The organism is Arthrobacter sp. S39 (assembly GCF_004320525.1).
Lineage (GTDB): Bacteria > Actinomycetota > Actinomycetes > Actinomycetales > Micrococcaceae > Arthrobacter.
The window spans coordinates 396,793-454,463 of the sequence record NZ_SIHX01000001.1 but is presented as its reverse complement, the minus strand read 5'-3'; the positions used below and the strand labels follow the sequence as shown (position 1 = coordinate 454,463).

Sequence of the window (57,671 nt, the reverse complement as noted above, 5' to 3'; positions counted from 1 at the left end):
ATGAGCATCGCGGTGCCGATCACCGGCAGGCGCCAGCGGCCGATGACCGCGGCGACGATGAAGAGGATAGCCACCAGCGCTGCTGCCACCGCAAGAATGGCCTTGGTGGGGATGACGGCGCTGACGTCGGTGTAGAGGGCGCCTGCCCACCGTCCGCCGTTGCTCTGCAGGGCTGAGAACCTGTCCAGCCAGAAGTTGGTTCCCAGCAGCAGGAGGAAGGCAGCGCCGGTGACGGCGAGGTGGATCTGCGCGGCGCGGCTGGTGAAAACGCCGCGCTCCATCAGGCGGATGCTTCCGTACAGGTAGTGGGTGAGGATCCCGGCAATGCCGGCCACCACAACAACGCTGATGAGGAAGCCGGTGATGAATCCCAGGAACGGCAGTGTCATCAGGTAGAAGCTGAGGTCCATGCCGAATTCCGGATCAGCCTGCCCGAAGGGTTCCTGGTTCAGGAACAGCAGGACTTTCTGCCACTGGCTGGCCGCGGCGCTGCCGGCAAAAAGGCCAAAGAGGATGGGCAGCCCGAGCATAACAACGCGGCGGACCGGTTCAAGCTGGGCCTGGTAGCGGTTCAGGTTGTCCCTGATCTCGGAGTCCGGCGCATAGACCGGCCGCGCGTGGTAAGCGATCCGGATGGCGAAGAACACCGCGGCGAACATCATGGCGAAACCGGCGACAAAGATACCGATCCGCGCCAGGTTCTCCGTCAGGAATACTTCGAAGAAGCCAAGCTGCCGGTACCACAAAACATCAGTCCACACATTGGCGAAGAAAATAAAACCCACCACCACGAGGGCGACAACAACGAGCGTGGGTGTCAGGGCACCTCGTCTTGAGGGGGGTCTTCCGGGCGGGATGGGGCTGGCAGGACGGGACAAACTCGGTACCTCATAGCTGGTCGTCAGATTAACATTCGAAGCGTGCGTGCGAGCGACGTCCGGTACCGGTCAAACGAATGGCAACGTCCGTCATATCTGCCACGAGTGGCAGTAAAGCTTAGTTCCTGCCTCAGTCTAGTTGCTGGTACAGGCCGCAAGACCGGAGGTGTCCTGCCCTGACGCGGCGAGTTCGACGGCGTCACGCGCCTCGGCGAGATTCTCCACCTTCACTACCTGCAAACCGTCGGGAATGTGCCCGGTTACGTCGTCGCAGTTGGCCGCGGGCGCCAGGAACAGAGTGGCCCCGGCGGACCTTGCGCCCTGCATCTTCTGGGCGATTCCACCGATGGGTCCCACCTTGCCGTCCGGAGTGATCTCGCCGGTGCCGGCCACATGCCTGCCGCCCGTAAGGTCCCCGGGCGTCAGCTTGTCGATAATGCCGAGGGAGAACATCATCCCCGCGCTCGGGCCGCCCACCTTGTCAAGGGAGATCTTCACGTCAATGGGGAAGGTGAATTTGTACTTAAGCATCACGCCCAGGATGTAGCGGCCCTCACCGTTGTCCATCGGCGTGATGGCCTGGGTCACGGGCTGCCCTCCCCTGTCCAGGACCACGGCGGCCGGTGCGCCTTTGCCCGCGGCAAGCTCATCCTGGATGACGGAGAGCGCGGTGACGGGCTTTCCGTTGATCGACCGGAAGATGTCGCCTTGCTCGATCTTCCCTTCGGACGGTGAGCCGGTTGAAAGTCCCGCGGCCTGCAGTTCCTGGCTGAAGGGAATGTCCAGTTCGTTGAGCGCCGATGCAACAGCGTTCTCCTGGGAGGTGGTCATGGCCACGGAGCTCTGCTCCTCGGCCTGCTCCCTGGTGGTGCCGACGGGGTAGATCAGTTCCTGCGGATACACCGACCTGGACGGGTCCAGCCACGCTGCAAACGCACCGAAGATGCTCACCGGACCGTTAGGGCCGCCGTCGACGTAGACGGTGGTCAGGTCCAGGTTCCCGGCGGCCGGATAGGTCTCGCGTCCGGTCACGCTGATGACCGGTGCGCCCTGCGACTCGCCCAGCGTGTTGAACGTGGGGCCGGGTTTTTCCACAACATACGGCACCGGCAGCGTTCCAGCAGCGAGGCCAAGACCCAGCGCCGCCACGCCGGAGACCATCATCAGGGAAACCTTCTTCCCCCGGCGCCTTGGACGGAACGAAACCATGGGGCCGTAAGGTTCAGGGCCGCCGGGAGCGGGGCTGTCCACCCGCCACCCGTCCGGTGCTTGATCGGTTGGCCCTGTGCCGGCGTCGAGCTCGGTTGCACGGTCCTCGGGAGGATGGTCGCCACGGGTCGTAGTCACCCATCCAACATTACGCGCCCCGGAAGCGCGCAGGCTCTTTGCCTACAGCGAACGTCGCCGCTGCGCGGCAGACAGCCGCCCCCGCCCGGGGTACCGTGAAGTTGATCAACAGTCACACCGACGATCGGCGTAATCATGACCTCCAACCCACTCAATCCGTCCAACGGCGATGACGCTCCCAAGGATCCGCTGACAGAAATGCTGCAGAACCTCATGGGCGGCAAGGGCATGGAAAACATCGACCCCGCCGAACTCGCCAAGGCCGCCGGCCTGCCTGACGACCCCAACCTCCTGGCCCAGATGTTCTCCCAGGTCCAGGCCATGATGAGCGCGCCCTCCGAAGGCCCCGTCAACTGGCAGCTGGCCCATGAGAACGCCCGGCGGGTTGCTGCCAGCAGCGCGGATCCGTCCGTGACATCGCTGCAGTCCCGTGAAGTGGACGAGGCCCTGCGCCTGGCCGAGCTCTGGCTCGACCCGGTGACGGACCTGCCCGCCACCGGCCTGATCGGCCGGGCATGGTCGCGCGCCGAATGGGTGGAAGCAACCCTCGGCACCTGGAAGCGGCTCACGGAGCCTGTTGCCAACAGCATCGCCAACGCCCTGTCCAATGCCATGACGGAACAGATGCCGGAGGAGATGAAATCCATGATGGGCGGCGCCTCCTCCATGCTGCAGAACATGGGCGGAGCGATCTTCGGCATGCAGCTGGGGCAGGCAATCGGCGCCCTCTCCGCTGAAGTGGTCAGCTCCACCGACATCGGCGTCCCGCTCGCGGACCTGGAAATGGCGCTGCTTCCGGCCAACGTGGCAAAGTTCGGCGAAGGCCTCAGCCTGCCGGAGAACGACATCCGGCTGTTCCTTGCCGTCCGCGAGGCGGCCCACGCGCGCCTCTTCGTCCAGGTTCCCTGGCTGCGCGGCCACTTGCTGGGAGCGATCGAAGCCTACGCCCGCGGCATCCACATCGACACGTCCAGGATTGAAGAGCTGGCCCGGGACCTGGACCCCAGCAACCCCGAAGGCATCCAGGAAGCCCTGTCGCAGGGCGTGTTCATGCCCCAGCGGACGCCCGCCCAGGAACAGGCCCTGGAAAAGCTCGAGACCGCCCTTGCCCTGGTTGAGGGCTGGGTGGATGAACTTACCGCCGCCGCCACGGAGAAACTCCTGCCGTCAGCGGGCGCCCTCAGGGAAACCGTCCGCCGGCGCCGCGCCACCGGAGGTCCCGCCGAACATGCGTTCTCGTCCCTGGTGGGCCTGGAACTGCGTCCGCGCCGGCTCCGCGAAGCCGCAACGTTGTGGGCGGCCCTCAAGAAGGAACGCGGCATCGAAGGACGGGACGCCATCTGGCACCACCCCGATCTCCTTCCCACCGCCGAGGACCTCGACGATCCCTTGGGATTCAGCGCCCGCCGCAAGCTGGCGGAGGCCAGCGACACCGAAGTCGACGACGCCCTGCAGAAGCTGCTCAGCGGAGGTTTCGACACCGCACCGGAACAGGGCACGGATGAGGCCGGAAGCGGCACAGAAACCGACGGCTCCGGCTCTACCGGCACAGAGAGCAGCCCCGACGGCGGAACTGACGGGGACCAGCCGAAAGGTTAAGCAGCCCGGTCCAAGGTGACCTTGAGCGAGCAGATCTAGTCGGCGTCTCCGGGCCACAGTGTGGGTTGGCCTGGAGCGCCGTTCCCTGGGCCGTCCGGTCCGCCGTCAGGACCGGCGGCCAGGCCGCGGGATGTTGCGAACGAGACGCCCTCAAGGAATGCCTTGGCCCGCGCCGTCTCCGGATACGCCTCCAGCAGCTTCCAGAACGCGGCATTGTGCCCGGCCACCAGCAGGTGGGCCAGCTCATGAAGCAGGACGTAGTCGATGACCCACTGGGGCATGGGCCGCAGTTTGTCGGAGAGCCGGATGGTGCCTTCCGACGGCGTCGCCGATCCCCACCGCGAGTTCTGGTTGCTGACCCAGCGGACCGACGCAGGCACTGCCCTGCCGCCGAAGTAGCGGGCGGACAGGTCAGCGGCGTGTGCCGCGAGACCGGCGTCCGTTGCCGGCTGCTGCCGGCGCTTTTGCGCGCGGCGGCTGCCCTGGCGATGAAGCTTCTCCAGCATGCGGTGCACCCACTCGGATTCCTGGGCCGCCGTGAACCGGGCCGGAATCGCCACCACCGCCGTGCCGTTCTCCCAGAAGGCCGCCACTGTCCGTGTGCGGCGGGCGGACCGCCTCACCTCCACCGGCGCGCCGTCGGCCGTAGTCAGCTGCGGCCCTTGCCGCCCTTCGGCCCGGGGAGTCACAGCGTCGTGCTTTCGACGAGGACCCTGAGGACGTCCTCCCCGTAGCGTTCAAGTTTGGACGGCCCCACGCCGGCGAGCGTGGCCAGTTCCTCCAGCGACGACGGCCGGGCCTCGGCAATGGCGGTCAGGGTGGCGTCGGTGAAGACCACAAAGGCCGGGACCTCAGCCGACAGCGCAACTTCCTTGCGCCAGGTGCGGAGCGCGTCGAAGGTCTGTTCCTCGTAGCTGGGCGGGCAATCGTTGCAGCGGCCCACCTTGCGTTCGGCGCCGCTGGCCAGCATGGTGCCGCAGACCCTGCAGGTGGCAGGTTTGGCAGCTTTGCGGCGTGGCGCCGGTCCCTTGCCGCGGGCAGTGGAGCTGGCCACCGAGTCCGGCCGCAGGCCGTCAAGGAAGCGGGACGGCTTCCGGTTCGCCCGGCCGCCGGGAGTCCGGGCCGTGGACCAGGACAGGGACAGGTGCTCGCGGGCGCGCGTAATTCCGACGTACAGGAGCCGCCGCTCCTCATCCACCGACTCGGGCGTATCGGCAAAGGAGATGGGCATCAGCCCTTCGCTGAGGCCAACAAGGAACACGGCGTCCCATTCGAGGCCCTTGGCCGCGTGCAACGAGGCGAGGGTAACGCCTTGGACCGTGGGGGCATGCTGCGCCAGGGAGCGTTCCTGAAGCTCATTGACGAAGTCCGCGAGGCTGAACTGGTCCCCGCGTACCTGGACCAGTTCGTCGGCCAGGGCCACCAGTGCCGCCAGCGATTCCCAGCGTTCCCGCAGGGCACCACCGTTGTGCGGCGGTGAGTCGGTGTAACCCAGCGATGCCACGATGTCCCGGACCAGCTGCCCCAGCGGTTCCGGCGTGGCAGTCTCCGCCACTGCCCTGGTGGCAGCGCGGAGCTGCAGGATGGCGTCCCTGACTTCCTTGCGGGCGAAAAACCGCTCACCGCCGCGCAACTGGTAGCCAATGCCGGCGGCGGCCAGGGCCTGCTCGTAGGCTTCGGACTGGCCGTTGGTGCGGAAGAGGACGGCTACCTGGCTTGCCGGCGTGCCGCCGTCGAGGAGTCCCTGGATCTTGAGCGCCACGGTCGCCGCTTCGGCCTCGTCGTCTGAACACTCCGTGAACTGGGGAACCGGTCCTGCCGGACGCTGGGCCACCAGCTGCAGGGGTGCGGCCCACGCGGCGTCCGCCACGGGTCCGCCGCTTCGGCGCCCGCCGAGGAGGTCGTTGGCGAGCTTGACCACCTGGGGTGTGGAGCGGTAATCCCGGATCAGCTTCACCACATTGGCTTCGGGATACCGGGCTTTGAAGCCCAACAGGTGCTTCGGGGATGCGCCGGTGAACGAATAGATGGTCTGGCTGGCGTCACCCACCACGCACAGTTCGTCGCGGCCGCCCAGCCACAGCTCCAGGAGCCGTTGCTGCAGCGGGGAAACGTCCTGGTATTCGTCAACCACAAAGTGGCGGTACTGTTCGCGCACCGTCGCCGCGACTTTCTGGTCCTCCTGCAGGATGCCCACCGTGATCAGCAGGACGTCTTCGAAATCGATGACGTTGCGGTCGGTTTTGACGTCCTCGTACGACTGGAAGACCCGGGCCACGGCGGTGAGGTCGAAGCCGCCGGGCGTGCCCCGGTCATGGGCATTTTCCAGGTAGTTGGCCGGGGTCAGCATGGAGACCTTGGCCCATTCGATTTCCGAGGCAAGATCACGGATGGAGGCCCGGTCCGTGCTGAGCCGCAGGCGGCGGGCGGCCTCGGCAATCATCTGGGCCTTGTGGTCCAGGAGGTTGGGAAGCGTGCCGCCGACGGCCTGGGGCCAGAAAAACTGGAGTTGCCGCAGGGCGGCCGCGTGGAACGTGCGGGCCTGGACGTTGCCCACGCCGAGGTCACGCAGCCTGCTTCGCATTTCCGCGGCGGCCCGGGCGGTGAACGTCACTGCCAGGAGCCGTTGCGGGCTGTAGACCCCCGAATGCACGCCATAGGCGATCCGGTGCGTGATGGCGCGTGTTTTGCCGGTGCCGGCGCCGGCCAGCACACACAGCGGGCCGTTCAGGGTGCTGGCAACTTCACGCTGTTCGGCGTCCAGGCCGCCAAGAATGCGGTCCTCGAGGGACACTGCACTGTCAAAATTCTCTGTAGTCACTCTGCTGCTCTGTTGTCTCGACTACCTGGTGCTGGAGTCTGGTCGGTGATGATGCCTGAGGTTCAGGTGTCGGTGCGGTCCAGGATTCGTCCGCCGTACCAGTGCTCAATCAACGAGCGGGCAATGGACAGCCGGCTGGAGATGGTGATCTCCCCGGTGAGCACTGCCTCCTGGAGTTCCTCCCGGCTGAACCAGCGCGCCCTGGTGACTTCCACGCCGTCGGGCGTTGCCTCGGTGTCCGCGGTGATGGCCGTAAATCCAAGCATAAGGGAGGCCGGGAACGGCCAAGGCTGCGAACCCAGGTACTGGCACCCGGAAACACGGACACCGACCTCCTCATGGATTTCCCTGACCACGGCCTGCTCGAGTGACTCCCCCGGTTCAACGAAGCCTGCGAGGGTGGAATAGTTCCTCGCGTCGACCGGTCCCCCGCCGCCGAGCAGCAGCCTGCCGTCCGGACCCACCACGGTGACGATGATTGCCGGATCCGTGCGCGGATAGTGTTCGGAGTTGTCCTGCGGGCAGCGGCGCACCCAGCCCCCGGACTCGACAACCGTGGGAACACCGCAGCGGGGACAGTGCGTGTGCCCGGCGTGCCAGTTGGTGATGGCGCTTGCCTCGACGAACAGCGCCGTATCCGTGGGGTTGAGGACCCCGGCGATGTCCCGGAAGCCCGTCCAGATGGCGTCACCGGGGATGCCCGCAGTGCCCGGTTCCAGGGCATCCGGCAGCACCAGCAGGAGCAGTTCCGTGCCCGCGGGGAGGTCTGAACCGTCCAGGGCGGTACCGAGGTAGATCACGTGGTCTGGAGTGGTTCCAATGCCCTGAAGGCTGTCGACAAAACGTGCCGCGCCGGTCAGGAAAAGGCTGTTTCCGGTCACGAGGGCCTGCCTCCCGGACAGGACCACGGCAAGGGTGGCGTCGCGTCGCAGCAGTTCAGCCACCATGCCCGGGCGGGTGCGGACGGCAGAGCCCCGGTCCACCAGCGCGGGACGCACGGGGAGCACGGTATCGAACAAGTGGTTGGCCGGCAGCTGGACTGCCTGCGTCCGGTAGGCCGGTGTAGCGGACTCCGCATGACTCATGTGTCCACCGTACTGACTCGGACCGACAAATGACATTTTGGGTGGCCAGGCACGGGTGATTGCCCTGTCTCACCTACAAATGCCCAGTCTCACTACAGGTGGACCGTGAGTGCTTTCTGTCTCACCGCAGTTGGACCATGGCGGGTTCTTCGTCGGCGGTCAAGCAGGAATTGAGCTACGTTTCAGGCGTGTGCTCAGTGTCAGCGCGCGAGTAAGAATCCGACTCCCCAAGGACTCAGCCGCTTGAGGCGGCTTGGTGGTTGCCAATTCCAGGATTATTAGCCAGCCCGGGCGTTTCCGACCTTCAAAGGACAGCGCAATTCAACGGCCTCCTTTGGTGCAGCACCAATGCCGCCCCGTTGGCTACAAGTCGTGGCTGGAACGGAACCATCTCCTCGCTCGGAATTCGATCCCGCCGTCGTGGGCGTCGCATCACAACCGTTCAGGCGCAATTTCGAGCTCGCAGGCGGGCACAGCTGGCATATTACCTAGTACTTTGTACGGCTGTGTTACGGCACTGGCGTCGTCGTTGATATCCGCCCGAATGAGCGCATTCGTGAGTGTGACCAGGAAGTGTTCACGGCCATCGGGACCGCCTGCGCCTTAGTCGGCTGGGGCTATAGATGCCAACCTCCGATGGTTGTCCGGTTACAGACATCCGTGCTGCCTAGATCCGCCCATGCCTAGGCGATGGGGGAATGCCTGCGCGACGGCCCGACGACAATCGACCACTTGACCGCTGCCGCCCGTCACCCTGTTACCCTCCTGCCGGCGCCTTTTCATCTGCTAGTGCCCCACACAGGACCGCATTCCCGTCGTCTACATCACCTCCCCGCCGGAAAGGCTCCCCGCAGAGCTGGCCTGCGAATTCACCAACTTCCTCGGCCTGCCCCAACGTCCCCGGCAGAACGTCCCGGACATCTCCGACGCCGTCCTGGCAGCTGGTCAGCCGCCGCAAGCCAGGGGCCATTCCGTCGTCGCTCCACCCTCCACCCTCAGTCTCACCGCGGCCATGGCTTCGCCGCACTGGGCACAAATAGCGCATTCAAGGAGGCCAGGAGCTTTACTGGATCAGGTCAGCGAATGTGTCACTGAAGGCTGGATTCCTGCCGCCCCTCGACCCTTCGCCGCTGGAGGAAAACCGACCGGCTGCCAGAGTTCCGCGGGTCAGACACGATCCACTCACCAAAACCTTGATTACTACACCAGAATCCGCATATGCGGTCGTGAGTACGCGTTCCTAGCCGTGGTTTGTCAGGTGTTGAAAGGTGGTGGCCTCCCATTCTCCTATCTTCCAAATTGCTGTCATCGCGACCACGCCCAGCACACTCCAAAGAAGGCGAATCCGTCCCGGCATTCGAAGCTGACGATCTCCCATTGGAGTAATTCGACCGCTCCTATATATGGCCTCCAGAAGCGTGTTTCCTGATTCCGGCTTTTCCCAGTACGTTACGTGCTCTTTTATAACTTTCCAGGCTGATCCCGGCGTCACGGTTCGTACGGCTTCCTTCACTGACCCTGTTCCGAGGCTTACTGGGTCCCACGGCGATCGAACAATCCACGACGGGCATGGCGGACTCTCCAGGCCATCAGCCGGATACCGAATCTTTCCCGTAAGGAAGAACCATGCAAGAAACACACCGAGCATGAGCAGTATGACAGGGGTGTCTCTAATGGATAACCGGAAAAGAGCCCATGGGTCAGCAACCTCACCTGAGACGTAGAAGGAGACTAGATCAGTTAGAACCTGCGCAAATATGTCGCCTATCGCGCCAATGCTGAAGCTGGTGTACCACCAGATAAACAACGGCATCACAACGGGGAAAGACCAGTAAACCGGCAACAGCCAGACGTTCGTAGACGAAGTCCTGGCTCCCAGCAATTGATGGTGTCCACTCCCTACGGCGACATATGCTGCGGGAGCAGGACCTTCAAGACACGCGCGCCGGGCAAGATCTGCCCCTTGAGAATGGCCCACGAGGATGACTTCGTCGTAGTCGGCTCTCATCTGCTGATGTCTTTGAACCACGAACTGAAGGATCTCATCGCCGGTCACCGGATCCACGTACGCCCAAATATCCCCCAAAGTTTCCACAACCACGACGCGGATCAAATCTGCTACCCGTCTAGCACTTTGAGACCCCAATGCCTGGAACAGCCAGATCAACATATAGACAGGTAAAGAGGCCACAAACAGAAGAACAAGCAACGGAGACAGACAATAGGAAATCACCACTGCGGTGACTGGGCCCCATAGGGCCACGGTCTCCTTAATGAGGCCAACCATGCTGTCGGGACTCCAAGCGGATTTGGTTTCCTTGGATTCCTTATAGCTCAGGTGACGGGCCGCCCATAGTGCTGCTGACTGCATCACGAAAATTGGAAGATGAAAGAAAACCCGAGCGAAGATCCGCCCAGCTTTCGCATGATTGACTCTTTCGTCCCACCAGGCTTCTTCAACGCAGACAATCCGCGGGCACTCGTCAGGGACCTGGAATCGTGCGCCAAGCCGAGGCTCTTCGTTTGTGGTTTTGGCCTTGGACGGATCGTCAGTGATGGGCGAGACCGCGCCACCTACTTCTTCAACAGCTTGTACCAGCGAAGTGAACACATCCTGGGCAGTTGCCCCGGGGGCTTGGCGACCTATCCCATGCACTGCGAGGATCCCCACACGGATCGGCCCATTGACGTGACTCAATTGACTCGTTTTGTTCGCGCGACGTGCCGAAATGCGCTTCCGGGCGTTCTTCCCCAAAGGGTCCTCCTGATCTCCGTGATAACTCAGACATACTCAAGTGCGTCCACCCAACTCAGCCATGGTGAAAAGTGCCGCCGTGACTGCATCGATCACAGTCGCCGACTCCTGCATTGGCACACTGCATTCCGGAAAGGTGAACTCGCCCAAGGTATCGAACACCTCCGACAACGTTGGGGCCGCCAGCGTTTCCGCGGAACGACTTTGCGTAGCGATGCACCGTAGACCAACAGCGTGACATCGCGTGCCCGTCGTGCGGACCTGGCATTAGCCGTTTTCGTTGGCGTCCAAGTCGTCGACGTTGACACCCGCTGGCGAACCTCCGCTACGTATACGTCAACCCCTGGTCCCACCGTTCTCACTACGGATGGACCGACCGTAGAGGTACGTTGTGCTTCCGCCAGCATTTACTGCTGCTCACCCAAGAGTTCTTCGGTCTGGGTCACCTGTAGTCTGACGAAGCCGTAACACTACAGATACCCCCGAGACTCCGGAGTATTTGTAGGCCGATTTAGATGAGACGGGACAGTGATCACGGCGACAGGCGGAGATTTGCCGCATATCTGGAGACTCGCCGCCGCCGCACCGTTGTCTTGGCCGCCAGTCAATCTACCGTGGAACGGTGAGAAGAAAACCGATCGAACTGGCAGCCGTTGCAACCGCGGCAGTCCCCGGGCTGACCCCCACTGCCGTCAGCTCCGCCCCGGATGATGCCGCCGACTTCGACAGCGCGCTGCTCCTCGATTCGGAAGGAAAGCGCTGGAGAGTCCGATCGCCCCGTCACGCCGAAGCCAGCGCCCGGCTGGAGACGGAATTCCTGGTCCTGCGGGCGTTCGCTCCCGGCATCAGGGCCGAGTTGCCCTTCCTGATGCCCACAGTGGCCGGCAGCGTCCGCCTGGGCGCGCTCAGCACGTTCGTTTACTCCCACCTGGCCGGGACCACCCGCAGCGTCGAGGAATTGACCGCCGGACCGGACCAGCTCGCCCGTGAAATCGGTGTGGCCCTGGCAGCGATCCACGACCTGCCCCATGCGCTGGTCAGCAACGCCGACCTCCCCAGCTACACGCCGAACGAATTCCGCCAGCGCCGCCTGAACGAACTGGACCAGGCCGCCACTACCGGCAAGATTCCGCCGTCCCTCCTGCGCCGCTGGGAGCACGCACTCGAAGACGTGTCACTGTGGCGGTTCAACCCCTGCGTGGTCCACGGCGACCTGCACGAAGACAACCTGCTGGTCGACGGCCACCGCGTGACAGCCGTTACCGGTTGGACGGACCTGCGGATCGGTGACCCCGCCGATGACTTCGCCTGGCTGGTGGCCTCCAACGAGCAGGACTTTGTGGACACTGTCCTGAGCAGCTACACGGAAAGCCGCCGGGACGCGCCGGACAAGCATCTGCTCCGGAGGGCCGCCCTGTCCGCCGAGTTCGCCCTGGCGCAGTACCTTGTCAAAGGCATTGCAGCCGGCGATGACGCGATGATCTCCGAAGCGGAGGGCATGCTGGAAACCCTCGCCGGTGACATCGCCGAGCACGGCGGGCAGGCCATCAGCGTTGAACCGCTGCCTCCCGCCGCGGCTCCGGCCGGCACGGCTCCTGCAGGGCAGCCAGAGGACGACGGCGGTGCGGGGCACAGTGCGGCGGCTCCTGGCAGCGCACAGGGCTCCGCGGCCGTGGACTCGGGAATTGCCGGAGTGACGCCCCTGGTTGTCCAGCCCGTGACAGTAGTCCCGATTCCGGCGCCCGTCCTGCCTGCAGTCCAGGTGACGCCGATCCCGGCTGACGAGCCTGCGCCGGAAGACGGGCACGCCGGGGCTGACTCGGCGTCGGATGTTCCATCGGCTGACGACACGTCCACCGCCGCCATCACCATCATCGACGTCAAGAGCTGACCGAGTAGGACTCCGACACCAGCTCCTCCAGCTCTGCAGCTGACGCGAGGTCGTGCGGACGGACCACCTGGTTGTCAGCCACATAGAAGAACGCTGCCCGCACGTCCTCGACGGCGATGCCTTTGAGCCGGGCCCAGGCAAGCCGGTACGCGGCAAGCTGCACCGCCCTGGCCTTCAGCCGGCCGGCGTCGGGGCGGCGGCCCGTTTTCCAGTCCACCAGGTCCCAGCGGCCGTCAGCGTCACGGAAAACCGCGTCGATCCGGCCGCGGACCACCACGTCACCCACCCGGGTCTCCACGGGAACCTCAATGAACGCCGGGGAGCGGTGAGCCCATTCCGACGCACGGAACGTAGCCACCATGTCCTCGAGGTCGTACGCGGCATCGATGTGACCGTCCGCTCCCGGAGCTTCGCCGAGGTCGAGCATTCCGGCGGCTCCGAAGTATTCCTCCACCCAGGAATGGAAGGCGGTTCCCTTCCGGGCAGACATACCCGGTTCCCGGGGAACGGGCCTCCGAAGACGTGCCAGCACAGCTGCCGGGTCCTCGCCCAGATCAACCAGGGTGGACGCCGAGATGTGGCTGGGCAGGTGGACGTCCTGGCCGCGTGCCCTGGTGGAGCGCCGTTCCAGCAGAAGGGAGGCCTCCTCAGCCCACCCTGCAGCGGGACCGCGAAGCCCGCGCCCTTCGTTGCCGGTGCCGGCGGAATCAGGTCCGCCGGCACGGATTTCGTCACCGGCAGGAATTGCGCCACCGCCGGGAGCGGCGTCGCTGGTGTTTTGGTCCAGACTTGCCAGCACATGCGCGGCAGCCCTTTCCATTGCTGCGCGCCGGCCCGGGAAGAGGCGGAGGCGCTGGCCTGTCCGGGGATCCACTGGCCCTTCCAAGGGGTCGTAGGGCCACTCGGCCACCTCCGTTTCCAGGGTCAGTGGGCTCTTCTCCGGGAGGGAGGCTTCGTCCACCGAGGCAGGATGGACGAGGGCGGCGCTGCCGTCTGCTCCGGCCGCGGGCCGGGCTGCCAGGGGCTCGAGCTCGGCCAGGAACGGGGACATCTCCGCCCGGCCTGCCCGCGAACCCACCCAGGCGGCGCTCGATACCCAGAGGACATGCTTGGCGCGCGTGTACGCGACGTAGGCCAGGCGCCGTTCCTCCGACTCCCCGTGGGCCTGCACTGCGGACTTGAATTCCTTCTCGGCATCAAGCCAGCCCTTCTGGTCGGGCTGGTCGGTGTCCCACTGGGGCAGGTCCGCCCGGTCACCCCTCAGCGGCCAGGGCAGTGCCGCAGCCCCGCTGCTCCACCGTGAATCACGGCTGCTGGGGAAGGCGCCGGCGTTGAGGCCCGGCACAAAAACAACGTCCCATTCCAGTCCCTTGGACGCATGGACTGTCAGGAGCTGCACGGCTTCGCGGTTAACATCCGGAGCCGGCGCGTCGAGGCCGTTTTCCTCCGCTGCGGCCGCCTCCAGCCACGCCAGGAAGGCCAGGATGTCCACCCGCTGGGATGTTCTCAGGAAGCCGGCAGCGGCGTCCTGGAAGGCGTCAAGGTTGCGGCGGGCCTGGTGGATGCTGACACCAGGGCGTGCGGCCACCTCAATGTCCAGCAGCATTGCGCGTTCCACTTCGCCGAGCAGCGTGGTCAGGTCATCGCCGAGGTAGCCGCGGAGCTGCCTGAGCTCTACGGACAGCCGGCGGAGCCGCTCCCTCGCTTCCGCGCTCAAGGCTCGTCCGTGCGACGATGTCCAGCCTTCGCGCGGGAGCCAGTCCAAGGCCTCCACAAGGCTGGAGCCGTCCGTGAGGTCGCTCTCAACGACGGGCGCGTCGTCGGGCGCTGCGGCATCCCCAGTCCCTGGTTCCGGGTCATTCCCGGAGGCGGCCTGCCCACGCCTGCGGGCCAACTGGCTGGACCAGTCACGGAAGGCCATCAGGTCAGCCGGGCCGATGCGCCACCGGGCTCCGGCGAGGAGGCGCATCAGGGAATCAGACCGTCCCGGATCGGCAAGCACCCTCAGGGTGGAAACGAGGTCAATGATCTCGGGGGTGTCCAGCAGGCCTCCGAGGCCCACGATCTCGTATGGAATCCCCCGCGCGTCCAGCTGACGGCTGATGGTTTCCATCTGGGCACGACGGCGGCACAGGACCGCGAGCGCCGGCGGCACCGGGGTGCCGTCAGCCTTGCGCTCAAAGTCCGTGACCCGGTATTTCAGGATGTCTTCGGCAAGTGCCGAGGCTTCCTCGACGTCGGTTCCGAACCTGCCGAGCACCACGCGTCCGTCCGCCGCGTAGGGGCTCGGCTGGAGCGGCGGCACTTTCGTGGCCGGCTCCCCGTGGGCGCCGGCCGGTTCGCGGTGCGCGGCTGCCCTGCCCAGGGATTCCGACATCACGTTGGCGGCTTCAAGGATGGACCGGCCGTTACGCCACGCAGTGGTCAGATAGGAAGTGGGGGCAGGGCTGAAGTTCTCCGCCGCCTGCGGGCCGGCGGTCCGGACAGGGAATTCCCGGACAAAGTGGAACAGCTGCCCTGCGGATGCCCCGCGGAAACCGTAGATGGACTGGTTGGGGTCCCCCACCGCGGTGACTGCATGGCCGCCGCCGAAGAGGCGCGAAAACAGGACCAGCTGGGCGTAGGAGGTGTCCTGGAATTCGTCCAGAAGCACCACTTTGTAGCGTTGGCGTTCCATCTCAGCAGCAAGCGGGACCTCCCGGGCCACCCGGGCGGCCAGCGCCACCAGGTCACCGAAGTCGAGGGCTCCGCGGGCGCGTTTCGCCGCCGAATAGCGGCCCACCATGTCCGCGACGCTGGCCCTGGTCCTCAGCATGGCGGCGAGTTCCGCTGCCGCCTGGGTGGGGTTCTTCTTGCCGTCAGCCACATAGGGCAGGGCCTCAAACTCTGCGATCCGTGCCATCAGCCAGGATTCGACGTCCACGGGTTCCTGGAGGTGTTCCGCACATTCCCCGGCAAGCTGGATGACCGCCTTCACCAGCGTGGACTTCGCCGCGCTGAAGTGGCCGTACTCGCCGTCGAACGCCTCCACCACCTCGCTGGCGAGCTGCCAGGCCTGGGCGCCGCCCAGCAGCACGACGTCACGTTCCACTCCGAGCCTCAGCCCGTAGTCGGACACGATGCCGCTGGCGAAGGAGTGGTACGTGGACACCTTCGGTTCGAGGGCGTCGCTGCTGAGCAGGCCTTCGGGGAACACGGTGTGCGCGGTGTCCTGCGCCGCGATGCGCTGCAGCACCGCCAGTTTGGCCCTGATCCGGGTGGCGAGCTCGCCGGCGGCCTTCCTGGTGAACGTGACCCCGAGGACTTCTTCAGGCCTGACCCACCCGTTGGCGACCAGCCAGACCACTCGGTCGGCCATCGTGGCTGTCTTGCCCGATCCGGCGCCGGCAATAACCAACCTGGGCGTCAGCGGCGAGGAGATGATGGCGGACTGCTCGGCCGTGGGCAGATTCTTCTCACCCAGCAGTCCGGACAGCTCTTCGGGGGTGAACCGGGGCCCGGGGAGTCCTGGCTGGGTCATTCTGTTACCTGCTTTCCACGGACACAGAGGGGGCAGACTTCGGGAAGCCTGCAGCCGTGACCGCCGTGGCCGCCCTTCGCGGGGTCGTGCCGGGCTTCGAAGACACTTCCTGCCATGAGCGCTGCAGCGCCGTTCACCATCTCCATGGCCCAGTTGTCCTGCGGATCGAGGGTGTCCTGCTGCTGGACGCCCGGGCCTTTGGTTCCCGTGCCCAACTGCGCGAGCACGGCACCGCCCGGGGTGGCCTCTGCGGGCAGGCCGGGGGCATCCCCGAAGCCGCCTGCCAGGACGGCGGCCTGATAGGCGCCAAGCTGGGGGTGGCGGGAAAGTTCGGTCTTGCCGGGCTGCCTTTTCCCGGTCTTCAGGTCCACGACCACCAGCCTGCCTTCGGAATCGATCTCAAGCCGGTCAACCTGGCCTCGAAGGACAGCCGACCGGGCGCGGATCTCCGAACCGGCGCCTTCGATGCCCGCCGCGGGGGTGAGATCCGGAAGCCGGACAGCAAAATCCTGCTCCACCCCCACCAGGCTGCGCCCTTCGCTCCGCATCACCAATACGTACTGCGCGAGTTTGCGGACCATCGCCTCTGCGCGCTGGAAATCGAGCCTGCCTTCCCAGTTGTCCTTCATACCGAGGGCCGGCCAACGCCTGACCAGTTCCGCGACGTATTCGCCGCCTGAGGCCTCCGGCAGGTCCTGGGCGATGGCATGGACCAGGGTGCCCAGGCTTCGGGCGAAGTCGGTGGCGGCCTCGCCGCCCGCTGCCTGCACAAACCAGTCCAGGGGCGATTTCTGGACGGCTTCGACCTTTGACGGCGAAACATAGACCGTTCCACCGGGAGGCACCACAGCGTCCGTGGTGGTCAACGCAGGCAAGCCCCACCAGCTGCCCGGATGGGCACCGGGCACGGGGGGTTCGGCTACGGCCAGCCGGGTCAGGACACTGACGGCTTCCGCGGCTTCAGGGGCGTATCTGCCGTCCAGTTGGGCATACTGCCTGAGCTCCGCCACGAGGGCGCGAAGGGTCATCGGCCGCTCCACCGGGGTGAAGCCGCGGCCTTCCTGCCCGGGCCCCAGCGGTGCTACGTAGTCCAGGAACGACGAGGGCTGGTCATCCTCGGAGGAGACGGCGGTGCAGATCAGCAGCTCGCGGGCCCTGGAGACTGCGGTGGAAAAGCTTCGAAGTTCGTCATAGCGGATGTCCCGCAGGCGGCTCAGCGGGTCAAGCTGCAGCGCGTATTCCACGCCATGCTCCACGGCGTCGGCATACAGGGTGCTGCCCAGCAGCTCGCCCCGGAGCCGGGTGTTGGGCCACACGCCCTCCTGGAGCCCCGCAACGATCACCACGGGCCATTCCCTGCCGGCGGCGCTGGCGGGAGTCATGAGTTCGACGGCGTCGTCCACCTGGGCCCTGGCGGCCAGCGTGTCCATGGGGAGTTCCTGGTTCAGCAGGTATTCCAGGAACTGTTCAGGACCGGCACCGGGCATCTGGTCCACGTAGCGCTCGGCGGTGTGGAAGAGGGCCATCATGGCATCGAGGTCCCGGTCGGCGCGGGCGCCGTGGGGACCTCCGGCCAGGGCAGTTTCTGTCCAGGCGTTCGCCAGCCCCGTGGACTGCCACAAGGCCCAGAGCACGGACTCGGCGTTGGCTCCGGGTTCGACGGCAGCAACGCGTCCTGCCTGGATCATGCGGGCGGTGCGCCGCGCCGACCGGCCTTCCAAACCCAACGTTGCCAGCGCACCGGGCTCGAGCAGCGCCTCGACCAGCAAGGCGTCGCTGGTCCGCCCGCCGCCGCCCAGGAGTTCTTCACGCCGCAGCGACTGCCTGAGCCTGCGCAGCTCAATCGACGTCGCGCCGCCGATCCGCGACGTGAGCAGGGAAACAGCGGACTCAGGCGTCAGCAGCGCCGGGTCAAGGGCAACCGCATAGGCGTCCAGAAGGGGGCGGACGGCAACTTCATCGCGGACTGCGGATTCGGCCACCGGAACGCGGACGGGGATTCCCTGGCCGGAGAGGTAGCGCTGGAGCTCGCTGAGCTGCCCACCGTTCCGGACAATAACGGCGATGTCGGCGAGGTCACGGCTGTGGTTGATGTGCTGGTCCAGGATCCGCTGGGCAACATAGCGCAGTTCATGGACCGGCGAAGGTACAAGGTGGGCTTCGACGGCGCCGTCTTGCTGTGTCGGCACGGTACCGGGATCGTGCTGCTCCAGACGGCGTGCCAGCTGGCCGCCGGCACGCTGCGAGATCCGGCCGGCAACCCCGAGCCAGGCCTCCGCGACGGCGGGCGCGTGGCGGTGTGTGTGCCACAGGGGCCGTTCCAGGACGGCTGCGCCGGCAGACAGCAGCCGGGGAAGTTCGGCAACGAGATCCGGCCGGGCGCCGCGGAAGCCCTGGACGACGGTGTCCGGAGAGGAAGTCACGAAGCAGTCCTTGCCCGCCGCAATGTCGGCAAGGAGTTCAAAAACAGCAGGGTTTGCTTCCTGGATGTCATCCACCAGGAGAAGCTGCAGACGGTCCCGTTCGGCTGCCAGGAAGTCGGGCGCGTCCTGGAAGATTTGCCGGGCAGCGGTGATGATTCCCGCGGGGTCGAAGGCCTCGGGCATGCGGAGGTCCAGCACGTCCCTGTATTCGGCATAGAGCGCCGCGGCGGCTATCCAGTCCTCCCTGCCGCAGCGGCGGCCAAGGTCTTCAAGGTCTTCGGCCGTCCGGCCCGATTCGATGATCCGGTCGAACAGCTGGCGGACTTCGTGCCGGAATCCCCTGGTCTCCAGCGCGGCGCCCAGGTCAGCGGGCCATGGCAGCTGCAGGCCGGGAAGTGCATGGCCCTCCAGCAGCTCCTTGATGATGAGGTCCTGCTCGGGTCCGGAGAGGAGGCGCGGCGGCCGTGGAAGCGGCAGGATGCCTTCGGCCTTGGCCCGCCGGATCAGGTCGAAGGCATAGGACGCCCAGGTCCTTGCCGGGGTGGTGCTCAGGCTCCTGTCCAGCCTGGCCGTGAAGCGGTCCCGTAGCGAGTCGGCGGCCAGCCGGCCCGGGGCAAGGATCAGGATCCGCTCCGGGTCCACGCCGTCGTGGAAGGCCCGGCGCACGGCGGCTTCGATCAGGACGGTGGACTTGCCGGTCCCGGGCGCACCTGGAACCAGGACCGGTCCGGAACCGTGCGGGACCTCCACGGCGTCCCGCTGGTCAGCTGAGAGCACCGGGACGGAGTCCTGCAGGCGGCGGGGCGGCAGCAGCCGAAGGCCGGTCCCGCTGGCACGCCGGCCGCTTGCACCGGCGTCGCCCGCCATGGCATGCGCGTCATCAAGGTCGTCGAGAGGGGGGTCGGGCAGGAGGTCCGTCTGGAGGCTTGTTAACGTCACACGGACATTTCATCATCGGCCACGGACAATTTATGAAGCCCACGCTCCAGCCGGTCCGCAATTGCGTCCAGCTGGTCGAATTCAGCGTCTGTCGGCGCCCACCGGGCCGCAGCCAGGTCCACGCGCCAGCGGCCCTCGCCCGTACGAAGGAATTCGTCAGGGCTGCCCAGGAGAGCCGTGCCCTCGTCCAGGTAGTGGCGCAGGGCTTCGGCGTCGTGGCCTTCGGGCGCCTGCCCGCTGGCCTTGAGGATCCGCCACCACGGCACATCACTGCCGTAGTGGCTCATGACCGCACCGACCTGGCGGGGGCCGCCGGCTCCGAGGAGTTCGGCGACATCGCCGTAAGCAACGGCAGTGCCCGGGGGTACCAGCTCCACCACGGCCAGCACCGCATCGACATACTCCCTCCGCATTGATCCAGCGTAGCCGGTTTCGGCGCACCGCCCGGTACGCCGGGAAGGAAGAATCCTGACCCGCCGACGGCGCTGCCGGAGACTGTCAGTGCGGCCCGGTAGCGTGGAAACATGAGCACTTGGAACACCCTCCCCCGCGCCGCGTTCGACCTCGAGACCACTGGCCGCAACTCCCGCGCGGCACGCATTGTCACGGCGTCGGTGACTGTGGTTGACCATCAGGGGGATGTCATCACGGAACATGAATGGCTGGCCGATCCGGGTGTCGAGATTCCCACGGAAGCAAGCGATATCCACGGTGTCACAACCGAGCAGGCCAGGAGCGAGGGCCGCCCCGCCCATGAGGTGACGCGGGAGCTTGCCACCGTTCTGCAGGAGCTCTTTGATGCGGGCGTTCCCGTGATTGCGTTCAACGCCAGCTACGATTTCACTGTGCTGGCCGCGGAATCGGCGCGGTACGGCGTCAAGCAGCTGAGCCGGTTTCCCGTCCTTGATCCGTACATCATGAACAAGCAGGTGGACAGGTACCGGAAAGGCAAACGAACGCTCACCGCCCTGTGCGAGGAATACGGCGTCAGCCTGGACAACGCCCACACCTCCGCCGCGGACGCCCTCGCCACCGTCCGGGTCCTGGACGCGATGGCGGGCAAGTTTCCCAAGCTCAGGATGCCGGCCAGCCAGCTTCACCAGCTCCAGGTGGACTGGGCCGTCAGCCAGGCGGCCGATTTCCAGGGCTACCTGAGGAAGACCAAGCCTGCTGCCGTGATCGAAGGCGACTGGCCGGTCCTGCCGCCCGAAGACGCAAGCCGGGGCGACTTCTAGCTGCGAGCTAACTCACACTTATTCGGCCGACCGTGCATGCAGGGCCAGAGCATGCGGCGATTCGGCAATATCGACGCCATCAGGCCGGGCCGGAGCGGACACATGGCCTGAGCCGAGCAATATTCGGCCCACACCGCTTTGGGCTGCTACTTTCTTCGTCTATCCGCAGGAATAGGCCTTAGTGAGATGATTAAGTTTTGCGGTCCCCTGTCCTGAACGTCAGTTCCATGGTGTGGCAGGCCCCCGGCGCCACGTATGCAGTATTACGGCCGGGATGAACTTATGACTCAGATGAAAGTGACTACCTGATGAAATCGAAAGCCATGAAGTGGCTGACCGGCGTTCCTGTGGCTATTGCCCTGGCCGCCTCCCTCGCGGCCTGCGGCGGGGCGTCCCAGCCCACCGGCACGCCGACGGACGCCCTGGCCGGCAGCGATCAGCAGACGTTGGACAAGTACACCACCGCTGAGGTCACCCCGATCGACAAGATCGACAAGTCCAAGCTCGGCCTGAACACCGAAGGCAAGCTCGAAGTAGGTACGCTCTCGGATGCGCCGCCCAACATCTTCCTTGACCCCTCAGGCAAGTTCACCGGCTACGACAACGAACTGCTGCGCGCCATCGGTGACAAGCTCGGCCTCGAGGTCGAGTTCGTCGCCACCGACTTCTCCGCCCTGCTCTCGCAGGTCCAGAACAAGCAGTTCGACGTCGGATCCTCCTCCATCTCCACCACGGACAAGCGCCGCGAAAACGTGGGCTTCACCAACGGCTACGACTTCGGCTTCATGGCGGTAGTGGCCAAGACCGACGGCGACGTCAAGGGCTTCGCCGACCTGGATGACAGCCTCCGCATCGGTGTGGTCCAGGGCACCGTGCAGGACGACTACGTCACCAACACGCTGAAGCTCGAACCCATCCGCTTCCCGGACTACAACACTGTGTACGCCAACGTGCGCAACGGCCAGGTCGACGCCTGGGTTGCCCCGTCGCAGCAGGCAACCGGCCAGGTCAAGGAAGGCGACGGCACCGTCATCGCCGAGTCCGTGGTCAACACCCAGAACTTCACTGCCTACGCCGTGAACAAGGACAACCAGCCCCTGATCGATGCCCTGAACTCCGGCCTGGACGCCGTGATCGCTGACGGCACCTGGTCCAAGCTGACCAAGGAATGGTACCCGGACCGCGAAATGCCGAGCGACTGGAAGCCGGGCAGCAAGGCTGCCACGGTTCCGCAGAGCTGATCAGGACCGCTGCCCTGATGGACACACTCGAACAACTTGCCGACACCTTCTTTAACTGGGGTGCGATGGCGGAGGTCCTGCCGTCCCTGATCATGGTGGGCCTGCCCAACACGATCATCCTGGCAGTTTCCTCGGCGGTGCTGGGGTCTGTCCTGGGCCTGGCGCTTGCCCTGATGGGCATCTCCCGCAACGCCGGGGCCCGCTGGGTGGCGCGCATCTACACCGACATCTTCCGTGGCTTGCCGGCCATCCTGGTGATCCTGGTGATCGGGATCGGCCTCAGTCCGCTTGCCCGCGAGCTGACCGGCTCCCGGAACCCTTATCCGTTGGGTGTCCTCGCCCTGACGCTCATTGCTGCGGCGTACATCGGAGAGATCTTCCGCTCCGGCATCCAGAGCGTGGAGAAAGGACAGCTGGAGGCGTCCCGGGCGCTGGGATTCAGCTACGGCAGCTCCATGCGCCTGGTGGTGGTGCCGCAGGGCATCCGCCGCGTGCTGCCTGCCCTGGTAAACCAGTTCATTGCATTGCTCAAGGACTCCTCATTGGTGTTCATGCTGGGCCTGGCGGCCTCCGAACGGGAGATCTTCCGCATCGGGAACGACGCAATGGCCAACTCGGGGAATCTCTCCCCGCTGGTGGCTGCCGGCCTGCTGTATCTGATCCTCACTGTTCCGCTGACCCACTTCGTGAACTTCATCGACAACCGGCTGCGTACCGGCCGGCCGGAGAAGAAGGAACCCGACGAGCTGGCGGCACCTATCGGCAAGGGGGCACAGGCATGACGGAATTTACCTCCGGTACCCTGACCGGCAAGAACCTGCACCTTTCGTTCGGCCACAACCATGTGCTTCGCGGCATAGACCTCCACGTGGAGAAGGGCACCACGGCGTCCGTGATCGGACCGTCCGGCTCCGGCAAGTCCACCTTGCTGCGCGTCATGAACCGGCTGATCGAACCCGACCAGGGCGACATCCTGCTGGACGGCAGGTCCGTCCTGAAGGACAACCCGGATGAGCTGCGCCAGCGGATCGGCATGGTGTTCCAGCAGTTCAATCTGTTCCCGCACAAAACGGTGGCAGAAAACATCTCGCTGGCACTGCGCAAGCTCCGGAAGCTGCCGAAGGACCAGGCACACGCCGAAGCCCTGGACCAGCTGGACCTCGTGGGCCTGAAGCACAAAGCTGATGCCCGTCCGGCCAACCTTTCCGGCGGCCAGCAGCAGCGCGTGGCGATCGCCCGTGCGCTGGCCATGAAGCCTGAAGTGATGTTTTTCGACGAGGCAACGTCGGCCCTGGACCCCGAGCTTGTCAAGGGTGTCCTGTCGCTGATGGCGGACCTCGCCAAGGGCGGCATGACCATGGTGGTGGTGACCCACGAGATGGGTTTCTCCCGCAACGTCTCTGACAGCGTGACGTTCATGGACGCCGGCGTGGTGGTGGAATCGGGTCCGCCCGAGCAGATCTTCACCTCCCCGGCCACGGACCGGCTGAAGGGCTTCCTTTCGGACGTCCTCTAGCGCCAACAGAAAATCCCCGCCTCCCGGACATTTCCCCCTTGCATACAGAGGGGATTCGTCCGGGAGGCGGGGATTTCCGGTTTAAGGAACGACGCCGGAGCTAGCGTTGCGCGGCGGCAGCTGCCTTCGCTGCTGCCGGGAGGGCGTCGAAGATCCGGTTCATGGCGGCGTCGTCGTGCGCTGCCGAGAGGAACCAGGCCTCAAAGACGGACGGCGGCAGGTAAACCCCGGCTTCCAGCATCGAGTGGAAGAACGGCGCGTACCGGAAGGTCTCCTGGGCCTGGGCGTCCGCGTAGTTGTGGACGCCATGGGCCGATGTTCCGAACGCAACCGAGAACAGGTTTCCGGCGAACTGGATGGAGTGGTCCACACCGGCCGAATCCAGCGCCGCGGACAGCGCCGACGAGAGTTCCAGCGACCGGGCATCGATGAATGAGTAGACGTCCCGGGTCGCATGGGTCAGCGTGGCCACGCCGGCGGCCATGGCCACGGGGTTCCCGGACAGGGTGCCGGCCTGGTACACCGGGCCAAGCGGCGCGAGATAGTCCATGACGTCGGCACGCCCGCCGAGGGCCGCCGTCGGCATTCCGCCGCCGATGACCTTTCCGAAGGTCAGCAGGTCAGGGGTCCACGGTTCCGCGGCGTCGGGTGCGCCGCCGGTGAGGCCCCAGTAGCCCGAATAACCGGTGCGGAAGCCTGTGAGCACTTCGTCCAGAATCAGCAGGGCGCCATGCTCGCGGGTGATGCGGGACAGCCCCAGGTTGAACCCCTCGGCGGGGGTCACCACGCCCATGTTGGCGGGGGCGGCTTCGGTGATGACGGCCGCGATATTGGCGCCGTGCGCGGCGAAGGCGGCCTCGACCGCTGCGAGGTCGTTGTACGGCAGGACAAGCGTTTCGGCGGCGGTGGCTTCCGTGACACCGGCCGAACCGGGCAGTGCCAGAGTGGCGACGCCGGAACCGGCCGCGGCCAGGAGCCCGTCCAGGTGGCCGTGGTAGCAGCCGGCAAACTTGATGATCAGGTTGCGTCCGGTGAATCCGCGGGCCAGCCGCACGGCCGTCATGGTGGCCTCGGTGCCGGTGGACACCATCCGGACGCGTTCCGCTGCCGGGACGCGTTCCTGCACGATGGCTGCCAGGTTGGCCTCATCGGGCGTGGACGCACCGAACGACAGGCCACGGTCCACTGCCGCGTGGACTGCTTCCAGGACGGCGGGATGCGCGTGGCCCAGCAGGGCCGGGCCCCAGGAGCAGACCAGGTCGACGTATTCCTTCCCGTCGGCATCCGTGAGGTACGGCCCCTTGGCGGACACCATAAACCGGGGCGTTCCACCCACGGAGCCGAAGGCCCGGACGGGGGAGTTCACGCCGCCGGGCATCAGCCGGCGGGCGCGGTCGAAGAGTTCCTCGTTGCGAGGGTTGCTGGAAGTCATGGTTCCTATTCTTTCAGTTGGCCGGCGCGTCAGTTACCGAGCAGTTCGGACACCTTGGGCGCCACCGCCGTGCCCATCAGCTCGATGGAGCGCATCATGGCCGGGTGCGGCAGCGGGCCGCTGCTGTATTTGAGGTCAAAACGGTCCACACCCAGGTCCGCCTTGAGCCGGGCGATCTTCCTCGCCACGGTATCCGGGGACCCCACGTACAGCGCACCGTCCGGGGCGCAGAGGGAGTCGAACTCCTGCCGCCCGGCCGGTCCCCAGCCGCGTTCGGCGCCGATCCTGTTCCGCAGCTTGAGCCAGTGCGGGAAGAACTCCTCGCGGGCCTGCTCATCGGTTGCTGCCACGTGCCCGGGCGAGTGGGTGGCGACCTGCTGCAGGGGATGCCCGTACTGGGACATGGCTTCGCGGTAAAGGTCGGCGAGCGGCCCGAAGGCGCGGGGCTGCCCGCCGATGATCGCGAAGATGATGGGGTACCCGTACTGGGCGCAGCGGAGGACCGATTCAGTGGTTCCGCCCACGCCGATCCAGGTGGGAAGCAGGTGGTGCTCGAGCGGCGGGTAGACGCTCAGGCCGTGCAGCGCGGGCCGGGTGCGGCCTTCCCAGTGCACGGGTTTCTGCGACCGCACCTTGTCGAACAGCTCGAGCTTCTCTTCGAACAGGACCTCGTAGTCGGCCAGGTCCAGCCCGAACAGCGGGAATGACTCGACGAAGGATCCGCGGCCGAGCATGACTTCCGCCCGGCCGTTGGAGAGGGCGTCCACCGTGGCGAAGCGCTGGAACACCCTGATGGGATCATCCGAGCTCAGAACGGTCACAGCAGAGCCGAGCCGGATCTGCCGGGTGCGGGCCGCCGCGGCGGCGAGGAAAACCTCAGGGGCCGAGACGGCGAAGTCCTTGCGGTGGTGCTCCCCCACGCCAAACGCATGGAGTCCGACGGCGTCAGCCAGTTCAGCCTGTTCAAGCAGCTGGCGGAGCACCTGGGCATGCGGCTGCGGGCTGCCGTCCGGGTTCTCACCGACGTCGCCGAAGGTGTTCAGCCCCAACAGGATACGGTCCGCGGCTACCGGCGCAGTGGGCCCTGCGGCTGCGGAAGCCGCAGGCTCCGAGGCCGGCTGCGAGGTCATCGGGATTCCCTCAGCCAGCCGGCGAGCTCGGCCGCCCAGTACGTCAGCACCATGTCGGCACCGGCGCGGCGGATGCCCAGCACGGACTCGGTGATGGCGGCGCGGCGGTCGATCCAGCCGTTCGCTGCCGCCGCCTCGATCATCGCGTACTCACCGGAGATCTGGTAGGCGGCAACGGGGACCGGGCTCATGGCCGCGACGTCGGCCACGATGTCCAGGTAGCTCATGGCCGGTTTCACCATCACGATGTCAGCACCTTCGGCCAGGTCCAGTTCCACTTCCCGGATGGCCTCGCGGCGGTTTCCGGCGTCCATCTGGTACGTCCGCCGGTCACCCTTCAGCTGGGAGTCCACGGCTTCACGGAACGGACCGTAGAAAGCCGAGGCGTACTTGGCTGCGTAGGCAACTACGGACGTGGTGGTGTGCCCGGCGTCGTCCAGCGCCCTGCGGATGGCGGCGATCTGGCCGTCCATCATGCCGGACGGACCCAGCATGTGGGCGCCGGCATCGGCCTGGGCCACGGCCATCCTGGCGTAGATCTCCACAGTGCGGTCGTTGTCCACGTACCCGTCGGCGTCGAGCACGCCGCAGTGCCCGTGGTCGGTGAACTCGTCCAGGCAGACGTCGCTCATGATGACCAGGTCGTCCCCCACTTCGGCGCGGACGTCGCGGATGGCCTTGTTGAGCACGCCATCCGGATCCAGGGAAGCGGTGCCTTCGGCGTCCCGGACCGCCGGGATGCCAAAGAGCATGATCCCGCCGATGCCCAACTCGACGGCTTCGGCAGCGGCGCGCTTGAGCGTGTCCGTGGTGTGCTGGAGCACGCCCGGCATGGACGTGATGGGGTTGGGGTCGGTGAGCCCTTCCCTGATGAAGGCGGGCAGGATGAGCTCGGCCGGGGCCAGCCGCGTTTCGGCGGTGAGCCTGCGCATCGCCGGAGTGGTGCGCAGGCGGCGGGGACGTTGGTTGGGGAAACTCATGGTGTGTCCTTCACAGGTGGTCCGGGTGGGGTCGGGGAATCCAAGGCGTCGCGCACCGCGGCCACGAGCCCGGCGGGGGTGGGCTCAGCCGCGACCGCAGCCACGTCCAGTCCGACCGCGGCGGCCTCGTCCGCCGTCGAACGTCCGATCGCGACGAGCCGGCAGTCCTGCAGCGGGGTCAGCAGGGCGTTGATGCGCCGGGCGGCGCTGGGTGATGCGGCTACGACGGCGTGCAGCCGGCCGGCGGCGATCTCGCGTTGGGCGGCTTCAGGGGTCAGCAGCGCGTACGACGACGGCACGGCCACGGGTGCGGCGGGGCCGTTTTCCCCCGGGCCGGTTGCCAGCGGTTCGACGGCGAGCCTGCGCTCCGCATCGGCCGGAAAGTCGACGGTCCGGTAGGCAGTGACGACCGTAACGGAGGCCCCGGACGCCGTCAGCCCTTCGGCCAGGCGTGGTGCCGCGATGTCGGCCTGCGGCAGGAGCACACGGCCTGCACCGGCCGGCCATGCGTCAAGCAGCCCGGCAGCCGACTGAGCGGTCTCAGGCACGAGCGTGACGGAGACTCCCGCGGATTCGAGCATTCCCCTCGAAGCCTGGCCGATGGCGGCCACCCGGGTCGTGGCGGGCAGCCAGTCGCCGAGGGCCAGGCCACGCTCGGCGGCCTTGTCGCTCAGGACGTGGACCGTCGTGGCGCTGCTGACCACCAGCCAGTCGAACGCCCCGGCCGCCAGGGCATCACAGGCCACGTCCAGGGAATGCTGGTCCGCGGCCCGCTCAAAATCGATCAGCGGCAGCAGCAGTGCCTGCGCACCTGCCTGTTCCAGGGCGGAGATGAGGGACAGCGACCGCTCCGGGCTGCGGGTGATCAGGACCCGGGTGTGAGCGAGCGGCCGCTGGTCCTGCTGGAAGCTGTTGTCCTGGCCCGCCATGTCAGGACGCCCCCGGGCGCGTGTCCACGGACCCGGTCAGGATGCCTGGAGGTCTGCGATGTCGGCGGCGCCGCCGGCAAGGAGGACCTCTGCCAGTTCGATGCCCAGGAGCGTGGCCCCTACCTCGGTCAGCCCGTCGGTGGCGCGTTTGTCGCGGACGGAGGCTGTCCCGTCCACGGCGCAGACCACGGCTTCGAGGTGCAGCATGCTGCCCTTGCGGTAGGCGTAGGCGCCCACTGGGGCAGCGCAGCCGGCCTCAAGCCGGGCCAGCAGCGCACGCTCGGCGGTGACGGCGAGCCTGGTGTCAGGATCATCGAGTGCCGCCAGGGCCTGGGCCAGGACGCCCTGCGAGCCTTCCGTTGATCCGGCCTTGCGGGGAGCGTCGGCGGTGCGGCATTCAATGGCCAGCGACCCCTGCCCGGCGGCCGGCAGCATCACGTCGGTTTCGAGGAACTCGGTGACGGCGTCGAGCCGGCTGATCCGCTCCAGGCCGGCGGCGGCGAGGACTACGGCGTCGAGGTCGCAGGACTTGCCTGGCACCACCTGGTCCGTCACGTTGCCCGGAAGCCCAGGCACGCGGCCAAGGCGGGTATCCACGTTGCCGCGGATGTCCAGGATCTGCAGGTCCGGCCGTGCGGCACGGAGCTGTGCAGCGCGCCGCGGTGAGCCGGTGCCCACGGTGGCGCCCTGCGGCAGGTCGGCCAGCTTCAGGCCGTCGCGGGCGCAGAGGACGTCGCGGACATCAACGCGGCGGGGCGTAGCCGCCAGCGTGAGGCCAACAGCTGCGCCGGTGGGCAGGTCCTTCAGCGAGTGAACTGCGACGTCGCACTCGTTGCGCAGGAGCGCTTCGCGCAGGGCAACAACAAAAACGCCGGTGCCGCCCATCTGGGACAACGAACCGGTGAGGACATCGCCGTCGGTCCTGACGTGCACCAGTTCCACGGGGAATCCGCCGACGGCGGCAAGCTGGTCCGCGGTCTGCTGCGTCTGGGTCAGGGCGAGCTTACTGGCCCTGGTTCCGATCCGGACGGTCACTGGGCGCCTTCTCCCCCGGCCGGCACTGCGGTCGCGTCAGGGTACGGGTCGTGTCCGGTTCCAACCGTGGTGTCCGCGCCGGCGATGGTGGGCTTTTCGCCGCGGAAGTTGGCGCAGCAGCCGGGACGGCAGACGTCGTACCACGGGCCGAGGCCGGTCACTGCCGGACGGTCGGCGATGTTGGCGGACCGGGTCCGCTCCGAGATGAGGTCCACCAGCCCGTTGACGAACCGGCGGTGCGTGCCGGGTGTGGGCACCCGGGTGGCGGCCAGGCCCAGGTTGCGGCAGGTCTCCAGCGCTTCGGTGTCCAGGTCCCAGACAACCTCCATGTGGTCACTGACGAAGCCCAGCGGAACAATCACGATGCCCTTGATGCCCTGGCCGGCCAGTTCCTCGATGGCGTCGTTGATGTCCGGTTCCAGCCACGGCACGTGCGGGGCACCTGAACGCGACTGGTAGACGAGGGACCAGGGTGCGGTGAGGCCCGATGCGGCCTCAACACGGCTGATCACCGCGGCACCAGTGGCGAGGTGCTGCGCGACGTACGCGGAGCCTTCCTCGAAGTCGCGCGGCTCGGCGTCGGACCGTCCGGCTGCGTCGGCGTCGCGGGTGGGAATGGAGTGCGTGGCGAACAGGATGTGCACGGGCGCGTCCGGGGTGCCGGCCGCAGCGAGCTGGGCGCGGACGTCGGCCAGGCCGGCGGCGGTCCCTTCAACAAAGGGCTCCACAAAGCCCGGGTGGTCGAAGTACTGGCGCACCTTGTCCACCTCGAGCCGGCCGTCCAGGCCGGTCTCGTTCAGTGCCATGCCGATGTCTTCGCGGTACTGGCGGCAGCTGGAGTAACAGGAGTAGGCACTCGTAGTGATCATCAGCAGCCTGCGGTGGCCGGCGTCGTACGCGTCCTGCAGCGTCTGCGGGATGTAGGGGTCCCAGTTGCGGTTGCCCCAGAGCACCGGCAGCCCGATGCCGCGGGCGGCAAGCTCGGCTTCCAGTGCCGCCTTGAGCTCGCGGTTCTGCTGGTTGATGGGGCTGATGCCGCCGTTGGCCCGGTAGTGGTGGGAGACCTCTTCGAGCCGCTCGTCGGGGATGCCGCGGCCGCGGGTGACGTTGCGGAGGAACGGCAGGACGTCATCCTGGCCCTCGGGCCCGCCGAAGGAGGCGAGCAGCACGGCGTCGTAGTCCTTGGGCGCCATCCGGCCGGCTTCGGTGACGGGGTTGACGGCGGTCAGCGTGGAGCCCGGTTGGGGATCCGCCGGGTTCATGCGAGGACCTCTGCGATCTCCGCCGCACTGATCCGGCGTCCGGTGTAGAACGGGATCTCCTCGCGGACGTGGTTGCGTGCCTCGGTGGCGCGCAGGTGCCGCATCAGGTCCACGAGGTCAACCAGCTCGGGCGCTTCCAGGCCCAGGATCCATTCCCAGTCGCCCAGGGCGAAGGAAGACACGGTGTTGGAGATGACCTGCGGGAAGTCGCGGCCCAGCATGCCGTGATCGCGCAGCATCTTGCCGCGCTCGGCCTCGGGCAGGATGTACCACTCGTAGGAGCGCACGAACGGGTAGACGCACAGCCACTCTGCCGGCGCAACGCCGCGTGAGTAGGCAGGTGTGTGGTTTTTGGCGAATTCAGCCTCGCGGTGCACCCCCATGGCGGACCAGACAATTTCCGTTCCGGCGAAAAGCTTGCTGCGGCGGATATCGCGGATCGCCCGCTGCAGGTCTTCGGGCTTGGGGCCATGGAGCCACACCATCACGTCGGCATCGGCGCGCATGGCGGAGACATCATAGTTTCCGCGGTGGGTCACCCCGGCTTCGCCCAGGCGGGACAGCAGCGCATCGAAGTCGCCGGCAGCGTCAGCGCTGCGCAGGACGTCCGCTGACCGCTTGAATACAGTCCAGAGGGTAAAAAACTGCTCGGCTGATTCTTCGGTTTTAGTGACAGATTCGGCAGAAGTGTGGCTCATGGTTACCAGTTTGCCCCTTCCCCTTCGCCAAGTCGAAACCGAAGAGTTCTACAAGCCGTAGAAGTGTTGAATGTCACATCATGCGCAACAGGCATGGCGCGCCGGGGCTGCTGCCGGGCTTAGAACCGGCGGATCCGGGTGAAGACCAGTCCGGCTGCCCCCGCTGACCCGACAAGCCCGACGCCGAGCCACACCTTGGCGGTCTCGGCCGCGGGTTCCGTCTGGGCGGTCATGTCGTGGCGGCTTTGGGCGGCGCCGCCGACTGCCTGGGGAACCCCGGTGCGTGTTGTGGCCGTGGGGGCCGACGCGCTGCCGGTTGGCTCTGATGCGGCGGATGCTGCCGCACTGTCCCCGGCGGCAGGCTGGTCGGCGGCCGGAGTGCCGGCGTCGCCACCGGTTACCCCGGGCGCGGCCCCTGCTGTGGAAGCTGCATCAGGCTGGCCGGCCGCTGGCTGCTGGAGTGGCGCCGCGGTGGTGCCGCCCAGCGGAGACGGGGCGGGCACGGGCGTTGCAGTACCCGTTGCCGCAGCGCTGGTGGTGGGCGACGGTGAAGCCGTGGTGGGCGCGGGGACCGGCGACGGGGACACGGTGGTCGCTTCGGGGACCGGAGTGGGCTGGGGCGAGGCTGTGGCGGAGCCGAGCACGCTGTTCAGGAGTCCCCCGACCACCGGCAACTGCGCGCTGCCGCTGACCTGCACTTCCGGCTCGTCAGCGCCGGAACTTCCGTCTGCCTGGGACGCGGGAACACCCGCAGTGAGGACCAGTACCGCCCCGATTGCGGCAGCTGCGCTGCCCCTTCGGAATCCCCCATGGATACCGGTCCGGGAACGTGAAAATTCGGACCTGTAGTTAACCATAGTCATCAACCCTAGCCACCGTGGCGGGTCAATTGAAAGTCGGCAAGAGCACTTGACTGGCCTTGTAAACAGGCTGACAACAGGCTGAACTGGGGCGATGGTCAGCTCAGGAAGCTTCGAATCTGTTCCCTGGTGTCGGCCACGACAGCAGCCAGTCCGTTGCCAGCCACCCAGCCTCCGACGACGGCGAGGCCTTCCTGCTCCGCACAGATCTGCCTGATGTCCGCAACGCGCGCCTTGTGTCCGACAGCGGCGAACGGCAGCGCTCCCTGCCACCGGACAACGTCCCAGCCGATGATGTCCTCCTGCCGGATGGGGACATCGAGCAGGGCGGACGCGTCACGCAGGGAGGAGACCAGGAGGTCATTGTCGGATGAAGGACCGCCTCCGCCGGATGCCGAACCATCGACGCGCCCGTAGGACAACCGCAGGACATGGGATCCGGGGCCTGCAGCGGCCGCCAGCCAGTCCCATTTCGCCGTCGCATGCGTCAGTGCTTTAGCTTCAATGCCCGGGGTCTGCGGTGCCACCAGGATGCCCGTCCCCCGGGGCCGCCGGTCCAGTTCGGGGACGTCCACCACCAGGGTGACAAGCCTGACATCGGGACCGCTGTCAGGCTGCTTGCCGGCAAGGCCGGGGACCGCTGCTTCCAGAAGCCCGATGGCGGCCGGACCGTCGAGTGCCACCACCAGCAGGCCGGCGTCGTAAGCGGTTGGTCCCGCGGTGACCCGCCAGCCGTCCGGCGTCCTGGCGGCGCTGTCCGCGCGCGCACCGTGCACCAGCGCCACACCTCGGGCACGGAGCTCCGACAGCAACGCGGTGACGAGGGTGTGCATGCCCCCCTCCAGTCCGGCGACGGCGGAACCCGCCTTGGCAACGGGCTGCCGCCCGGAGCCCGGCACTTCAGACGGTCCGGGGGCGGACGCCGCAGGGCCAGGGCCGCGCCGCTGCGCGGAGACGGCGGCCGCGAGTGAACCGTGCCGGCGAAGCCCGGCACGCAGTCCAGGCGCCACCATATCCACGTCAAGCAGGCCGGGGTCGGCGGAGTGCACGCCGCCCACGACCGGGGCGACCAGGCGGTCAAGGACGCGGCGGCCCATTCGGGCACGCACCAGCGAGGACACGCTTGTCACCTTGGCAGAGGCTCCGACGGACGCGGGCAGGAGCCTGTCCAGCGAGGCGCGCAGGGAGCCCAGGAAGCCGAGCGAGCGCCGGACCTCCGGGTCCCACGGGTTGGCGGGGATGCCCAGGACGCCGGTTTTGGGAAGTTCCCGCGGTCCGTCGGGCAGCTGCACCCACGCGCCGCCCGGGCGGGGCGCGACGATTTTTCCGGCCAGGCCCAACTCGGCGGCGAGGTCGGCCACGGCGGTGGAACGCGTGGCGAAGGACTCGGCACCGCTGTCGAGCAGGAGGCCCGCCACGACGTGGCTGCTTACGCAGCCGCCCCAGCGGTCCGTGGCCTCCAGGACAGTGACGGCGCGGCCGGCCGCTGCCAGTTCCCTGGCGGCCAGGAGGCCGGAGATCCCGCCGCCCACCACCAGCGCCGGAGCCAGGACTGCCTCAGCCGGGACGTCGGGCTGCTGTCCGGGATCCGTTGCCTTGCCCACGGACCTACTCCGGGGAGATGGAGTGGATGAGCTCAACAACCCGGGTCAGGACGGCGGGGTCGGTCTCGGGAGGCACACCGTGGCCCAGGTTGAGTACGTGCCCGGGTGCTGCCGAGCCGGCCCGGATGACTTCGCGCACGTGGGCTTCCAGCACCTCCCAGGGAGCGGACAGGAGTGCGGGATCGATGTTCCCCTGCAGGGGCACCGTGCCGCCCAGCCTGCGGTTGGCCTCATCCAGCGGAAGGCGGTAGTCGACGCCCACCACGTCCACGCCGACGTCGCGCATGGCGACAAGCAGTTCCGAGGTTCCGGTACCGAAGTGGATCAGCGGCGCGCCGAGGTGCCGGACGTGGTCCAGCGCCCGGGTGGAGGCCGGTGCAACGAACTTGGTGTAGTCGGCCAAGCCCAGCGACCCGGCCCAGGAATCGAACAGCTGTCCGGCGGAGGCGCCGGCTTCAAGCTGGGCGCGGAGGAACATCCCGGAGGCATCCGCGGCCCAGTTGGCCAGTGCTGTCCAGGTCTCCGGGTCGGCGTGCATCATGGTGCGCGGGCCGAGGTGGTCGCGGGAAGGCTTGCCTTCAACCATGTAGGCGGCGAGGGTGAACGGGGCGCCGGCAAAACCGATCAGCGGAGTTTTACCCAGCTCAGCGACGGTCAGCCGCACGGCTTCCCGGATGGGTTCCAGGGCTTCCCACGTCAGCCGGGGCAGGGCCGCAACGTCTTCAGCCGTTCGCACCGGCCTGTCCAGCACCGGACCCACGCCGGGCACGATGTCCACGCCGACGCCTGCAAGCTTGAGCGGAATCACAATGTCGGAGAAGAAGATGGCTGCGTCAACGTCGTGCCGGCGCACCGGCTGCAGGGTGATCTCGGACGCCAGCTCCGGCCGGAGGCAGGAGTCGAGCATGGCCACGCCTTCGCGGACTTTCATGTACTCCGGCAGCGACCGGCCGGCCTGCCGCATGAACCACACGGGCCTGCGCGACGGCTTGCCGCCCCGGTAAGCCGTGATCAGCGGGGAATCTGCGGTGCGGCCGTCCATTAGAGGATGGCCGGCAGCCAGGGCGCTGTCGTTAGACAGGGCACTGGACACGGCATTGGACACGGCGGAGCTGGAAGTCATGCCTCGATTGTCCCCAAAATCGGGCACAAAAGATAACGACAGCCTGTCACCCTTCGCGGCCGCAAAGGCGCCGTGGCAGGAATCACGGCCCCGCGCCGGCCGTCCCCGCGCTGCGGGTTGTTCTACCGAGGCACGAAAAAGCTATGATTGATCTGCTGTGGTTCTTTTTTCATTGGTGGCTACACACGCCGACATCGACCTTGAGACCGTTGCTCAGTTGAGCAACGGTGCTTCCGGTATCGCCACATCCGCACTCTCCGGATCGCCGGCAGTGACGGGTGCGGTGGTGCTTGCCACCTGCAACCGCTACGAAATCTACGGTGAAGCACCCCACGCCGATGACGTGGAGGCCGCCCGCGCGGCCCTGGTGTCCCAGATCAGCGGGCTCAGCGGCCTCAACGAACAGCTTGTCTCCCGCTCCTTCAGCACCCGGACCGGCCCCGAGGTCAGCCAGCACCTTTTCGCCGTCAGCGCCGGGCTCGATTCAGCCGTGGTGGGCGAGCGTGAAATCGCAGGGCAGGTCCGCCGAGCTCTCATCACCGCACAGCACGAGGGCACCGCAAGCCCCGGCCTCGTCCGGCTGTTCCAGGCCGCTTCCAAGACGGCCAAGGACGTCGGGGCACAGACCGCCCTCGGCTCCCGGGGCCTCTCCATCGTTTCTGTAGCCCTGGACCTGGCCACCGACCTCTCCGAAAACCCGGACTGGTCGGCAAAGAAGGTCGTGGTGTTCGGCACCGGCGCCTATGCTGGCGCCACTATGGCACTGCTCCGCGAGCGGGGCTGCACCGACATCTCTGTCTTCTCGTCGTCCGGCCGCGCGGAAGGCTTCGTGGCCACCCGCGGCGGCACGGCGCTGGACAGCGAATCCCTGCCCGCAGCCGTAGCCGCGGCCGATGTCATGATCGGCTGCAGCGGCTCGGACACCCGCGTCGAGGCGGACGAACTTGCGCAGGTCCGCGCTTTATCCACCCAGCCGCTGATCGCCATCGACCTCGCCCTGACCCATGATTTTGACCCGGAAGTCGGCGAGCTCGATAGCGTCGAACTGCTTACTCTGGAGTCCGTGCGCCTCGCCGCACCGCAGGAACAGGCCGAGTCCCTCACCCAGGCCAGCGGCATTGTGTCCGGCGCGGCCAAGGCCTTCGAACAGGAGCGGGAGGCTCGTTCAGTGGACACCGCGATCGTGGCATTGCGCAGGCACACCATGAACGTCCTGGACGCCGAAATGGAGAAGGTCCGTGCCCGGCACGGCTGCACCGCGGCGGCCGAGGAAGTGGAGTTCGCCCTCCGCCGGATGGTTAAGCAGCTGCTGCATGTCCCCACTGTCCGCGCCCGGGAGCTGGCGGCGAATGGCCAGCAGGACGACTACGTGACGGCGCTCGAAACCCTTTACGGAATCACCGTGGAGCAGCCTGCCGCGGCGGCGCAGGCTGAATGCCCGGTGGACCACGAGGGCCTCGAAAGCGCCTGACCCGCCCCCGTTGCTCTATCAGTTTTGGCACCTGACCGAACGATTTGGCGACCAAAAGTGATAGGGCAACCGGTCAGTAGACGGGCTTCTGCGGCTCCACGTCGCGCACCCAGGCCAGGATTCCGCCGTCGAGATGGCTGACCCGCTGGTAGCCTGCTTTCCTGGCTGCTTCCAGGACGTTCGCCGACCGGGTCCCCGCCTTGCAGTGGAACACAATGTCCTTGTCCTGCGGCAGCTCCGCCCAGGCTTCCCCCGCCAGGATCCGTCCCTGCGGGATCAGCACCGACCCGTCGATGCTGACGATGTCGTGCTCGCCGGTTTCGCGGACGTCCACCAGGTCAAAGTCCTTCAGTCCGGCCTTGCGGGACGCCAGCATGGTGGCCAGCTGGGTGGCTGTGATGGTGTGCTCCGTGTCGGCCGGGGCAGCCGGGGTGATGCCGCAGAAGGCCTCGTAGTCCGTCAGCTCGGTAATTGGTTCCGCCGCGGGGTCCTTGGAGACGCGGATCTCGCGCCAGCTGCCGCCGAGGGCATCGAACAGTGCCACACGGCCCAGGAGTGAACGCCCGACGCCGGTGATCAGCTTCACTGCCTCCGTGACCATCAGCGAGCCGACGGCGGCGCAAAGCATGCCGAACACCCCGCCCTCCCCGCAGGACGGCACGGACCCCGCCGGCGGCGCCTCCGGGTACAGGTCGCGGTAGGTGGGGCCGTGCTGTTCCCAAAAAACGCTCACCTGGCCGTCGAAGCGGAAGATCGACCCCCACACGTAGGGCTTGCCCAGGATGGCGGCGGCGTCGTTCACGAGGTACCGGGTGGCGAAGTTGTCAGCACCGTCCAGGATCAGGTCATAGTCCGCGAAGAGCTCCAGCGCGTTGGAGGCGTCCAGCCTCACGTTGTGCAGCCGGACGTCCACCAGCGGGTTGAGGGCGGCGATGGCGTCACGGGCCGATTCGATCTTGGGCCGTCCCACATCGGCCACGCCGTGGATCACCTGGCGCTGCAGGTTGCTGAGGTCAACGTCGTCGTCGTCGATGATTCCCAGGGTTCCCACACCCGCCGCCGCGAGATACAGCAGGGCCGGCGAACCGAGCCCCCCGGCACCAATGACCAGGACCTTGGCGTTCTTGAGCCGCCGCTGTCCCGTGGCCCCAATCTCGGGAATGATGAGGTGCCGCGAATAACGCTCCACTTCGGCGGGAGTCAAATCCCCTGCGGGCTCCACCAGGGGTTCAAGGGAAACAGAGGAAACATTTGCGGTGAATGTCGAAGCCATACTTCAATGTATGCCCCGAGATACCGCGAGGTCATATTACCCCGCAGTAAAGTGGAGGTAACTGCAATGGAAAGTAGGGCAACTGTGGTCCACGAAGCACGGGCTGACCGGGCGTCCGGCGGCGAACCGCCTGCACCTCAACGCACCGCAGGCCAGCGGTCCGCCCGACTTCCCCGGGACGAGCGCCGGGCCCAGCTCCTCGCTGCGGCCCAGGAGGTCTTTGTCGCCAACGGATACCACGGCGCCGCGATGGACGAGATCGCCGAGACGGCGCATGTGAGCAAACCGGTGCTGTACCAGCATTTTCCGTCCAAACGCGAACTGTACCTGGCCCTGCTGGACAGCCATCTCGCGTCGCTGACGGACCTGATGCTCGGTGCACTGAGCTCCACCACCGACAACGACGAACGCGTCCAGGCCGTGATGCGGGCTTACTACCGCTTTATCGCCAGCGACGACCAGGCCCACCGGCTGGTCTTCGAATCGGACCTGATCAACGATCCGGACGTCAGTTCACGCCTCGAGACATTCAACAAAACATTCGCCGACGCCGTCGCCCGGGTCATTGCCGAGGACACCAAGCTGCCCCATCTGGAGGCTCAGCTGTTGGGGCGCGGGCTGGCGGGAATGGCCCAGGTCAGCGCGCGGTACTGGCTCGAAACCGACGGAAACCTTGACCTCGATGTGGCCAGCGACCTCATCTATCGTTTAGCTTGGCGCGGAATCTCTCGCTTCCCCAAAGAGTCCTAGACTACAAATGAGAGAACCCAAGAAACTTTGATTGGCTGGGAGGCCCCCTTTTGGAAATTAAGATTGGCATTCAGAATATTGGCCGCGAAATCGTGCTGGAATCAGCGCAGGACGCTGACGCCGTGGCTACGGTCGTTGAAGAAGCCATCACCAAGGGCACCGATCTCCGCCTGAAGGACGACAAGGGCCGTATCATCATCGTTCCGGGCAACGCCCTGGGCTACGTCGAAATCGGCGCGGAAGAGGCCCGCAAGGTCGGCTTCGGCCAGTTCTAGCAGGCCGCCGCCCACCCCGCCTTCCGCGGGCGGGTATCCGTTGCGTTTTGAGGAGATTCAATGCTTTCGCTGACGATTGTTGTGCTGGTGACCGTGGCCGCAGGCTTTATTGTCTGGGCTAACGACAAACGGCACGCCAAATACGGCATGGGGCTGCCCTCTGGGGTCGCCACTGCGGTCGGCGCATTGAGCTGGATCATCTTTATGGCCGCGGGCTTTGGCTACCAGCCGGGCCTGACCTGGATTCCGTGGGTTCTGCCCATGGTGCTGGGGACCGTGGCTGCCGCGGGTGCTGCTATCTACCTCGGACTCACCAGGGCGCACTATGACACGCTCCGGCTGACGGCGGCGCTCAAGCTGTAGCCGGCTCAATCCGCCGGCCGATGTCCTGCCTCCGTGCACAGGCAGAGCCTGTTCCCCTGTGAATCCGTGACCACCACCCAGTCGGGTGCGTGGTCACGGTTCATTAAGGCGCCGGTGGTCGCGGCCTTTTCGAGGACGGCCGCTGACTCCGCCTGGCTTCGATGGATGTCGAGGTGGATGCGGCTGGTGTGCGGCGTGGGTGTCTCCTGGAACCACACCGAAGGGCCCCGGCCGTACGGATCGGCCAGATCCGTGCCGGGACCTTTTTTGTAGCCGAGGGCAACGCGCCATACCTCGGAGATATCGGCAGCGTCCGTGGTGTCGACGCCCACCTCGACGGTCCGGTGCAGTCCCGGTTCAGCTGTTGCTCCGATGTCGGCTGCGGAGGAACTGGCCGCAGCCGCTGCCGCCACGTCCCGTGAGGTGACCTCGCCGCCGGCGTCATGGGAGGTGTACCGCAGGAACACGCGGTTGTAGCGCCAGTCGAGGTCCGGGTGATGGTTTTGGTCTTCGGCGAGGCGTCCGACGGCGGCAATCAGCTGAAGCGCTGCGTCCGCCGTCGGCGTTTTGTAGACCGTCACCAGTCCGCCGAGGCGGTACCGCCAGTCCGGAAGGCCGCCCAGCGCTTCATCGATGCCGGACCTGGTGAGTATCTCTTGCTTGCCGGCCATGGCTGTCTCCCTCGGGTCGTCGTGCGGGAGCGGCGCCGGTGGACCCCGGCGGGAGAGGGTCAGAGGAACTCTGCCCGGCCTTCCATGGCCGACGACGCCAGGGCGTGCTCACGGCGCGGTATCCGCCCGGCCGCTTTCGCCAGCCTACCGGCGATGACTGCGTGCTTGAAGGCCTCTCCCATGACCGCCGGGTTCTGGGCACGGGTGACCGCCGTGGCCAGCAGGACGGCGTCGCAGCCCAGTTCCATGGCGAGAGCAGCGTCCGAGGCCGTACCGATCCCGGCGTCCAGCACGACGGGCACCGAAGCCCGGGACACGATGAGCTCGATGTTGTGCGGGTTAAGGATGCCCAGTCCGGTACCGATGGGCGAGCCCAGCGGCATGACGGCGGTTGCGCCGAGGTTTTCGAGCCGCAGGGCCAGGACGGGATCGTCATTGGTGTAGGCGAACACTTTGAAGCCCCGGTTCACGAGCTGTTCAGTGGCGTCCACCAGCTCAACGGCGTCGGGGAGGAGGGTGTTCTCGTCGGCGATGACCTCCAGCTTGACCCAGTCTGTTTCCAGCGCTTCGCGGGCCAGTTCGGCCGTCATGACGGCGTCGCGGGCTGTGAAGCAGCCTGCCGTGTTGGGCAGCACCCGGATGCCGTGGTCCACCAGGAGCTGGAACAGCGAGCCTGTCTCGGCGGGCGAGTACCGCCGCATGGCCACGGTGGTCAGTTCCGTCCCGGAGGCCAGCAGGGCCGCGCCAAGTCCGTCGAGGCTGGGCGCTCCGCCGGTGCCCATGATCAGGCGCGACCCAAGCTCCACACCGTCAATGATCAGCGGGTCCGTGTGTCCGGCCCGGTTGGTGGTGTTGATGGTTTCGGTCATGCTTCAGCCTCCCTGGACTGCGGTGACCAGTTCGACGTCGTCACCTTCGGCGAGCGCCGTGACGTACCACTGGCTTCGGGGTACTACTTCGGAATTGTGGGCGACGGCGACACCCAGTTTCTGGCCGTCCGTCGCCTGTCCGTTGGCGGCGAGGGGCCGACCGGTGATCTGGCTGACCAGCGTGGTGATGGAGGCGCCGTCGGACACGGCGTGCTGCGTGCCGTTGAGGGTGATGTTCATGCGTGTTCCTTGGTGGGTTGAACGGTGGAAGGGCGTTGGCCGGAGAACCTGGCCGGGCTGAACGGGAGCCAGCGCGGATCCGTCCGCCCGTCCATGAGGTCCCGGCAGATGGTGGCCGCTGCGGGCGTCAGCAGCACGCCGTGGCGAAAGAAGCCGGTGGCCATTATGAGGCCGGGCACGTGTCCGCGGCTTTCAGGGAAGTCGACTCGGCCCAGCAGCGGCGCATTGTCGGGCGTGGCGGGACGGGCCCTGGCGGTGCTTTCCAGCAGCTCCAGCTCGGCGACGGCCGGCACCAGCACCTGGGCGTCGCGGAGCAGCTGGTAAACGCCGCCCGCCGAGACGCCGGCGGCGCCTCCGCCGCCCTCCGGGCCGGACGCAGCCAGGGCGTCCTCGCGCTGGGTGGCGCCGATAACCACTGTGCCGTCACGCCGGGGAACGATGTACACCGGCACGCCCCGGACCAGGCCGCGGACAGTGGCGGTCACCAGTGGACGGAGGTGTTCCGGGACGCGCAGCCGGAGGATATCCCCGTGCACCGGACGCAGCGGCAACCGGAGCCCGGCGGGCAATCCGCCCAGGGAGGCCGCTTGCAGCCCGTTGGCCACTACGGTTTCCCCGGCGGTCACCAGTCCCCCGCCCGCCAGCCTGGCGCCGGTAACCCGGCCGTCCTCCCACACCAGGGACGACGCGCGGTCGGCGACGGCGAAACCGTCGAGCGCACCCGTGACTGCGGAACGTGGATCTTCGCCGTGGCTGGCCAACGCCCGGCGCAGGCATGCCACGAGCTTGCGGGGATCCACCTGGTGGTCCGCGGGAATGTCCAGGGCGCAGGAGATGGCAGGGCTCAGGAGCGGCTCGCGGCTCCTGGCTTCACGGACGGTCAACGGTTCAATCTCCAGCCCGTGGGCCAGCTGTACGGCCCGCAGGTCCATCAGGGCGCGGCGGTCGGCGGCGTCCGCGCCGATGGCGAGCGTCGGTGTGGCCAGGTAGCCGGTGTCAGCCGGGGCGTCTCGGGACAGGTCCGCCGCGAACGCCGGCCACTGTCCCGAGGATTCGAGCATCAGCTCCAGGAGGTCTTCCTCCTGGTAGTGCAGCTCGCTCACGGGGGCGAGCATGCCGGCGGCAGCCCAGCTGGCGCCGGAACCGGGCGCGTCATCAATGACCACCACCGAACGGCCCGAGCGCCTGGCCTCCCAGGCGATGCCGTGGCCGATCACGCCGCCCCCGATGACGGCGACGTCCGCATGCAGTTCAGCGGACGCGGCAGCGGACGGACTGCCCGTTGGGGGGACCATGTGTTTCCTTCCCTACGCCGGTACTAGCCGGATCAGGTCAAGCGGTCGGCTCTGACGCCCTCTCAGCCCGGCCGCTTTATGACAGCTGCCACGGGCTCCCGCAGTACCTGCCCAGTTTAGAGGAACTACTCTGGTTTCCATGAACCACGCCCTTTCCAACAGCACCGTACTTTCCACCACCGCACTCCGGTCCGACGCCCTCAGCAGCGCCCGGCTGTACTTGTGCACGGATGCGCGAAAGGACCGCGGCGACTTCGCCGGGTTTGTGGATGCGGCCTTCGCCGGCGGCGTGGACATCATCCAGCTCCGCGACAAGACCATCGAGGCGGCGGAGGAACTTGAGCTGCTGGCGGTACTGAAAGAGGCGGCCGAGCGCCACGGGCGGCTGTGGGCCGTGAACGACCGCGCCGACGTCGCAGTGCTGTCGGGGGCGCCGGTCTTCCATGTGGGTCAAAAGGACCTTCCGCTTGCTGCGGCACGCTCGCTCGTCCAGGATGCCGGCGTCATCGGGCTGTCCACCCACACCACCGGGCAGATCGACGGCGCCATCACCGCGTCCGCGGCCGCCGCCGGCCCCGGCGGACTCGACTATTTCTGTGTTGGACCGGTCTGGGCCACGCCCACCAAACCCGGCCGGGCCGCCGTCGGGCTTGATCTTGTGAAGTACGCGGCGGAAGCGGCGAACCAGGCCGCGTCCGTTTCCGGCGGGCCAACTGTGCCCTGGTTCGCCATCGGGGGCGTTGACCTGGGCAACGTGGAGCAGGTGGTGGAAGCGGGTGCCAGCAGGGTTGTGGTGGTCCGGGCCATCACCGAAGCCGCGGACCCTGCCGCGGCCGCGTCGGCACTCCTTGCGGCCCTGGACGCCGCCAACTCCTAGGACTGCCGGCCGGGGGACCGATTGCGTGCATTTTCGGCGAAAATCGGGCTACCCTGATTTTCGTGTCACATCATCGGTTGGCCCCTAATGTCCACGAGCACAACAATGCCCTCGAGGAGGCACTGGGCGCGCTGCGGAGCGAGCTGGAACTGCCGGGCGCCTATCCGGCAGACGCCGTCCGTGATGCCGAGGCCGCCGTCGCCTCCCGGCAGCTTCCGGACGCCGACCTGACCGGTGTTGACTTCCTCACCATCGATCCGGAGTCCTCCACCGACCTTGACCAGGCCCTGTTCATTGAGCCGGCCGGCAGCGGCTACCGGGTCCTCTACGCCATCGCAGACGTTCCCGCTTTCGTGGCGCCCGGCGGTCCGCTGGACGGCGAGACGCGCCGCCGGGGACAGACGTTCTATGCGCCGGACGGCCGAATCCCGCTGCATCCGGAGGTCATCAGCGAGGGGGCCGGCAGCCTCCTGGCAGGCCAGCTCTGCTCTGCCTTTGTCTGGGACTTCCAGCTGGACCAGGCCGCCCAGGTAACCACCGTGGCCGTCCAAAGGGCGAGCGTCCGCAGCCGGGCCAAACTCAGCTACAAGGGGGCACAGGCGGAACTCGACGCCGGAACGGCTTCACCGGTGCTTCAGCTCCTGAAGGAAGTGGGCCTCAAACGCGTTGAGCTGGAACGGGAACGCGATGGCGCGAGCCTGAACATGCCCGAGCAGGAGATCGTCCAGCTTCCCGACGGCGGCTACCGGATCGCCGCGGCTCCGCAGCTCCCCGTGGAGGACTGGAACGCCCAGATCTCGCTGATGACCGGAATGGCCGCCGCCACGCTGATGCTCGAAGGCAAAGTCGGCATCCTGCGGACCATGCCGGCACCTGACGAACGGTCCCTGCGGCACTTCCGGCTGCAGACCGAGGCGCTGGGCAAACCCTGGGACGGGAAGACCGGCTACGGGGAGTACCTCCGCACACTCGACCCCACCGTCCCCCGGCAACTCGCCATCATGCACTCGGCCGGAATGCTCTTCCGTGGTGCCAGCTACACGGCATTCGACGGCGGGATCCCGGACGACGCCATCCAGTCCGCGATCGGTGCGGCCTACGCCCACACCACAGCTCCGCTCCGCCGACTGGTGGACCGTTTCGTCCTGGTGATCTGCGACGCCCTCAGCAACGGAAAACCGGTCCCGGGCTGGGCACGCGAGGCACTGCCTTCGCTTCCGGGGATTATGGCCGGCTCCGACCAGCTGGCCGCCCGGATGGAGCGGCTGGCCCTGGACACAGTCGAAGCTGCCCTGCTGGTCAACCACGTCGGACAGGAATTCGACGCGATTGTCATTTCCGGGTCCAAGCCGCAGAAGGACGGGAATGAAAAGAGTGGCGGCAACGGCCCCAACGGAAATGGCAACGGCAATGGAAGGAACGGGAACGGCCCCTCCGGGATCATCCAGATCGCCGAACCCGCAGTCACCGCCCGCTGCGCCGGAGACCTCGAATCAGGCACCAAGGTCCGAGTCCGGCTTCTCTCCTCAGACATCGCCACGCGGGAAGTCCATTTCGAGCTCGTCAGTTAGCCGCGGGGCTGCAGAAGCGGCAAAGCCGGGATTAGGAGTCCTTGCCGGTAGACTGAAGAAGTAGATATGGATGCCCGGTCGTTGATTTCCTTGATTTTGAATTCAACAAGCCCGCCCCTACGCGATCTTGAGATACACCCGCTGGTCACCAGTGCCAGCATTAGATAGCCCGCGATCGGCTTCCACTGGATTTGCTTGCGCGCTTCGAGCGTGCTCCGGAACGGCCACGTTGGCCGGCCCGTTGAGCAGGCAGCGCCAATGCCCAAAAGAATAAGGAAACTCCCCTGTGAGTGAATTGCATACCCACCAACTCCTGACTGACGACTCCGGCACCGAGACCATCGAGCCCGAAGAAACCATTATCTCGGACGAAAAGCCGCACGAGATCGAGGAGAAATCCTTCGCCGACTTCAACGTCCGCGCCGATATCGTGGAGTCCCTGGCCGACGCCGGGATCACCCACCCGTTCCCCATCCAGGCCATGACACTGCCGGTGGCGCTCTCGGGCCACGACATCATTGGACAGGCCAAGACCGGTACGGGCAAAACCCTGGGCTTCGGCATCCCCGCGCTGCAGCGCGTTGTGGGCCGCGACGACCCCGGTTTCGACAAGCTCGCAGTCCCGGGCGCCCCGCAGGCCCTGGTGATCGTTCCTACCCGCGAACTTGCAGTGCAGGTGGCCAACGACCTCCAGACCGCCTCCCGCAAGCGCAATGCCCGCATCGCCACCATCTACGGCGGCCGCGCGTACGAGCCCCAGGTGGAAGCCCTGCAGAACGGCGTCGAAGTGGTCGTCGGCACCCCCGGCCGCCTGATCGACCTCTACAAGCAGAAGCACCTGAGCCTGAAAAACGTCAAGATCGTCATCCTGGACGAAGCCGACGAGATGCTGGACCTCGGCTTCCTGCCGGACGTGGAGACGCTCATCGCAGGTACACCCGCGGTCCGCCAGACGCTGCTTTTCTCCGCCACCATGCCCGGCCCGGTCATCGCCATGGCCCGCCGTTACATGACCCAGCCCACCCACATCCGTGCGGCCGACCCCGACGACGAGGGCCTGACCAAGCGCGACATCCGCCAGCTCATCTACCGTGCGCACAGCATGGACAAGATTGAGGTTGTTGCCCGCATCCTGCAGGCCCGCGGCCGCGGCCGGACCATCATCTTCACCAAGACCAAGCGCACCGCCGCGAAGGTGGCCGAGGAACTGGTGGACCGCGGCTTCGCGGCTGCCGCCATCCACGGCGACCTGGGCCAGGGCGCCCGCGAGCAGGCACTGCGTGCCTTCCGCAACAACAAGGTCGACGTCCTGGTGGCCACGGATGTCGCCGCCCGCGGCATCGACGTTGACGACGTCACGCACGTCATCAACTACCAGTGCGTCGAGGACGAAAAGATCTACCTGCACCGTGTGGGCCGCACCGGCCGCGCCGGCAACAAGGGCACCGCCGTCACGTTTGTGGACTGGGACGACATGCCCCGCTGGGGCCTTATCAACAAGGCACTGGGCCTGAGCGTCCCCGAGCCGGTTGAGACGTACTCCTCCTCACCTCACCTCTACGAAGAGCTGGACATTCCGGAGGGCACCAAGGGCCGCCTGCCCCGCAACAAGCGCACGCTCGCCGGTGTTGACGCCGAAGTCCTTGAGGACCTGGGCGAAACGGGCAAGAAGAACTCCCGCTCCGGCGGACGGGACGGCGCAAAAGACAGCGGACGCGACGCCGGCCGTGACGGCAGCCGCGACCGCGCCCGGTCATCCAGCCGCCGCACCGGGACTGAAACGGCAGGCCGCTCAGGTGAGCGCCGCCGTCGTCCGTCCGACGCGGCGACTGCCGGCACCGGTCCCGCCGCGGAACCGGCGGCTTCGGCCCCGGCCGACGGCGACCAGTCACGCACGCGCCGCAGCCGCACCCGTACCCGCCGCCGCAACGGCGAAGTGGTGGCCGGCGGCGACAACGGCACGCAGCCGGGCAGCGCCGAGGCCTAAAAGCCTCCATGACTGAATCTGTCTGGGCGCCGGACGGCAGCAACCTGGTGGTACACGCGGACAACGCGGAATTCCTCCCCTCGCTGCCGGACGGCGCCTTCACACTCATTTACGTGGACCCGCCGTTCAACACCGGTCGGGCCCAGCAGCGCCAGGAAACGCGGATGGTGGTCAACGCCGAAGGATCCGGGGACCGCGTGGGCTTCAAGGGGCGTTCCTATGACACCATCAAGGGCGCCCTGCACCGTTACGACGACGCGTTCAGCGATTACTGGTCGTTCCTGGAGCCCCGGCTCGTGGAAGCCTGGCGCCTGCTGGCGGACGACGGCACCCTGTACCTCCACCTGGACTACCGGGAAGTCCACTACGCCAAGGTGATGCTGGACGCCATCTTCGGCCGGGAGTGCTTCCTGAACGAGATCATCTGGGCCTACGACTACGGCGCCCGCGCCAAGTACCGCTGGCCCACCAAGCACGACAACATCCTGGTCTACGTGAAGAACCCGGCGAAGTACCATTTCGACAGCGCCGAGGTTGACCGCGAGCCGTACATGGCACCCGGCCTGGTCACGCCTGCCAAACGGGAGCTCGGAAAGCTGCCCACCGATGTCTGGTGGCACACCATCGTCTCGCCTACGGGCAAGGAAAAAACCGGCTACCCCACGCAGAAGCCCGAGGGCCTTATCCGCCGGGTGGTGGCCGCTTCGAGCCGGCCCGGGGACTGGTGCCTGGACTTCTTCGCGGGTTCGGGAACGCTCGGCGCCGTGGCGGCCAAACTGGACCGGAAGTTCGTGTGCGTGGACCAGAACCAGCCGGCTATCGACGTCATGGCCAAGCGGCTGGGTGCCAAGGCAATGTTCACGTCCTACCCGCCCAACTAGGTAGCAGTAAGTGTCGTTTTGAGCCTCCAAAACGACACTTAGTGCGACTTACTTTCGTCACTGGCTCTTCGGGCAGCCTTCCATCAATTGGATCCCGTGGTCAGTCTGCCGGCTGACCAGTACCGATCCCTGCGAATCGCAGATGGCGTTGACCAGCAGCGCAAAACCTTCGCCGCTCTGGAAGTTGCCTTTTTCGCCAGGCAGACCAAAGTCCTGGACGGTACCCGGTGGGACAAATGCCCAGACTTCAGGAGCTCCGGGGAAGACACTCGGCAGCCACCCCCAGTTGCCGTTCAGGATGGGGCCGTCTGTGCAGACAGCACCACAGGCTGCGGGCGGCCTGCTGACGTTGATACAGTCCAACGCGTTAGCTGTGGCGGGAATGAACATAAAAGCTGCGGCAAGGCCAGCCGCGGCGATTGACTTCCTAAACATGGTTTCTCTCCGTCTACCGTAAGAAATACTGCATGGCGACGAGACCTTTTTTGCGTTCCAAACCAGCCCAGCAAGACAAACGTTACTCAGCCGGGACTGCCCGTCAAGATGCTGCGGAACCCGGTCGGACCACGGCCGTTCCCGTGCCCATTTCCTCGATCCGGGCCAGCACTTCCGGCGCTGTCAGGTTCTCCCCCAGCAGGTTTGGCTTGCCTGTCCCGTGATAGTCGGACGAACCCGTAATCAGCAGTCCGTGCTCTGAGGCAAGGCCCCGGAGGAACTCGCGGCCCTCCTCCGGGTTGTCCCGGTGGTCGATCTCCAAGCCAACCAGGCCTGCGTCGATCATCTCCCGGTACGTGCGCTCCCCCACGATCCGGCCCCGCGCGGAAGCGACCGGGTGGGCAAACACCGGGACACCACCTGCGGCACGGACCAGTTCGACGGCGGTGGCCGGGTCGGGTGCGTAGTGCTGGACGAAGTAGCGTGAATGGGACGTCAGGATGGACGTGAATGCCTCCGACCGGTCAGCCACGACGCCGGCCGCCACCAGGGCATCCGCGATGTGGGGCCGCCCCAGGGTTGCGCCGGGCGCCACATGGTGGATGACGTCGTCCCATGTCAGCGGGTAGTCCTCAGCGAGCAGGGTGACCATGCGCTCGGCGCGGGTGAGGCGGGCGTCCTTGGCCTTGGTGATCTCCTCCAGCAGCCCCGGGTGGTCCGGATCGTGCAGGTAGCTCAGCAGGTGCACGCTGATCCCCTTCGCCGTCCGGCAGGAAACCTCCATGCCGGGAACAAGCGCGACGCCGAATTGCACGGCTGCCAGCGACGCTTCGGCCCAGCCGTCCGTGGAGTCGTGGTCGGTCAGCGCCACGACGTCCAGCCCCGCCCGGGCAGCGGAGGCCATCACATCGGCGGGGGTTTCCGTGCCGTCGGAAACATTGGAGTGGGCATGCAGGTCGATCCTCACCTGCCCAGCCTAGTTGACCGCGTTCGCGCCGGTATTCGTCCAAGGCTCCGTGCTGGTGAGACGATGGTGCCGTGAACGATGCCGAAAACACCCTGAACTCTGCTTCCCAGCCCCTCGACGAGCGCGTCAACAACCGCTCGCAGCGGCCCAGTTCCGACGCCTTCAAAGCCTTTATGGCCAGCAACTGGGCGCCTTCCAGCCAGGAACTGCCTGCACGCGACGCCGTCGCCAGCTACGCCGCGACCCGGCGAAAAGCCATCTCCGACCTGTTCAAAGGCGAACGCCTGGTCATTCCCGCGGGCCCGCTGAAGGTCCGCTCCAACGACTGCGACTACCGCTTCCGCCCGCACTCCGGATTCGCCCACCTCACCGGCCTGGGCCTGGACCATGAGCCGGACGCCGTGCTCATCCTGGAACCGGCAGGCGAAGGAAAGGGCGACGACGGCGGGCACCACCACGCCACGCTGTACTTCCGCCCGCTGGCCGGCCGGGACACGGAGCAGTTCTACGCCGACTCACGCTCCGGCGAGTTCTGGATCGGTACCCGCCCCACCCTCGCCGAGTTTGAAGCCCGTCTGGGCCTGCCCACGGCGCACATCGACGCCCTCGAAACCGCGATCACCAAGAACGTGGGCGCCCCCGAGATCGGCGGCATCTCCATCCGCCTGGTCCGCAAGGTGGACGAGAACATCGACGCCCTGGTGGACACGGCCCGCTACAACACGGCCAAGGACCCGGACAACCTGGACCTCGCCGTACTCGACGCGCTGGATGAAAAACTGTCCGAAGCCCTGTCCGAACTCCGCCTCCTGAAGGACGAGTGGGAGGTCGAGCAGATGAAGATTGCCGTGGCCGCGACTGTCGAAGGCTTTGTCGAGGTGGTCAAGTCCCTCCCCCGAGCCCTGACCCATGCCCGCGGCGAGCGGGTTGTGGAAGGCGCCTTCTTCGCCCGTGCCCGCGAAGTGGGCAACGAACTCGGCTATGACACTATTGCCGCCTCCGGCAACAACGCCACCGTGCTGCACTGGACCCGCAACACCGGCAGCATCAGCGCCGGTGAGCTGCTGCTCCTCGACGCCGGTGTGGAAGCCGACTCCCTGTACACCGCCGACGTCACCAGGACCCTGCCGGCCAACGGCACGTTCACCGCCGTTCAGCGGAAGGTCTACGAAGCGGTCCTCGACGCCGCCGACGCAGGATTCGCCGCGGCCCGGCCTGGAACCAAGTTCCGGGACATCCACACAGCGGCCACCACTGTGTTGGCTGAACGCCTCGCAGAGTGGGGCCTGCTCCCCGTAAGCGTGGAGGAAGCCGTCAGCCATAAGGGCCAGCAGCACCGCCGCTGGATGCCGCACGGCACCAGCCACCACCTGGGGCTGGATGTGCACGACTGCGCCCAGGCCAAACGGGAGCTGTACCTTGATGGTGTCCTCGCCGAAGGCATGGTCTTCACCATCGAACCGGGCCTGTACTTCAAGAACGAGGACCTGTGCATTCCGGCGGAGTACCGCGGCATCGGCGTCCGGATCGAGGACGACATCCTGATGACCGCCGACGGCCCCGTCAACCTCAGCGCCGCGCTGCCCCGCAAGGCCGACGACGTCGAGTCCTGGATGGCGGGCATCTACCGGGAAGCCAACGGCGAAGGCAGCCAGCACTCCCCCGCCTAACCACCCTCTTAAAGCGCGAACGGACACTTAAGCCCCGGGGCTTAAGTGTCCGTTCGCGCTTAAGGCGTCCGCGCTGAGTGGAGCGGGGCGGGCCGGCTACGAGCCTGCTTCGTCCCGGCTACGCTCAGGTGCCGCTTCGGGCTGCCGCGCGGGCTGACCGGTGTCCTGGCGTTCGTCACCCGGAGCTGCATTGTTGCCAGCGGGGGCGGGTGCAGGGTTGTCGCTGACACGGACGCCGTACTGCGGCCGGCCGTCCGGCAGGTCGGGGTAACGGACCGCTGCCGCGGGTGCCGGAGCCGGCTGCACCGGGCTTTCGGCGGGCTGGCCAGGCTGACCGGGCTGCGGGGCTGCAGCCGGGGCGCCGTGCGTGCCGGGACCCTGCTGGCCGTACGGATCGTTCCAGCTGGCCGGCCGCACGGGGGGCTGGCCCTGCTGAGGGCCCGGCTGCTGCCCGGGTTTTTGGCCGGGCTGCTGGTACGGCTGGTTGTAGTAGTCGGCCTGCGCATGGGGCCTGGGGCCGGCAGCGGCATCAGACCGCGTCATCGGCAACTGCTGGAGCAGGCGCCGGGCTTCGTGGGCTGCCTCGACCGACACCACGACGTCATAATTGGTGGCCACCACCTGGCTGGTTGAGGTGAAGTCGCGCTTTCCCCGCTGCATGGCATAGGTGACGATGCCGAACAGCATAAAGAACGCGGCACCCATCAGCACAGAGGTCAGGATGGAGAAGTATCCCGGCGAAGGTGCGAAGAACGACAGCATGACGCCCACGAACAGACCAAACCACATACCGCTCAGCGCCCCGGACAAGGCAACGCGGGGGTAGCTGAGGCGTCCCGTGACGCGCTCCACCATTTTGAGCTCATTGCCCACGATGGACACCATCTGGACCGGGAACTGCTGGTCAGCCAGGTAGTCCACAGCCTTTTGGGCATCCAGGTAGGACGTGTAGGAACCGACGGTGTCACCGGTGGGGACGGTGCGGGACTCGTCCACGCCGTTGGGCCCGCCGGCTTTGGGAGCACCAAAAATGTTTGACATAACACCATTCTTGCCCATCAGCATGTGTGCCGCCTGTAAATTCAGCTAAAAGAGAGCAGACTCGGTAGCCTGTAGACGTGAGCACAAATCTTTCGCGCGTCTTCGTGGCGCGCCTTCTGGGTCTTGACGTCTTCGACCCGCTGGGCGACCGTCTGGGACGGTTGCGCGATGTTGTGGTGCTCTCGCGTGGAAGCCGGGGTGCCCCCCACGTGGTGGGTATCGTCGTCGAAGTTCCGGGAAAGAAGCGCGTCTTTGTGCCAATGACCCGGATTACCTCGATCGACCAGACCCAGATCATCTGCACCGGTCTGGTCAACCTCCGGCGCTTTGAACAGCGTGGTGCCGAGACGCTGGTGGTCGCTGAGATGTTTGACCGCCGGGTGACCCTTAGGGACGGCAGCGGGGACGCCACCATCGAGGACATCGCCATGGACCAGCACCGTTCCCGGGACTGGTTCGTCAGCAAGTTGTTCGTCCGCCGCGGCCATTCACTTTCGCCGCTCAGCCGGCTGCGCCGCAACGAGACCATGATCATTGACTGGGCGGACGCCCTGCAGGGAGCCCGCACCGAGCCCCAGGCCGCCACCCAATTCGTCGCCAACCACGAAGACCTCAAGCCCGCCGACTTCGCCGAAGCCCTGCAGGAAATGAGCGACAAGCGCCGCTTCGAGGTTGCCAGCGAGCTCCAGGACGAACGGCTCGCCGACGTCCTGCAGGAACTCCCCGAGGATGACCAGGTGGAAATCCTCTCGGCCCTGGACGTCCAGCGCGCCGCTGACGTCTTGGAAGAAATGGACCCTGACGACGCCGCCGACCTCCTCGGCGAACTGCCCACCGCACAGGCCGAGGAACTGCTGCAGCTCATGGAGCCCGAAGGCGCCGAAGACGTCCGCCGCCTGCTCGAATACGACGAGGACACCGCCGGCGGCCTGATGACGCCAGTACCAGTGATCCTTCCCCCTGAGGCGACGGTGGCCGAAGCCCTGGCCCATGTCCGGCGCGAGGAACTCTCGCCCGCCCTCGCTTCCTCCATCTTCATCGCCAGGCCCCCGCTTGAGACCCCGACCGGCCGGTTCCTGGGCGTGGTGCACATCCAGCAGCTGCTACGCTTCCCGCCGTTCGAGCCGCTGGGCAACCTGGTGGACAAGAATCTTGAGCCCCTGTCGGACCAGGCCCACATCAGCGAGGTTGCCAGGACCCTGGCTACGTACAACCTGAACTCCCTCCCCGTGGTCAATGACGACGGCCGGCTTGTGGGGGCGGTGACTGTTGATGACGTTTTGGATCATCTGTTGCCGGATGATTGGCGCGCCCATGATGGCGAAGCCCCGATAAGAAGGCTCGGTGGCCGCATTGGCTGACAACAGTCCTCCCAAAAACCCCGGCCAGCGCGGCCCGGCGAAGACGGCAACCAAGGGAAGCCTCGACACACCCCTGAGCGGCCGCAAGCGGATCCTGCCCAAGTTCTCCCCGGACCCCGACGCCTTCGGCCACGCCACCGAGGGTTTTGCCCGGTTCATGGGTACGCCGCAGTTCCTCGTCTACATGACCATCTTCGTGGTCATCTGGCTGGTCTGGAACACCTGGGCACCCCTTGAATGGCAGTTCGACTCCCGCGCCCTCGGCTACACCCTGCTGACCCTGATGCTCTCGCTGCAGGCGTCCTACGCCGCGCCGCTGCTGCTGCTCGCCCAGAACCGCCAGGACGACCGCGACCGCGTATCGCTGCAGCAGGACCGCCAGCGCGCGGAGCGCAACCTGTCCGATACGGAATACCTGACCCGTGAACTCGCCTCGCTGCGGATCGCCCTTCGCGAGGTGGCCACGCGCGACTACGTCCGTGCCGAGCTGCGCTCCCTGCTGGAGGACATGCTGGAGGCGCAGGAGGAGCTGCGGACCCACGACCCCTCGGGTACCGGCAGCCACGAATCGCCGCGCGACAAGATCAAGGAGAAGCTGAAGGAGAAGAGGGACCGGCAACGGAACCCCCGCACTCAGCAGATCCCCAGGGTCAAGCCCAGCCACGTTGCCCAGAACCCCGGCGTTCCGCCGCAGCCTGCACCCCCTGAAAGCCGTACAACCCCGGAAGCCGAGTAACGCCTGCATGACTGAAAACCTCCACCAGGCGGTCAACGCTGCCCTGGCCACCGTCATCGACCCGGAGCTCCGCCGCCCCATCACCGAGCTGGGCATGGTTGATTCGGTCGAGATTTCCGACGACGGCCGGGTCCGCCTCGCGGTGCTGCTCACCATCGCCGGTTGTCCCCTGCGGGACACGATTACCGCCGACTCGGAAAAGGCGCTGTCCTCGGTTCCCGGCGTCACAGCCGTCGAAGTTGAACTGAAGGTCATGAGCCAGGCACAGCGCGACGCCCTGAAGGAGCAGCTCCGCGGCGCCGGTGGCCAGCGCGGCATCCCGTTCAACCAGCCCGGTTCGCTGACCAAGGTTTTTGCCGTAGCCAGCGGCAAGGGCGGCGTCGGGAAGTCGTCCGTCACCGTCAACCTGGCCTGCGCCCTCGCAGCCCAGGGGCTTCGGGTGGGAATCGTCGATGCCGACGTCTACGGCTTCTCGGTTCCCGCGCTGATGGGCATCACCCAGGCTCCCACGCGGGTGGACGACATGATTCTGCCCCCGGTGGCCTACGGCGTCAAAGTCATTTCCATCGGAATGTTCGTCACGGGTAACCAGCCGGTCGCCTGGCGCGGTCCCATGCTCCATCGCGCGCTGGAGCAGTTCCTCACCGACGTTTACTTCGGTGACCTGGACGCGCTGTTCCTTGACCTCCCGCCCGGCACCGGCGATATCGCCATCTCGGTGGCCCAGCTTCTGCCGAAGGCGGAAATCCTGGTGGTTACTACGCCGCAGGCCGCCGCGGCCGACGTCGCCGAGCGCGCCGGCGCCATCGCGACCCAGACCGGCCAGTCTGTCGCAGGGGTGATCGAGAACATGTCGTACCTGGAAATGCCCGACGGCGCCAGGATGGAACTGTTCGGAAGCGGCGGCGGGGCGGTGCTCGCCGAGCGGCTGACGGCGACGGTGGGTTCGGTCGTGCCGTTGCTGGGCCAGATTCCGCTGGACATCCTGCTGCGGGAGGGCGGCGACGCCGGTTCACCGATCGTTCTGGGCCAGCCGGACACGCCGGCGGCTGTGGCACTCGTTGAGATTGCCGGCAAGCTGGCGGCAAAGCCGCGTGGACTGACCGGGATGAAACTGGGGCTGCAGCCACGCTGACAGCCCAGAGGTGTCCCTAGGTGGCCTCGGTGTCGAAAGGCGCAGCTTCGCCGGCAGGCAACTGCTGGACAACTCGCTCCGGGCGGGAGGCGGGCGTTGACGTGCTGGCAGCGGCCGCTGCGGTTCCGGCCACGGCTGCCACGGCGGGCGCCCCCGCGCTGACCGGCTTGGTGTCGTCGTCGAGCAGCGCTTCCTTGATGATGCGGCGTGGATCGTACTGGCGGGGGTCGTACTTCTTCCAGTCGACCTCGTCGATGTCGATCCCCACCTCCTCCTTGATCTGCTCGCGCGCGCCGGATGCCATGCGGCGGACTTCCTTCACCAGGTTCGCAAGTTTCTGGGTGTATTCGGGCAGCCGTTTGGGGCCGATCACCATGATGCCGATGATCAGCAGAAGGAAGAACTCCGGGCCGTTGATTCCAAACACTTTAGGAAGATTACCCTCTCCGGGGTCGTGCTGACGATTCCCGCAGGCGGGGGGCGGAATCGGCCAGGTTTAAGGCGTCAGAAGACGGGCAATTTTGTCCAGGCCCCGCTGCAGCCGTTCACTGAACGGCTCAACGGGTCCGCTGCCGGCCGCCGGCGGCTCCTGCGCGACTCCCGCCGTGATTCCGGCGGTGGCCAGCGCACTGAGCCGTTGCAGGACGGGCACGGCGTCGTCGGCCCGGTCTGCCGGCAGATCGGACTCGTAGGTGATGGTGCTTCCGGCGGACTGGAAGACCGCTGTCCAGGGTGCAGAACTCCGGATCGACACGCCGCCGGTGGTGGTGCTCGTGCCGCCGTGCTGTTCGAGGACTATCGCGTAGTGCTCGCCGTCCGACAGCTTCATCTCCACGGCCGGGACGCCGTCGAGGGTGGTTGCCCTGGCCGAGAGGACGTGGAAGCCCATGGACTCCAGCTCAGGACACACCCAGCCCTCCGTGCGCAACCCTGCCAGCTGCTCGGCGCTCAGCTCGCGCCCGTCGGCCGGTACGTGGGCGGAGTGCTGGACGAAAGAGCCCACTGAAGCATTTGCTGCCATCGGCAGCGGGTCACCTGCCAGGGCGAAGGCGCCAGCGGCAAGGACCCCGGCAGCCGCCGCTGTCCCGCCGGCGGCGAGGGCAATGATCTTTGCTCCCCGGCGTGGACTACGTAACGGCTCGCAGGGGGCCATGGCCAGCACCTGGGTCTGCTGCAGGAGCCGGGCGGTCAGATCCTGACTGGCAGGCGGGATGGCCGCTTCACGGAGCCGTTCTAAATACTGCCGTTCGCGGTGCACCGCGGAGGTGCATTCCGGGCAGGTCCTGACATGGCTGTCGCTCCGGGGATGCCTTCGGAATAGCGCGTTGTCGGAAGTCATGGGGCCGATCAGAGAATGCTGGCGATGCGGGGCAGCGAAAGTTTCGGCTTGCGTGAGTGCTGCGGCCGGGGATCCCGGTGCGCCAGCTTCTCACGGAGCATGGTCCGGCCGCGGTGGATGCGTGACCGCACCGTGCCCAGCTTGACGCCGAGTGCCGCTGCCACCTCGTCGTACGACAGGCCTTCGAGGTCGCACAGCACAACCGCCGCGCGGAAGTCCGGCGGGAGTTCCTCCAGTGCGGCCTGCACGTCGAGGTCAAGGTTGTTCAGTTCGAAGCTCTGCTCAGGCCCGGGTTCACGGCCCGGTATGCGGGACTCCGCGTCCTCGGCCAGCGCGTCGAAACGGATGCGGCTCTTGCGCCGCGCCTGGTCCAGGAACAGGTTGGTGGTGATCCGGTGCAGCCAGCCGTCCAGCGTCCCAGGCTTGAAGTTCTCCAGTGACCTGAAGACCCGGACGAATACCTCCTGGGTCAGGTCCTCGGCGTCGAACTTGTTTCCGGTCAGGCGGTAGGCCAGCCGGTAGACCTTCGCGGAATGGTTGGCAACCACTTCTTCCCAGGTGGGCCGGACCCATTCAGCTGCGGAATCTTGTGACGCAGGGACAGGTGCCACAACTGATGCTGACATCGTCCACTCCCCTCGTGGATAAGCTAACGCCCGGATACTGTTGACATCTCTGGTTCGGCGCCGATCACCGTATGGATGAGCGGATCTCCATCCTTTCAAAGTTGGCTGGGAATTTCCTGATTGGCCGGCCTCTTCTGCCAAAGGCGCAACCCCGGCATCCGGCAGCGGCACCTCCGGACACAGTAGGCTGTATCCAACACTCCCCTGCCGCCCAGAAAGCGAAATCATCCATGAGCGCCGACAAGTCCACGAGCTGGTCCTATGCAGAAGATCTGCCCGCAGAGGATGAAGTCATGCTTCGTGCACGCGAGCGCTCCTTTGAGCTGGGAGTAACCCCGATCGGGCGCGGCGTGGGAGCTGTTCTGACGGTGCTGGCGGCGTCTTCCAAGGCGCAGACCGCCGTCGAAATTGGTACCGGTGCCGGCGTCTCCGGCGTCTGCATCCTGCGTGGCCTGGGACCCCAGTCGGTACTGACCACGATCGATGTGGACGTCGAACACCTGAAAGCGGCCCGCGAGGCCTTCGCCGAGGCGGGGAGTCCGGCCAACCGGACACGCACCATCTCCGGCCGGGCCGGCGACGTCCTGCCGCGGCTGACCGACGCCGCCTACGACCTCGTTTTCATCGACGCTGACAAGCCGGGCCTGCCGGGTTACGTGGACCAGGCCATCCGCCTGCTGAAGTCCCGCGGGCTGCTGATCATCAACGACGCCCTGGACAAAGACCGTGTGGCCAACCCCGCGAACAGGGATGCCACCACCGTGGTGCTCCGCCAGGTGGGCAAAACCATCCGTGACGACGAGCGGCTCGCCACCACCATGCTTCCCACGGGCGACGGCCTGCTGGTCGCGGTCAAGAAATAGCCGCCGCCGAGAAAGGCCCGGCCTTCAAAAGGCCAGGGCCCGCAGCCCGGAGGCTGCGGACCCTGGCCCGGCGCAATTATTCGGTAACGCCGACGAGGCATTCCTTGAGGTTTGCCGCTTCCGCTGCATTGAGTTCAACAACAAGCCGTCCGCCGCCTTCGAGCGGCACACGCATAATCAGGCTGCGGCCCTCCTTGGTGACTTCCATAGGGCCGTCGCCGGTGCGTGGTTTCATAGCCGCCATGAGGAATTTCCCCTCCAATTAGTCCCAGGACTTACCAGCCCGGACGGGCTGTGTCCGCATGGTCAATCAAGCCGCTATGGCGGCACGTGTGGGCACCGCCATGGCTGAACATCTTCTGAATGCTTTTGTCCTTGCTTACTTACTATTATCCCGTAATTACCCGCACGTAGCTAATCGATGGACATTTACCGCCGCGTCGCATTCCTGCACTTCGATGCCCGGGACCGCAGGAAATCACGGCGGATAGTCGCCTCCGCCAGGCAGTTGCGCCCACGCCCACAGCCAGACAATCCAGACGATCTGCAAAAGAATAAACATCACAATAACCGTGCCGCGATAGGCCCTGGAGCGGGACAACACAGCGGCGCCGAGCGCCAGCGGAAACAGCGGGAGCAACATCCTGAACGTACTGGTCTGGGGATGAAGGA

At 66.6% G+C, this 57,671-nt stretch carries 51 protein-coding genes and 1 riboswitch (2 of these 52 only partly in view); of the genes, 19 read left to right on the top strand and 32 right to left on the bottom strand.

The annotated features are described in order from the left end of the window. Together EYS21_RS02165 and EYS21_RS02160 are read right to left on the bottom strand one after the other, a co-directional pair. Positions 1–878 carry the 5' end (the start) of a UPF0182 family protein gene (locus tag EYS21_RS02165; RefSeq protein WP_207307656.1) on the bottom strand. The gene continues 2,119 nt to the left of window position 1, outside the view, so only the first 878 of its 2,997 coding nucleotides appear in the window; its start codon is at positions 876–878; its stop codon lies beyond the left edge, outside the window. 135 nt (positions 879–1,013) lie between these two features. Then, on the bottom strand, positions 1,014–2,087 hold the full coding sequence (locus tag EYS21_RS02160; RefSeq protein WP_242633272.1) for a S16 family serine protease: 1,074 nt from the start codon (positions 2,085–2,087) through the stop codon (positions 1,014–1,016). Between the two features lie 273 nt (positions 2,088–2,360). Here EYS21_RS02160 and EYS21_RS02155 point away from each other — a divergent pair, with 273 nt between their 5' ends. Continuing rightward, positions 2,361–3,824 (top strand): zinc-dependent metalloprotease, encoded by a 1,464-nt coding sequence (locus EYS21_RS02155; RefSeq protein ID WP_131131474.1) that lies wholly within the window; start codon positions 2,361–2,363, stop codon positions 3,822–3,824. Between the two features lie 35 nt (positions 3,825–3,859). On the opposite strand, the gene EYS21_RS02150 is transcribed toward EYS21_RS02155, so the two are convergent. The 4 genes from EYS21_RS02150 to EYS21_RS02135 form a co-directional block, all read right to left on the bottom strand. Next, a complete protein-coding gene (locus EYS21_RS02150; RefSeq protein ID WP_131131473.1) occupies positions 3,860–4,513 on the bottom strand; it encodes a M48 family metallopeptidase in 654 nt (217 codons plus the stop codon). Beyond that, positions 4,510–6,645, bottom strand: coding sequence for an ATP-dependent DNA helicase UvrD2 (locus tag EYS21_RS02145; protein ID WP_131131472.1), 2,136 nt, complete (start codon positions 6,643–6,645; stop codon positions 4,510–4,512). The genes EYS21_RS02150 and EYS21_RS02145 overlap by 4 nt, the downstream gene beginning before the upstream one ends. Positions 6,646–6,707: 62 nt before the next feature. Beyond that, the gene (nudC, locus tag EYS21_RS02140; protein WP_131131471.1) at positions 6,708–7,730 is read right to left on the bottom strand and encodes an NAD(+) diphosphatase; all 1,023 of its coding nucleotides are present in this window, start codon (positions 7,728–7,730) and stop codon (positions 6,708–6,710) included. Between the two features lie 1,240 nt (positions 7,731–8,970). Beyond that, positions 8,971–10,485, bottom strand: a complete 1,515-nt coding sequence (locus EYS21_RS02135) for an alpha/beta hydrolase (protein ID WP_131131470.1) — start codon at positions 10,483–10,485, stop codon at positions 8,971–8,973. A 622-nt stretch (positions 10,486–11,107) separates the two neighbouring features. Here EYS21_RS02135 and EYS21_RS02130 point away from each other — a divergent pair. After that, entirely contained in the window at positions 11,108–12,376 is a 1,269-nt protein-coding gene (locus EYS21_RS02130) for a macrolide 2'-phosphotransferase (RefSeq protein WP_131131469.1), read from the top strand. On the opposite strand, the gene EYS21_RS02125 is transcribed toward EYS21_RS02130, so the two are convergent. The 3 genes from EYS21_RS02125 to EYS21_RS02115 all read right to left on the bottom strand — a co-directional run bounded on the left by EYS21_RS02125 (position 12,366) and on the right by EYS21_RS02115 (position 19,671). After that, the gene (locus tag EYS21_RS02125) at positions 12,366–15,896 is read right to left on the bottom strand and encodes an ATP-dependent DNA helicase (protein WP_131131468.1); all 3,531 of its coding nucleotides are present in this window, start codon (positions 15,894–15,896) and stop codon (positions 12,366–12,368) included. The two genes, EYS21_RS02130 and EYS21_RS02125, sit on opposite strands and share 11 nt — an antisense overlap. After that, a complete protein-coding gene (locus EYS21_RS02120) occupies positions 15,893–19,186 on the bottom strand; it encodes an ATP-dependent DNA helicase (RefSeq protein WP_131131884.1) in 3,294 nt (1,097 codons plus the stop codon). Before EYS21_RS02120 ends, EYS21_RS02125 begins: the two co-directional genes overlap by 4 nt. Positions 19,187–19,254: 68 nt before the next feature. Beyond that, positions 19,255–19,671 carry an MGMT family protein gene (locus tag EYS21_RS02115; RefSeq protein ID WP_131131467.1) on the bottom strand — a complete coding sequence of 139 codons (417 nt, stop codon included), beginning with the start codon at positions 19,669–19,671 and terminating at the stop codon, positions 19,255–19,257. Positions 19,672–19,782: 111 nt separating this feature from the next. Here EYS21_RS02115 and EYS21_RS02110 point away from each other — a divergent pair, with 111 nt between their 5' ends. From EYS21_RS02110 to EYS21_RS02095, 4 genes are all read left to right on the top strand, one after another. Next, positions 19,783–20,493 (top strand): 3'-5' exonuclease, encoded by a 711-nt coding sequence (locus tag EYS21_RS02110; protein WP_131131466.1) that lies wholly within the window; start codon positions 19,783–19,785, stop codon positions 20,491–20,493. A gap of 308 nt (positions 20,494–20,801) precedes the next feature. Next, positions 20,802–21,734: an ABC transporter substrate-binding protein gene (locus EYS21_RS02105; RefSeq protein ID WP_131131465.1), complete on the top strand. Its 933-nt coding sequence runs from the start codon at positions 20,802–20,804 to the stop codon at positions 21,732–21,734. Positions 21,735–21,751: 17 nt separating this feature from the next. Next, positions 21,752–22,516 carry an amino acid ABC transporter permease gene (locus EYS21_RS02100; RefSeq protein WP_131131464.1) on the top strand — a complete coding sequence of 255 codons (765 nt, stop codon included), beginning with the start codon at positions 21,752–21,754 and terminating at the stop codon, positions 22,514–22,516. After that, complete coding sequence (locus tag EYS21_RS02095; protein WP_131131463.1) at positions 22,513–23,250, top strand: amino acid ABC transporter ATP-binding protein; 738 nt, start codon at positions 22,513–22,515, stop codon at positions 23,248–23,250. Before EYS21_RS02100 ends, EYS21_RS02095 begins: the two co-directional genes overlap by 4 nt. 100 nt (positions 23,251–23,350) lie before the next feature. On the opposite strand, the gene hemL is transcribed toward EYS21_RS02095, so the two are convergent. From hemL to hemE, 10 genes are all read right to left on the bottom strand, one after another. Further along, the gene (gene hemL / locus EYS21_RS02090; RefSeq protein WP_131131462.1) at positions 23,351–24,682 is read right to left on the bottom strand and encodes a glutamate-1-semialdehyde 2,1-aminomutase; all 1,332 of its coding nucleotides are present in this window, start codon (positions 24,680–24,682) and stop codon (positions 23,351–23,353) included. A gap of 29 nt (positions 24,683–24,711) precedes the next feature. Beyond that, a complete protein-coding gene (locus tag EYS21_RS02085) occupies positions 24,712–25,812 on the bottom strand; it encodes an LLM class flavin-dependent oxidoreductase (protein ID WP_131131461.1) in 1,101 nt (366 codons plus the stop codon). Continuing rightward, entirely contained in the window at positions 25,809–26,792 is a 984-nt protein-coding gene (gene hemB / locus EYS21_RS02080; RefSeq protein WP_131131460.1) for a porphobilinogen synthase, read from the bottom strand. Before hemB ends, EYS21_RS02085 begins: the two co-directional genes overlap by 4 nt. Further along, positions 26,789–27,721 (bottom strand): uroporphyrinogen-III synthase, encoded by a 933-nt coding sequence (locus EYS21_RS02075; RefSeq protein ID WP_131131459.1) that lies wholly within the window; start codon positions 27,719–27,721, stop codon positions 26,789–26,791. Before EYS21_RS02075 ends, hemB begins: the two co-directional genes overlap by 4 nt. Before the next feature lie 36 nt (positions 27,722–27,757). Beyond that, on the bottom strand, positions 27,758–28,756 hold the full coding sequence (hemC, locus tag EYS21_RS02070; RefSeq protein WP_131131458.1) for a hydroxymethylbilane synthase: 999 nt from the start codon (positions 28,754–28,756) through the stop codon (positions 27,758–27,760). Continuing rightward, a complete protein-coding gene (locus EYS21_RS02065) occupies positions 28,753–30,018 on the bottom strand; it encodes a ferrochelatase (RefSeq protein ID WP_131131457.1) in 1,266 nt (421 codons plus the stop codon). Before EYS21_RS02065 ends, hemC begins: the two co-directional genes overlap by 4 nt. Beyond that, positions 30,015–30,716 (bottom strand): hydrogen peroxide-dependent heme synthase, encoded by a 702-nt coding sequence (gene hemQ, locus EYS21_RS02060; protein WP_131131456.1) that lies wholly within the window; start codon positions 30,714–30,716, stop codon positions 30,015–30,017. The genes EYS21_RS02065 and hemQ overlap by 4 nt, the downstream gene beginning before the upstream one ends. A 119-nt stretch (positions 30,717–30,835) precedes the next feature. Beyond that, on the bottom strand, positions 30,836–31,573 hold the full coding sequence (locus tag EYS21_RS02055) for a hypothetical protein (RefSeq protein ID WP_131131455.1): 738 nt from the start codon (positions 31,571–31,573) through the stop codon (positions 30,836–30,838). Between the two features lie 101 nt (positions 31,574–31,674). After that, positions 31,675–33,114, bottom strand: a complete 1,440-nt coding sequence (hemG, locus tag EYS21_RS02050) for a protoporphyrinogen oxidase (RefSeq protein ID WP_131131883.1) — start codon at positions 33,112–33,114, stop codon at positions 31,675–31,677. A 70-nt stretch (positions 33,115–33,184) separates the two neighbouring features. Continuing rightward, the gene (gene hemE / locus EYS21_RS02045; protein ID WP_131131454.1) at positions 33,185–34,303 is read right to left on the bottom strand and encodes a uroporphyrinogen decarboxylase; all 1,119 of its coding nucleotides are present in this window, start codon (positions 34,301–34,303) and stop codon (positions 33,185–33,187) included. Positions 34,304–34,460: 157 nt separating this feature from the next. Between hemE and EYS21_RS02040 the strand changes: the two genes are divergently transcribed. Then, a complete protein-coding gene (locus EYS21_RS02040) occupies positions 34,461–35,774 on the top strand; it encodes a glutamyl-tRNA reductase (RefSeq protein WP_131131453.1) in 1,314 nt (437 codons plus the stop codon). Between the two features lie 73 nt (positions 35,775–35,847). Here the strand turns inward: EYS21_RS02040 and moeB are convergent, their stop codons facing one another. Further along, positions 35,848–37,047, bottom strand: a complete 1,200-nt coding sequence (moeB, locus tag EYS21_RS02035; protein WP_131131452.1) for a molybdopterin-synthase adenylyltransferase MoeB — start codon at positions 37,045–37,047, stop codon at positions 35,848–35,850. An 84-nt stretch (positions 37,048–37,131) separates the two neighbouring features. On the opposite strand from moeB, the gene EYS21_RS02030 reads away from it, so the two are divergent. The 3 genes from EYS21_RS02030 to EYS21_RS02020 are packed head-to-tail and all read left to right on the top strand — an operon-like array spanning position 37,132 to position 38,435. Beyond that, the gene (locus EYS21_RS02030; protein ID WP_131131882.1) at positions 37,132–37,797 is read left to right on the top strand and encodes a TetR/AcrR family transcriptional regulator; all 666 of its coding nucleotides are present in this window, start codon (positions 37,132–37,134) and stop codon (positions 37,795–37,797) included. A gap of 50 nt (positions 37,798–37,847) precedes the next feature. Next, complete coding sequence (locus EYS21_RS02025) at positions 37,848–38,072, top strand: DUF3107 domain-containing protein (RefSeq protein ID WP_131131451.1); 225 nt, start codon at positions 37,848–37,850, stop codon at positions 38,070–38,072. Positions 38,073–38,132: 60 nt separating this feature from the next. After that, the gene (locus EYS21_RS02020; RefSeq protein WP_131131450.1) at positions 38,133–38,435 is read left to right on the top strand and encodes a hypothetical protein; all 303 of its coding nucleotides are present in this window, start codon (positions 38,133–38,135) and stop codon (positions 38,433–38,435) included. Positions 38,436–38,440: 5 nt separating this feature from the next. Here the strand turns inward: EYS21_RS02020 and EYS21_RS02015 are convergent, their stop codons facing one another. The 4 genes from EYS21_RS02015 to thiO all read right to left on the bottom strand — a co-directional run bounded on the left by EYS21_RS02015 (position 38,441) and on the right by thiO (position 41,510). Beyond that, positions 38,441–39,106: a 4a-hydroxytetrahydrobiopterin dehydratase gene (locus tag EYS21_RS02015; RefSeq protein ID WP_131131449.1), complete on the bottom strand. Its 666-nt coding sequence runs from the start codon at positions 39,104–39,106 to the stop codon at positions 38,441–38,443. A 59-nt stretch (positions 39,107–39,165) separates the two neighbouring features. Next, positions 39,166–39,975: a thiazole synthase gene (locus EYS21_RS02010; RefSeq protein ID WP_131131448.1), complete on the bottom strand. Its 810-nt coding sequence runs from the start codon at positions 39,973–39,975 to the stop codon at positions 39,166–39,168. A 3-nt stretch (positions 39,976–39,978) separates the two neighbouring features. After that, positions 39,979–40,215: a sulfur carrier protein ThiS gene (gene thiS, locus EYS21_RS02005; protein WP_131131447.1), complete on the bottom strand. Its 237-nt coding sequence runs from the start codon at positions 40,213–40,215 to the stop codon at positions 39,979–39,981. Continuing rightward, entirely contained in the window at positions 40,212–41,510 is a 1,299-nt protein-coding gene (gene thiO / locus EYS21_RS02000) for a glycine oxidase ThiO (protein WP_131131446.1), read from the bottom strand. The genes thiS and thiO overlap by 4 nt, the downstream gene beginning before the upstream one ends. After that, positions 41,503–41,622: riboswitch (TPP riboswitch) on the bottom strand. (Overlaps the previous gene by 8 nt.) Before the next feature lie 27 nt (positions 41,623–41,649). Between thiO and thiE the strand changes: the two genes are divergently transcribed. The 4 genes from thiE to EYS21_RS01980 all read left to right on the top strand — a co-directional run bounded on the left by thiE (position 41,650) and on the right by EYS21_RS01980 (position 46,826). Beyond that, entirely contained in the window at positions 41,650–42,387 is a 738-nt protein-coding gene (thiE, locus tag EYS21_RS01995; RefSeq protein WP_131131445.1) for a thiamine phosphate synthase, read from the top strand. A 62-nt stretch (positions 42,388–42,449) separates the two neighbouring features. Beyond that, on the top strand, positions 42,450–43,958 hold the full coding sequence (locus tag EYS21_RS01990) for an RNB domain-containing ribonuclease (RefSeq protein ID WP_131131444.1): 1,509 nt from the start codon (positions 42,450–42,452) through the stop codon (positions 43,956–43,958). Between the two features lie 286 nt (positions 43,959–44,244). Beyond that, a complete protein-coding gene (locus tag EYS21_RS01985; protein ID WP_131131443.1) occupies positions 44,245–45,945 on the top strand; it encodes a DEAD/DEAH box helicase in 1,701 nt (566 codons plus the stop codon). Positions 45,946–45,953: 8 nt separating this feature from the next. Then, a complete protein-coding gene (locus EYS21_RS01980; RefSeq protein ID WP_131131442.1) occupies positions 45,954–46,826 on the top strand; it encodes a site-specific DNA-methyltransferase in 873 nt (290 codons plus the stop codon). A 57-nt stretch (positions 46,827–46,883) separates the two neighbouring features. Here EYS21_RS01980 and EYS21_RS01975 read toward each other — a convergent pair whose 3' ends face one another. Both EYS21_RS01975 and EYS21_RS01970 read right to left on the bottom strand, forming a co-directional pair. Beyond that, positions 46,884–47,261, bottom strand: a complete 378-nt coding sequence (locus EYS21_RS01975; protein ID WP_131131441.1) for a hypothetical protein — start codon at positions 47,259–47,261, stop codon at positions 46,884–46,886. Between the two features lie 103 nt (positions 47,262–47,364). Beyond that, a complete protein-coding gene (locus EYS21_RS01970) occupies positions 47,365–48,228 on the bottom strand; it encodes a PHP domain-containing protein (protein ID WP_131131440.1) in 864 nt (287 codons plus the stop codon). Between the two features lie 71 nt (positions 48,229–48,299). On the opposite strand from EYS21_RS01970, the gene EYS21_RS01965 reads away from it, so the two are divergent. Beyond that, complete coding sequence (locus EYS21_RS01965; protein WP_131131439.1) at positions 48,300–49,898, top strand: aminopeptidase P family protein; 1,599 nt, start codon at positions 48,300–48,302, stop codon at positions 49,896–49,898. A 96-nt stretch (positions 49,899–49,994) separates the two neighbouring features. Here EYS21_RS01965 and EYS21_RS01960 read toward each other — a convergent pair whose 3' ends face one another. Continuing rightward, positions 49,995–50,939 carry a general stress protein gene (locus EYS21_RS01960; RefSeq protein WP_131131438.1) on the bottom strand — a complete coding sequence of 315 codons (945 nt, stop codon included), beginning with the start codon at positions 50,937–50,939 and terminating at the stop codon, positions 49,995–49,997. A gap of 77 nt (positions 50,940–51,016) precedes the next feature. Here EYS21_RS01960 and EYS21_RS01955 point away from each other — a divergent pair, with 77 nt between their 5' ends. The 3 genes from EYS21_RS01955 to EYS21_RS01945 are packed head-to-tail and all read left to right on the top strand — an operon-like array spanning position 51,017 to position 54,171. After that, positions 51,017–52,300 carry a CBS domain-containing protein gene (locus EYS21_RS01955; protein ID WP_131131437.1) on the top strand — a complete coding sequence of 428 codons (1,284 nt, stop codon included), beginning with the start codon at positions 51,017–51,019 and terminating at the stop codon, positions 52,298–52,300. Beyond that, a complete protein-coding gene (locus EYS21_RS01950; RefSeq protein WP_242633237.1) occupies positions 52,284–53,036 on the top strand; it encodes a DUF1003 domain-containing protein in 753 nt (250 codons plus the stop codon). Before EYS21_RS01955 ends, EYS21_RS01950 begins: the two co-directional genes overlap by 17 nt. Positions 53,037–53,043: 7 nt before the next feature. Next, on the top strand, positions 53,044–54,171 hold the full coding sequence (locus EYS21_RS01945; protein WP_131131436.1) for an Mrp/NBP35 family ATP-binding protein: 1,128 nt from the start codon (positions 53,044–53,046) through the stop codon (positions 54,169–54,171). Between the two features lie 16 nt (positions 54,172–54,187). Here EYS21_RS01945 and EYS21_RS01940 read toward each other — a convergent pair whose 3' ends face one another. The 3 genes from EYS21_RS01940 to sigE all read right to left on the bottom strand — a co-directional run bounded on the left by EYS21_RS01940 (position 54,188) and on the right by sigE (position 56,136). Beyond that, a complete protein-coding gene (locus EYS21_RS01940; protein WP_131131435.1) occupies positions 54,188–54,598 on the bottom strand; it encodes a Sec-independent protein translocase TatB in 411 nt (136 codons plus the stop codon). A gap of 69 nt (positions 54,599–54,667) precedes the next feature. After that, positions 54,668–55,510: an anti-sigma factor gene (locus tag EYS21_RS01935; protein ID WP_242633236.1), complete on the bottom strand. Its 843-nt coding sequence runs from the start codon at positions 55,508–55,510 to the stop codon at positions 54,668–54,670. 8 nt (positions 55,511–55,518) lie between these two features. Continuing rightward, the gene (gene sigE / locus EYS21_RS01930) at positions 55,519–56,136 is read right to left on the bottom strand and encodes an RNA polymerase sigma factor SigE (protein WP_131131434.1); all 618 of its coding nucleotides are present in this window, start codon (positions 56,134–56,136) and stop codon (positions 55,519–55,521) included. A 230-nt stretch (positions 56,137–56,366) separates the two neighbouring features. On the opposite strand from sigE, the gene EYS21_RS01925 reads away from it, so the two are divergent. Beyond that, entirely contained in the window at positions 56,367–56,999 is a 633-nt protein-coding gene (locus EYS21_RS01925) for an O-methyltransferase (RefSeq protein ID WP_131131433.1), read from the top strand. A gap of 76 nt (positions 57,000–57,075) precedes the next feature. Here the strand turns inward: EYS21_RS01925 and EYS21_RS01920 are convergent, their stop codons facing one another. Next, positions 57,076–57,243 carry a DUF3117 domain-containing protein gene (locus tag EYS21_RS01920; RefSeq protein ID WP_009357720.1) on the bottom strand — a complete coding sequence of 56 codons (168 nt, stop codon included), beginning with the start codon at positions 57,241–57,243 and terminating at the stop codon, positions 57,076–57,078. A 234-nt stretch (positions 57,244–57,477) separates the two neighbouring features. Next, positions 57,478–57,671: the 3' portion of a glycosyltransferase family 39 protein gene (locus EYS21_RS01915; RefSeq protein WP_131131880.1), read on the bottom strand. 979 nt of this gene lie beyond the right edge of the window; the window shows 194 of its 1,173 coding nt (coding positions 980–1,173); its start codon lies beyond the right edge, outside the window; the stop codon is at positions 57,478–57,480.

Coding starts and splice junctions, on each gene's coding strand:
- EYS21_RS02120 (WP_131131884.1), bottom strand. CDS start 19,186: ATGGCGGGCGACGCCGGTGCAAGCGGCCGGCGTGCCAGCGGGACCGGC.
- EYS21_RS02105 (WP_131131465.1), top strand. CDS start 20,802: ATGAAATCGAAAGCCATGAAGTGGCTGACCGGCGTTCCTGTGGCTATT.
- EYS21_RS02015 (WP_131131449.1), bottom strand. CDS start 39,106: ATGGCCGGCAAGCAAGAGATACTCACCAGGTCCGGCATCGATGAAGCG.
- EYS21_RS02160 (WP_242633272.1), bottom strand. CDS start 2,087: ATGGTTTCGTTCCGTCCAAGGCGCCGGGGGAAGAAGGTTTCCCTGATG.
- EYS21_RS01935 (WP_242633236.1), bottom strand. CDS start 55,510: ATGACTTCCGACAACGCGCTATTCCGAAGGCATCCCCGGAGCGACAGC.
- moeB (WP_131131452.1), bottom strand. CDS start 37,047: ATGGCTTCGACATTCACCGCAAATGTTTCCTCTGTTTCCCTTGAACCC.
- EYS21_RS02075 (WP_131131459.1), bottom strand. CDS start 27,721: ATGGCGGGCCAGGACAACAGCTTCCAGCAGGACCAGCGGCCGCTCGCT.
- EYS21_RS02100 (WP_131131464.1), top strand. CDS start 21,752: ATGGACACACTCGAACAACTTGCCGACACCTTCTTTAACTGGGGTGCG.
- thiO (WP_131131446.1), bottom strand. CDS start 41,510: ATGGTCCCCCCAACGGGCAGTCCGTCCGCTGCCGCGTCCGCTGAACTG.
- thiE (WP_131131445.1), top strand. CDS start 41,650: ATGAACCACGCCCTTTCCAACAGCACCGTACTTTCCACCACCGCACTC.
- EYS21_RS02085 (WP_131131461.1), bottom strand. CDS start 25,812: ATGACCTCGCAGCCGGCCTCGGAGCCTGCGGCTTCCGCAGCCGCAGGG.
- hemQ (WP_131131456.1), bottom strand. CDS start 30,716: ATGAGCCACACTTCTGCCGAATCTGTCACTAAAACCGAAGAATCAGCC.
- EYS21_RS01920 (WP_009357720.1), bottom strand. CDS start 57,243: ATGGCGGCTATGAAACCACGCACCGGCGACGGCCCTATGGAAGTCACC.
- thiS (WP_131131447.1), bottom strand. CDS start 40,215: ATGAACATCACCCTCAACGGCACGCAGCACGCCGTGTCCGACGGCGCC.
- hemE (WP_131131454.1), bottom strand. CDS start 34,303: ATGACTTCCAGCTCCGCCGTGTCCAATGCCGTGTCCAGTGCCCTGTCT.
- EYS21_RS02125 (WP_131131468.1), bottom strand. CDS start 15,896: ATGACCCAGCCAGGACTCCCCGGGCCCCGGTTCACCCCCGAAGAGCTG.
- EYS21_RS02055 (WP_131131455.1), bottom strand. CDS start 31,573: ATGGTTAACTACAGGTCCGAATTTTCACGTTCCCGGACCGGTATCCAT.
- EYS21_RS01960 (WP_131131438.1), bottom strand. CDS start 50,939: ATGTCAAACATTTTTGGTGCTCCCAAAGCCGGCGGGCCCAACGGCGTG.
- EYS21_RS02020 (WP_131131450.1), top strand. CDS start 38,133: ATGCTTTCGCTGACGATTGTTGTGCTGGTGACCGTGGCCGCAGGCTTT.
- hemB (WP_131131460.1), bottom strand. CDS start 26,792: ATGAGTTTCCCCAACCAACGTCCCCGCCGCCTGCGCACCACTCCGGCG.
- EYS21_RS02110 (WP_131131466.1), top strand. CDS start 19,783: ATGAGCACTTGGAACACCCTCCCCCGCGCCGCGTTCGACCTCGAGACC.
- EYS21_RS01980 (WP_131131442.1), top strand. CDS start 45,954: ATGACTGAATCTGTCTGGGCGCCGGACGGCAGCAACCTGGTGGTACAC.
- EYS21_RS02065 (WP_131131457.1), bottom strand. CDS start 30,018: ATGAACCCGGCGGATCCCCAACCGGGCTCCACGCTGACCGCCGTCAAC.
- nudC (WP_131131471.1), bottom strand. CDS start 7,730: ATGAGTCATGCGGAGTCCGCTACACCGGCCTACCGGACGCAGGCAGTC.
- EYS21_RS02095 (WP_131131463.1), top strand. CDS start 22,513: ATGACGGAATTTACCTCCGGTACCCTGACCGGCAAGAACCTGCACCTT.
- EYS21_RS01925 (WP_131131433.1), top strand. CDS start 56,367: ATGAGCGCCGACAAGTCCACGAGCTGGTCCTATGCAGAAGATCTGCCC.
- EYS21_RS02010 (WP_131131448.1), bottom strand. CDS start 39,975: ATGACCGAAACCATCAACACCACCAACCGGGCCGGACACACGGACCCG.
- EYS21_RS02155 (WP_131131474.1), top strand. CDS start 2,361: ATGACCTCCAACCCACTCAATCCGTCCAACGGCGATGACGCTCCCAAG.
- EYS21_RS01945 (WP_131131436.1), top strand. CDS start 53,044: ATGACTGAAAACCTCCACCAGGCGGTCAACGCTGCCCTGGCCACCGTC.
- sigE (WP_131131434.1), bottom strand. CDS start 56,136: ATGTCAGCATCAGTTGTGGCACCTGTCCCTGCGTCACAAGATTCCGCA.
- hemL (WP_131131462.1), bottom strand. CDS start 24,682: ATGACTTCCAGCAACCCTCGCAACGAGGAACTCTTCGACCGCGCCCGC.
- EYS21_RS02115 (WP_131131467.1), bottom strand. CDS start 19,671: ATGCGGAGGGAGTATGTCGATGCGGTGCTGGCCGTGGTGGAGCTGGTA.
- EYS21_RS01975 (WP_131131441.1), bottom strand. CDS start 47,261: ATGTTTAGGAAGTCAATCGCCGCGGCTGGCCTTGCCGCAGCTTTTATG.